This is a genomic window from Pseudoclavibacter sp. CFCC 14310 (assembly GCF_008831165.1).
Lineage (GTDB): Bacteria > Actinomycetota > Actinomycetes > Actinomycetales > Microbacteriaceae > Pseudoclavibacter_A.
The window spans coordinates 513,604-571,274 of sequence record NZ_WBKC01000002.1; the positions used below are offsets into that span (position 1 = coordinate 513,604).

Here is a 57,671-nt window from a genome sequence, read left to right on the forward strand (position 1 = left end):
CTGATTTCGGCTCATTCAGGATCGTTCGTCCAGAGTCGAGCGACGAACGCGTGTGCGGCGGGAGGCGAGGAAGGTGCTCATGGATACGACCCTGTGTCTGGTCAGGCACGGAGAGACCGACTGGAACGCGGAGCACCGCATCCAGGGAGGCACCGACATTCCGCTCAACGACACCGGCCGTGCTCAGGCGCTCGCCGCGGCACAGGAGCTCCGGCGCCATTCTTGGGCCGGGGTCTACTCCAGTCCGCTGTGCCGAGCCTTCGAGACCGCCGAGATCATCGCGGCCGAGCTTCGTCTGCCCGCACCGCTGCGCATCCCAGCGGTGCATGAGCGCAGGTTCGGCGAGATCGAGGGGCTCACCCTTGAGGAGCGCATCGCCCGATTCGGCGACGAGAGCGAGGTGCCCGGGCTCGAGAGCCGTGCGGACGTCGTCGCTCGCGCACAGCCAGCGCTCACGACGCTCGCTCACCAGCACCCCGGCGAGCAGCTGCTGATCGTCTCGCATGGCGGTGTGATCGGGTCGCTGATGCGCTTCGTGACGGATTCTCGGCGCCCCCGCCCACAGGAGTACATCCACAACGGAAGTGCGAACGAGTTCAGCGTCTCACCGACCGGTCACTGGTCGCTGAGCCGCTATGACGCCCGCCCTGGACGCACGGAGTACCGACCGGTTCCCTGAACCTCCACACCCGAGAAAAGGCGAACGGCCCCTGCAGATCGTATGAATCCGCAGAGGCCGTTCTCATCACGACTGCTCAGCCCCTCATGCAGCAGCAGCCTCGCCCGCACCGTCGAAGAGGATGACTTGACGTACGGCGCGGCCGTCGGCGAGTTCGTCCATCGCTTCGTTGATCTGGTCGAGCGTGATGATTCGAGAGATCAGCTTCTCGACGGGCAGCTTGCCGCTGCGCCACCAGTCCGCGAACTTCGGGATGTCGCGTGAGGGCACTGCGGAGCCCAAGTAGCTGCCGATGATCGTACGGGCCTGACCGGTGATCACCGTCGGCGAGACCTCTGAGCGCGCGTCAGGATGCGGCAGGCCGACCGTCACGGTGCGTCCGCCCGGCTTGGTCGCCCAGAACGCCGTCTCGAATGCCTTGGGGTGTCCGGCGCACTCGATGACGTGGTCGGCCTTGATCCCCTGCTCGGCGACCTCGGCCGGCGTGTAGACCGCCGTCGCGCCGAGCTCCAGAGCGCGCTCGAGCTTGTCGGGCAGTGCGTCGACGGCGAGCACGTCGCCCTTGCCTACCGCGAGCGCCGAGATGAGCGCCGACATGCCGACGCCGCCGAGTCCGACGACCATGACGCTGTCACCGTCATCAGGCTGCACGGCGTTGAGCATGGCTCCTCCGCCGGTCAGCACGGCGCAGCCCAGCACTGCGGCGATCTCGGGAGGCACGTCGTTGCCGACCGGCACGACCGAAGCGCGGTCGACGACGGCTCGCGTGGCAAACCCGGAGACTCCGAGGTGGTGCTTGACCTCTTCGCCGTCTCGGGTCAGATGATGTGTGCCGTGCAGCAGCACGCCGGCTTCGTTCGCCGCAGTGCCAGGCACGCAGGGCAGACGCCCGTCCGTGGCGCATCCCTCGCACTCGCCGCAACGAGGCAGAAAGGTGAGCGTCACTCGGTCGCCGACGCGCAGGTCGGTCACCTCGTTGCCGAAGGCCTCGACGATTCCGGCCGCCTCGTGTCCGAGCAGCATCGGCACCGGGCGGGGGCGATTGCCGTCGACGACGGAAAGGTCTGAGTGGCAGATGCCTGCGGCCTCGATGCGCACGAGCACCTCGGTGGGCCCCGGGTCGGTGAGTTCGAGTGTGCTGACCGTGATGGGCTTCGATTCGGCGTACGGACGGCTGCGTCCGATCTCTTCCAGCACGGCTCCGGTGATCTGCATGATGGTGCTCCTCTGCTCGCCGTGACACTGCGCGCTGGCAGTTCACGGGACTCCGTTGTCTTGGCGTCGGTCTGCCCCGCTGTGGAAGCAGATCACTACTGACAATACGAAGATCGCAGAACTGCAGCGATGGCAGGCAGACCATATTTGAGGCACAATCATATGCGTGACGCACAACCTCGCGCAGGGCAGAGAACAGTTGCAGCAGGTGCTGCTCGACACCGCGGCAGATCTCACCGAGCTGCGCGATCTGGAGGCGGTCCTGCAGGCGATCGTGCATCGCACACGGGTGCTTCTCTCGACCGATATGGCCTATATCAGTCTCACCGATTTCGAACACGGTGAGACGTACATCCGTCATGCCGAGGGGGTGATCACGCAGGCCTATCGAACGATCCGACAGCCGTTGGGCACCGGCGTGCTCGGGCAGGTCGCCACGGGTCTCGCACCGGTCCAGTCCTCGAACTACGCCGAAGACCCAGACATCGAGCATCTCGCCGAGATTGACGAGATCGTGCACGGCGAGGGCGTCCAGGCCGTCATGGGCGTACCCCTCACCGTCACCGGACGCGTCATCGGCGCTCTGCTCGTGGCCGAACGGCACAGTCGTCTCTTCTCAGCCGCTGAGATCGCGGCGGTGGACTCACTCGGACGCTACGCCGCGATCGCGATCGACAACTCCATGCGTTTCGAATCGCTGACCAGGCTGGTCGAGCATCTCTCCAGCCGACAGCGCCGCGACGCCGACGAGCTCGCCCTGACCACTCACGTGCTCGATCTGGATCGGCGGCTCATGGAAACAGTCATGGGCACGCCGGACGCCGAGCACCTGCTCATGATCGGTCGGTCGGCTCTGGCCGTCGATCTCGCCTTCTACGACGCTGACGGCTCGATGGTCGCCGCCACCTCTGACCGTGCGCCCGAGGCTGACGCGCAGTCGTACGTCTCTGTCGTCGCCGCAGGTGAGACGCTGGGACGAGTCGTCGCAGATCGACTGCTCAGTGAGACAGAACGCACTCTGCTCGAACGGGTCGCCGTGCACCTGGCCCTCGCGGTGCTCTTTGAACGGGCCGAAGAGGATGCCGACCTCCGTCGTCAGTCCGAGGTCGTCGAAGACATCATCGACGGTCGCGAGCACTCCCGTGAGCGCATCGAACGCCGTCTGAAACACTGGGGCATCCGTTCCGGGGAACCCCTGCTGTGCGTCGCGATCGAAGTGCCCGACCGAGACCGTCGCCGTCTGCTGCAGCTGCTGAGCGGCCTGCGAATGCGATGCGTGCTGATGTCGTCGCACTCGGGCCATGTCTGCATGGTGACGGTCGACACGCAGTGGGAGCAGCGCATCCGCGCCCTCTTCGCAGCACGCGGGTGGACGCTGAGAGCCGGCGTGGAGGGCCCCTTCGACGACCCGCGGCTCATCGGCAGCGGGCACGAACGAGCCGAGCTGGCGCTGCATTCACTGGACACCCTGCAGCGCGACGGCGTCGTGCACGGCGAGCAGCTGGGGCTGCTGGGCGTCGTTCTCGGTCTGGCTCGACGCGGGCAGACGCCGCAGTCGCTGACGGCGCCGATCGACGGCTTGATCGCCTACGACCACGCTCACCACACCGATCTCACGAACACCGCGTACGTCTATCTGGAGTCCGAGGGCAACACGGCGCTCACCGGTGAACTTCTCACCGTGCACCGCAACACCGTCCGCCAGCGGCTCGAGCGCATCGGCACGATCCTCGGTGCAGGCTGGGACGCCTCGCCTCGCAGGCTCGGCGTGCATCTGGCCCTGCGCATCCGCGATGCCCAGGTGACGCTCGATCACTGACCGATCAGACTCACGCCGGTGCGCACACGAACGGTCGCACCCAGCTGTCAGCCTGGCGCCAAGCCTCATAGTGCACAAGATGACCGACTCCCTCGACGACCTCAAGACGAGCGTTCGGGAGAGCTTCGACGAACGCGCGCTGCGACGTGAGCGGCACGATGTCGTCGCGGTCACCGGCGATGACGAGCACGGGCATGGTGAGCGTGTCGGCATACTCCCCCGTGTCATGCGTGATCGAGGTGTGGAAGGCCTCGAGCAGACCCGACGGAGAGTCGAACACCGAGAAGTAGGCCTGGTGCTGAGCATGGATCCATGCTCGAAGCCGAGGGTCATGCGTCTTCGCCATGATCTCGCTCATGACCCGCACGACGAGTCGCATCGAGAGCACCCGACGCGCGGCGCCCTCAGGAAGCAGCGCGGTGAGTCGGTAGTAGCCGAGCGCGGCGAGGCTGCCGAGACGCTGCGGCCCCTGCAGGGCCGGCTGGCTGATGGGGTTGATCAGCACGACTCGGCTCGGCCGCAGACCGGCGGCGACGGCCGCGCACACCACGATCGACCCGAACGAGTGACCCAGCACCGGCGCTTCGGGCAGCCCGATCGCGGCGGTGAAACGTCTCAGCCAGGTCGCATACGCATCGATGGTGTTGCCTGCGGCGAGGCTCTCTGACTGCCCGAAGCCGGGCAGATCCGGCGAGATGACCCGCAGATCGGGCGCAAGGCCCTTGGCGATCAGATCGAGGCCCTCATGGGTGCCGCGGAATCCGTGCACAAGCACGATTGTGGGCGTGCCCGCGCTGTTCGCGCACGATTCGTCACCCGACTGGTCGGATGGCGTCTCGCCGTAGACCCAGTATGTCGTGGTCGTGCCGTCGATCACCGTCTGCTTGCGCTCAGCCATCCGCTCAGTCTACGTCGCACCTGTGGGCGTTCCGCTCGTGTCACAGGTCGCCGCTAGACTTCAGCACATGGAAAACACCCCGAAACTGCCTGAGTGGGCACACGACCTCTTTGTCTTCGACACCGAGACGACAGGGGTGAACACCGACACCGCGCGCATCGTGAGCGCCTATATCGGCAGGCTCGACGCATCTGGAGCCGTCACCGCAGAACGCTCATGGCTGATTGATCCAGGAGTGGAGATCCCCTGGCAGGCGCAGAAGGTGCACGGCATCAGCACCGAACAGGCTCGGGCCGAGGGCCAGCAGGCTCCCGAAGCCGTGGCCGAGATCGTGGCCGCTCTCCGTACGGCACTCGAGCGAGGGGTGCCTGTGGTGGCGTACAACGCCCCGTACGACTTCTCGATCGTGCAGAGCGAGGCGCTGCGCTATGGCGTCGCCCCGCTCGTCAATCCGAGCCCCATCATCGATCCGCTGGTCATCGACAAAGCCGTCGACACGTATCGCCGTGGCAAGCGCACACTCACCGTCACGACCGAGCACTACGGAGTGCGGCTCGATGATGCGCATCATGCCTCCGCCGATGCGCTCGCCGCCGGCCGTCTTGCGCAGGCCATCGCCCAGGCATACCCGCAGCGGCTCGATGTGAGCGCCCAGCAGCTGCACACCGACCAGATCGGCTGGGCTCAAGAGCAGGCCGACAGCTTCATCGACTACATGCGCAACACACGCGGAATGACCGACTTCTGGACGAGTGGCAGCTGGCCCGTCCGCTGACGGAGGCTGATGCCTGTGGGCACACCGGGCGGGCAGGTGTGGGAACACACCCCACAGCCCAGAAGACACAGAAAGAGGGACGCCATCTCTGGCGTCCCTCTTTCTGCTATCGCGTGCGAGTGGCTCAGGAAAGCTTGCCGAAGCCCTTGTACCGCGAGTTGAACTTCTCGACGCGACCGGCCGAGTCCATGATGCGCTGCTTGCCCGTGTAGAACGGGTGCGACACCGACGAGATCTCGACGTCATAGACCGGGTAGGTCTTGCCGTCGGTCCACTCGATGGTCTTGTCCGACTTCACCGTCGAGCGGGTGAGGAAGGTGTCGCCGCTCGCCAGGTCGCGGAACACGACCGGAGCGTAGTCGGGGTGAATGCCTTTTTTCATTGAGTGATCCTTTTGTTCGTACTCAGACGATTCTGCACGCGATGCGCATAAGCCAAGCTGACACTATACCAGATTCGCGCGCGCTGCGTAGCGTCCCTCGTTCTCGGTCACAGTCAGCGGCAGCCCGTACAGCTCGCTGAGCCTCTCGCTGATGACGACCTGGTTGATGGGCCCCTGCCGCATGACCTTGCCGTCTTTCAGCAGCAGAGCGTGCGTGAAGTTGCGCGGAATCTCCTCCACGTGATGTGTCACCGACACCAGGGCGGGTGCGCCGGGGGCAACGGCGTACTCCCCGAGCAGCTGCAGCAGCTCTTCGCGTGCGCCGAGATCGAGATTGGCCGTGGGCTCGTCGAGCAGCAGCACCTCAGGGTCGCTCATCACCGCTCGAGCGATCTGCACACGCTTGCGCTCGCCGTCGCTCAGCGAGCCGAAGCGACGGTGGCTGAGCGGCTCGAGCTGCCAGTCGCGCAGCATTGAATGCGCACGGTCGAGATCGAGTTCGTCGTACTTCTCGTTCCAGCGCCCGGTCACGCCATAGACGGCCGTGAGCACGGCGTCGAGCACCGATTCATTCGCCGGAATGCGCGCTCCAGTCGTCGACGATGCGACGCCGATGCGGGGTCTGAGGTCGAAGACGTCGACACGCCCGAGCTGCTCGCCCAGCACGCGCACCTCCCCCTTGCTGGGGTGCAGCTGAGCGCTCGCCACGTTCAGCAGCGTGGTCTTGCCTGCGCCGTTCGGGCCGAGCACCACCCAGCGCTCGTCGCCTTCGACGCGCCACGAGACGTCGTCGAGCAGGGCACGGCCAGAGCGCCGCACGCTGACATGCTGAAGATCGAGCACTGTAGTCATGGGCTCCAGCCTAGAACATGCCTTCGACTTCTTGGAACGCCGCACCGTGTGTTGACGTCACCCGACGAGCCTGGGGTGACGTCCTGCCGGTAGACTGGGCCGGTGACCGTCTCAATGCTCGTCGTGACCGATGTCGACTCCACGCTCATCCAGGACGAGGTGATCGAGCTGCTCGCCGATGCCGCCGGCGTCCGTGCCGACGTCGCGGCCGTGACCGAACGGGCCATGCGCGGTGAGATCGACTTTCGTGAGAGCCTGACCGAGCGTGTCGCCACTCTGGGCGGTCTGCCCGAGTCTGTGGTCATGGATGTGGTCGGCCGTGTGCGGGTCAGCCCCGGCGCCGAGCAGCTCATTTCGGCTGTGCATGCGCACGACGGCCGCATCGGGGCGGTCTCCGGAGGCTTCAGCCAGATTCTCGAGCCGCTGGCCGACCGTCTCGGCCTCGACCTCTGGGCGGCCAATGTGCTCGAGATCGTCGACGGGCGACTGACAGGGCGGGTCAGCGGTGAGATCGTCGACGGTCAGCGCAAGGCCGATCTGCTGACACAGTGGGCCGCGGAGCTCCAGGTTCCGCTGGCACGTACTGTGGCGATCGGCGACGGCGCCAACGATCTGGTCATGATGCGCACGGCCGGCACCTCGATCGGCTATCGCCCGAAGCCGGTGGTGGCGGCGCAGGCCGACCATGTCATCCTGCCGCCCGCCGGGCTGGACTCAGCCGTGCCGTACCTGCCGATCGGCGACTGACCCCGCCGCTGCCGCAGAAGGCCGGAGCCTCGGGGCGTCAGTGCCCCATCCCGAGGCCGCCGTCGACCGGGATGACCGCCCCGCTGATGTAGCCGGCGTCGTCTGAGGCCAGCCAGGCAATCGTGCGCGCCACGTCGTCGACCGAACCGAAACGCCCCGCAGGAATCGCTTTCAGGTACTCGGCCCGCTGCTTCTCATTGAGCTCTGCCGTCATGTCGGTCTCGATGAAGCCCGGGGCGACCACGTTCGCCGTGATGCCGCGTGCCCCCAGCTCGCGCGTCACCGAGCGTGCGATGCCGATGAGGCCGCTCTTGGCCGCGGCGTAGTTCACCTGGCCGGCTGAGCCGTAGAGGCCGACGACGCTCGACAGCAGGATGATGCGCCCCCAGCGCGCCTTGATCTGCCCCTTGACCACGCTCTTGATCGAGCGGAACACCCCGGTGAGGTTGGTGTCGATCACCGATGAGAAGTCGTCCTCGCTCATCCGCAGCAGCAGCGTGTCGTGCGTGATGCCCGCGTTGGCGACCAGAATCGCCACCGGACCAAGTTGCTGCTCGACCTCGGACACCGCCGTGTTCAACGACGCCTGATCGGTGACGTCCGCATGCACTGTCAGTGTGCCCTCTGGCCCGGAACCGTGCCGAGCGGTGACGGCGACGGGATACCCGCGGCGCACGAACTCCTCGGCGACCGCTCGGCCGATGCCGCGATTGCCTCCGGTGATCAGAACGACGCGTGCTTCGGCTGCAGACATGAGGGGCTCCTTGTGATGATCGATTCGGCGAGAGGGATGCGACATGGCCGAGACTGATCGGCCCATGCCCGCTGCATCCGTCTTAGACTATAGTCACGGGCGTGTGTACGCTCGCGTCACCGGCTTCTCAGGTCGGTGCAGCGCAACGGGAGCATCTCTGACCCGATGCGTTCGTCAAGCCCGCAGGAGGTGATCGACATGCCGAACCGCCAGGTCGCCGTCGTCACCCACGCCCCGAACTCTCCCAGAGACGACCGCGTGCGACGCATGGTGCACTACTCGATCGCCATGGGCATCCGCATCGTCTGCCTGCTCGCACTCTTCGTCGTACCGGGCTGGTGGAAGCTCATCCCTGCGTTCGGTGCAGCGTTTCTGCCCTACTACGCGGTGGTCATCGCGAATCTGCCCAAGCGCGTCAATGACGACGGCTTTCAGTCGATCGTGCAGCAGGCCATCAGTCAGGATGCGCACGCGCACAGTGCAGCCGCCGATCGCGCCGAGACGATCACCGTCGACGAGCCCACGTTCGCCGGCGGCGACACGGCGTTCGACACCAGCCAGGACGGCTCACGGTCGCACTCCGATTCCGTTCGCTCAGACTCACGGGCACTCCGTTCGGTGCCGTCAGGCGTCATCTCATCAGCGAGTCAGCATGATCAGCTGACCCTGCATCACGCATGAGAGCGGCGAAGACGCGGCCACCTCTGCTGGCGGCGCTGGGCAAGCTGCGCCCGTGGGAATGGATCGGCTATCTCGCCGGCGTCATCGTCTTCGCCGTCATCTGCGTGATGCTGTCCCGCTGGCAGTTCGATCGCCGAGATCAGGCTGTTGCCGAGATCGCCAAAGTCACCAACAACTGGTCGGCGCCGGCTGCAGAGCTGCCCGATCTGGTTCCCGGTCTCGACGGCTTCGACGATGCCGACGAATACCGAAAGGTGCTGCTGCACGGCACGTATCTGACCGACGAGCAGCTGCTGGTGCGCAATCGGCCCCTGAACGGGCAGCCCGGGTTCGAGGTGCTTGTTCCGTTGCGACTCGACGATGACCCGGCGTCTGCTGACTCGACGACGACCACAGCCGGCCGCGTCTTCTTTGTGAATCGAGGATGGCTCCCCACGGGGTCTGACGGTGACGCCCCCGCCGACGTGCCCGCGCCGCCGTCGGGTGAGGTCGAGGTGGTCGCCCGGCTGCGTCCGGCACAGCCTGAGGTCGACCGCTCGGCTCCCGACGGGCAGATCGCCAGCTTCGCGCTTCAGCAGGTCGTCGACCGATTCGACCTCTCCCCCGCCTACACGGCGGCCTACGGACAGATGGAGTCTGAGTCGCCTGCCACGGCCGATCGACCGCAGATCATTCCGCAGCCCAGTCTCAGCGAGGGCAGCCACCTCTCGTATGCCCTGCAGTGGATCGCCTTCGCCGTACTCGCCTTCGTCGGATTCGGCTACTCGATCAGGCAGACGCTGCGCCGAATCGAAGAGACCGGCAACGACGAGGTCGTCGCGCAGCAGCGCCGCCGTCAGGGCAGCCGTCGACACGACGACGACACCGACTACGAAGACGCGCTGATCGATGCCGCAGCACGACACAGGGGCACTCCGGGCGAGTGATCCCTGTCGCTGTCGGGGCGCCCAACGCGACAGCAGGGACCGGATGCCGCCGCGAACCGCGGTTTCAGGCCAGCGAGATCAGATCGGCGTACTCGGCGGTCCAGATGTCTTCAGTCGCCTCAGGCATGATGACCACGCGCTCTGGGTCGAGCGCGAGCACCGCGCCTTCGTCGTGGCTGACCATGATGACGGCGCCCTCGTAGTGCGAGAGCGCATCGAGGATCTGCTCTCGACTGGCCGGATCGAGGTTGTTGGTCGGCTCGTCGAGCAGCAGCACGTTGGCGCTCGAGACCACCAGTCGGGCCAGTGCGAGTCGCGTCTTCTCGCCGCCGGAGAGCACACCGGCAGGTTTCAGCACGTCGTCACCGGTGAATAGGAACGAGCCGAGCACGCTGCGCGCCTCGCGTTCACTGAGATCGGCGCCGTCGAGCATGTTCTGCAGCAGCGTTCTGTCGCCGTTCAGCGTCTCATGCTCCTGCGCATAGTAGCCGAGCTTGGCTCCGTGGCCGAGCTCGACCACACCGGAGTCCGGCTTGTCGACCCCGGCGAGGATGCGCAGCAGCGTCGTCTTGCCCGCACCGTTGAAGCCCAGAATGACCACGCGCGATCCTCGGTCGATCGCAAGGTCGACCGAGGTGAAGATCTCAAGCGACCCGTAGCTCTTCGAGATGCCCTTGGCCATGAGCGGAGTCTTGCCGCAGGCGGCGGGCTTCGGAAAGCGGATGTTCGCCACCCGATCGGCCTGGCGCGGGCCTTCGAGCCCTTCGACCAGTTTCTCGGCGCGTCGCTGCATCTGATGCGCCGCCGCTGCTTTGGTGGCCTTCGCCCCGAAGCGTGCCGCCTGCTGCTGCAGCTGGGTGGCCTTCTTCTCGGCATTGGCCCGTTCGCGCTTGCGTCGCTCTTCGTCGGCGATGCGCTGCCTCTGGTAGAGCTTCCAACCCATGTTGTAGATGTCGATCGTCAGGCGGATCGCATCGAGATAGAAGACACGGTTGACCGTCTCTTCGATCAGTCGCACATCGTGACTGATCACGACGAGCGCCCCCTGATACTTCTGCAGAAACCCGCGCAGCCACATCACCGAGTCGTGGTCGAGATGGTTGGTCGGTTCGTCGAGCACCATGGTGTCGGCGTTGGCGAAGAGAATGCGTGCGAGATCGACGCGGCGTCGCTGGCCGCCCGAGAGCGTGCCCAGAGGCTGGGCGAGCAGACGATCATCGAGACCCAAATTGTTCGCGATCACCGAGGCGTCGGCCTCAGCCGAGTAGCCGTCGAGCGCCTCGAAGCGGTCGGTCAGTCGGCCGAATCGGGCCATCGCCTTCTCGGCGACTTCCGGGTCGGGCGACCCCATGTCATCCTGCGCCTGTTTGAGCTGGGCAGATAGATGCCCGAGCTCACGGGCGTCGAGAATGTGATCGAGCGCCTTCTGATCGGGGTGCCCGGCTTTGGGATCCTGCGCCAAGTAGCCGAAGACACCTCTGCGCTCGACTTCGCCGTGAGCCGGCAGCAGCTCCCCGGCCAGCACTTTGGTGAGCGTGGTCTTGCCAGCGCCGTTGCGCCCGACCAGCCCTACTTTGTCGCCCTTGTCGACGCGGAAGTTCACTCCGCTCATCAGGGTGCGGGCACCCACTCTGATCTCGAGATCTTTAACGGCGAGCACTCGCGGTCCTTCTTCTGCTGTGATTCTGCGCGGCGTCTGATGCGCAGTGATTCGTTCGCGGTTCTGTGCGGCGGCCGGCAGGTGACGTCTGCACGGCTTGGGCGCACGGCGTGTCTGCGCCGACCCGATCAACCAGTATACGGTACCTGCCTGGCTCCGCGTCAGAAGCGCATGAGGGGCTGTCTGTCTCAGCTGTGCCGCAGAGCGGGTGTGGGCGCTCTGCGGCACCAAGAGATGCGAAGAGCGCGGCCGACGTGAAATGCTCCACGCCGGTCGCGCTCGTTCGAGGGGATGCTGCGGTCGTCAGATCGTGAAACCGAGCGCCCGCATCATGTCGCGTCCCTCTGGTGTGATGCGTTCTGGGCCCCACGGCGGCATCCACACCCAGTTGATGCGGAAGGACGGCACGACGTCTTTCAGCGAGGCGGTGATCTGCTCCTCGAGCACGTCGGTCAGCGGGCAGCCGGCCGAGGTGAGCGTCATGCTGATCACCAGTTCGCCGTCCTCGTCGAACGAGAGGTCGTAGACGAGACCGAGGTCGACGATGTTGACGTCGAGTTCGGGGTCGACGACTTCGCGCAGCGCGTCTTCTATCTCGTCGTACTTCTCTGGCGAGGGCTCAGCCATCAGACCAGGGCCTCGTTGGGATCGAGGAAGCGATCGTAGCCTTCGTCCTCGAGACGGGTGGCGAGCTCGGGGCCGCCTTCTTCGGCCACCCTGCCCTTGACGATCACGTGCACGAACTGCGGCTTGATGTAGCGCAGGATGCGGGTGTAGTGCGTGATCAGGATCAGACCGGTGTCGTTGTTCTCGTGCACGCGGTTGACGCCCTCCGAGACGATGCGCAGGGCGTCGACGTCGAGGCCGGAGTCCGTCTCGTCGAGCACGGCGAACTTGGGCTTGAGCAGCTCCATCTGCAGAATCTCATGACGCTTCTTCTCGCCGCCCGAGAAGTTCTCGTTCACGTTGCGCTCGAGGAAGTCGTCGCTCATGCGCAGCTCTTTCATCGAGCCCTTGACCTGCTTGACCCAGTCGCGCAGTTTCGGTGCCTCGCCGTCGATGGCGGTCTTGGCGGTGCGCAGGAAGTTGCTCACCGTGACACCGGGGATCTCGACCGGATACTGCATGGCGAGGAAGAGCCCGGCGCGGGCGCGCTCGTCAGCGCTCTTGTCGAGCATCTCTTCGCCATCGAGCTTCACCGAACCGCTCTTGACGATGTAGCCGGGGTGACCGGCGAGCGAGTAGGCCAGCGTCGACTTACCCGAGCCGTTGGGGCCCATGATGGCGTGCACCTCGCCCGTGTTAATGGTGAGGCTGATGCCGTTGAGAATCGGCTTCTCGCCTTGGTCGGTCTCGACGCTGACGTGGAGATCTCGGATTTCCAGTGATGACATGGTGTTTCTTTCTGTGAGGTTCAGTTGTTCCGAACGCGAGCTCAGCCTTGGGCGAGCGTGCCCTTCGGATCTATGTAGATGTCGCCGTCTCTGATTTCGACCGCGTAGACGGGAACCGGCTCGTAGGCCGGCAGTGTGAGCGGCTTGCCAGTCGTCAGATCGAACTTCGACCCGTGAGCCCAGCATTCCAGTGTGCAGCCTTCGACGAAGCCCTCTGAGAGCGAGATGTCTCCGTGCGAGCAGCGGTCGCCGATCGCATGCACTTCGCCCTCAGCGGTCTTGACCAGAGCGATCGGCTCGTCACCGATGGTGACGCGCAGCGGAGCCTCAGGGTCGAGCTCGTCAAGCGAGCAGACTCTGACGAGATGGTTGGTCTCGGTGTCAGACATGCTCACACCTCCGTATGCAGCAGCTCTGCCTCGACCGCCCGCTCCAGACGTTCCTCCAACGGGGCGTAGCCGATGCGCTGGATGACCTCGATCAGGAACCCGCGCACGACCATCCGCTTCGCCTCGTCCTCGGTGATGCCGCGCGACTCGAAGTAGAACAGCTGCTCTTCGTCGAATCGGCCAGTGGCCGAGGCGTGACCGGCGCCGATGATCTCACCGGTCTCGATCTCGAGGTTCGGCACCGAATCGGCGCGCGCCCCATCGGTCAGCAGCAGGTTGCGGTTGAGCTCATAGGTGTCGGTGTCTTCGGCGTCAGCCCGGATCAGCACGTCGCCGATCCAGACGGTGCGTGCCCCGTCGCCCTGCAGAGCACCCTTGTACGTCACCCGTGACACGCAGTTCGACTCATTGTGGTCGACGTAGACCTGCTGCTCCAAGTGCTGATGCGCGTCGGCGAAGTAGATGCCGTCGAGCTCGACGTTGGCGCCCGGCCCGTCGAAGCGAGCCGACGGGTTCACCCGCACGACGCCTCCGCCGAGGTTGACCACGACGTGTCGCAGATGAGCCGAGCGGCCGATCGTGATGAAGTGCTCGGCATCGTGCACTGCCGTGTCGTTCCACTCCTGCAGCGTGATGACCGTGAGATCGGCCTCAGCCTCGACCACGATTTCGACGTTCTCGGCCAGGTTCGCATCGCCCTGGTTCTCAAGCACGACGATCGCCTTGCTGTGCGGCTTGGCGGTGATCACCGTGTGAGCCGCGCGAGGAACGTCGCCCAGCTGACCTCGCGTGACGGACACCGGGTCGGCGAGCTCTGCGTCGGCCGGAATCGTGATGCTCAGCGCCTGGGCGAAGCCGCTCCAGGCCGCTGCCGAGACGTAGTCTTCGGGCAGCGTCTGCGACGATCCGACGACTTTGTCTGTGCGAGCCACCCACGCAGCGGTGACGCCCTCAGGCGCCGTGAACGTGTAATCGTACGTGCTGCCGTCGAGTTCGCCGAACAGCGCGGCAATGCGATCGAGCGGCGTGTTCTTCCACACCAGCTCGCGATTGCTCGGCTTGCTGAACTTCGAGACATCGGTCGAGGCGAAGCGCTGGGAGCGAGTCTGCACCGGCACGTCGTACCCGTGGCTGTGCTCTTTCAGTCCTTGCTGTGTCACTGTGTCAGTCACTTCCTAGCCCACTGATCCTTCCATTTGCACTTCGATGAGCTTGTTGAGCTCGAGGGCGTACTCCATCGGCAGCTCGCGCGCGATCGGTTCGATGAATCCGCGGATGATCATGGCCATCGCTTCGTCTTCTGGCATGCCTCGACTCATCAGGTAGAAGAGCTGCTCTTCGCTCACTTTGGAGACCGTCGCCTCGTGCCCCATGGTGACGTCGTCCACGCGGATGTCGACAGCCGGGTAGGTGTCGGACCGAGAGATGTTGTCGACCAGCAGCGCGTCGCAGCGCACCGTGTTCGCCGAGTGGTGAGCGTTCTCACCGAAGCGCACCTCGCCACGGTAGCCCGCACGACCGCCGCCACGGGCGATCGACTTCGAGACGATCGACGACTGAGTGTACGGCGCGAGATGAATCATCTTGGCGCCCGGGTCCTGGTGCTGTCCCTCGCCGGCGAAGGCGACGGAGAGCGTCTCACCGCGAGCGTGCTCGCCGACCAGATAGATGCTGGGGTACTTCATCGTGACCTTCGAGCCGATGTTGCCGTCGATCCACTCCATCGTCGCCCCCTCTTCGGCGATGGCACGCTTGGTGACGAGGTTGTACACGTTGTTCGACCAGTTCTGAATCGTCGTGTAGCGCACGCGTGCGTTCTTCTTCACGATGATCTCGACCACTGCGGAGTGCAGCGAGTCGGTCTTGTAGATCGGCGCGGTGCAGCCTTCGATGTAGTGGACGTAGCTGCCTTCGTCGGCAATGATCAGGGTGCGTTCGAACTGCCCCATGTTCTCGGTGTTGATGCGGAAGTATGCCTGCAGCGGAATCTCCACATGCACACCCTTCGGCACGTACACGAACGAGCCACCTGACCAGACGGCGGTGTTGAGCGCAGCGAACTTGTTGTCGCCAGCCGGGATGACCGTGCCGAAGTACTCTTCGAACAGGTCGGGGTGCTCACGCAGCGCAGTGTCGGTGTCCAAGAAGATCACGCCCTGCTCTTCGAGATCCTGGCGAATCTGGTGATACACGACCTCGGACTCGTACTGTGCAGCCACACCGGCGACCAGTCGCTGTCGCTCGGCCTCGGGGATGCCGAGCTTCTCGTACGTCTTGCGGATGTCTTCTGGCAGCTCTTCCCATGACTCGGCCTGCTTCTCGGTCGAGCGCACGAAGTACTTGATGTTGTCGAAGTCGACGCCGCTCAGATCTGCACCCCACATCGGCATGGGTTTGCGATCGAACATCTGCAGACCCTTGAGCCTGCGCTTCAGCATCCACTCAGGCTCGTTCTTGAGCTTGGAGATGTGGCGAACGACTTTCTCGCTCAGGCCGCGCTGGGCATGTTCGCCGGCGGCATCGGGGTCGGCCCAGCCGAATTCGTACTGACCCAGGCCTTCGAGCTCGGGGTTCTTCTCGAGAATCTCGCTCACGGTAGTGTTTCCTCTCTCGCCCTCGTTCAGCGGTTGTTGCCGCCGGGCACGCTCACTCCTCACAGCGAGCAGTCTCCACTCTAGTCTGTGGTTCTCTTACTGCAACGGATATCTCGGGTGTCGCATTCCTCCGCACCGACGAGGTGCGAGATAATGGAAAACATGCATGCCCACGACCGCACAGACGGAGTCGCAGACGCTGCTCAGACAGCCGATTCCTCCGCTGAGAAGCGCCACTCCCCCGAATCACGCTCTTCCGTCGACCCTCTTCTCCGAGTTCCCGGCGTCGGTGTTCGCGCCGCAGCCATAGCCGCGCTGATCGCGAACGTCGTGATCATCGCGACCGGCGGTCTCGTGCGCCTGACCGGCTCAGGTCTCGGCTGCGACACCTGGCCGAAGTGCACCCCAGACGCGTTCACCACCACACCCGAGCAGGGCATCCACGGCCTCATCGAATTCGGCAACCGCACGCTGTCAGGTGTGATGCTGATCATCGCTCTGTGGGGACTCATCGCGGTCTACCGCGGCGCGAGACGCCGTCGCGATCTGATCACCTTGGCCTGGGTGCAGGCGGCCGGCATCATCGTGCAGGCAGTGGTCGGCGGCATGGTGGTGCTGTTCCATCTCACCTGGAACCTCGTCGGCTTCCACTACCTTCTGTCGATCGTGCTCGTCGCGTTCATGGCGGTCTTCGCTGTTCGCGCGCATGCTCCGGGCGGCCCCCGCACTCGGGCAGTGCGCCTGCCCACCCTGATTCTCACGCACGTCATGACCCTGGTGCTCGCGGTGACGGTGGTCGTCGGCGTCTTCGCCACGGGCTCAGGGCCGCACTCGGGCGATCCGTCTGAGGTCGTGCGCACCGGGTTCGACGCCGAGTTCGTCTACCACGTGCATGCCTGGTCAGGCTACGTGCTCTTTGCCCTGTCGCTCGTGGTCGTCGTGCTCTCGCTGCGCGAGTACGTCGGATTCCGCAAATGGGTGGTCGCTCTGGTCTGCGTGCAGATCGTGCAGATCGTGGTCGGCGTCACGCAGGCCAGACTGCACCTGCCGGGCAGTCTGGTTCTCGTGCACATGGTGCTGGCCGCCGTGCTCACGGCCGCCGCCGTCGCGACCGTACTGGCGCTGAAACGACCGACCTCCGAGGTCGACGGGGATGCCGCAGGCAGGCCCGCGGGAGCCATCGCCTAGCGAATCCTCGAGCCGACGTCCCGCCAGACCCATGTCAGATCGAGGCTGGGGTCGGTGCTGCTCAGTCTCACCCTTCTGCCACTGGAGCCGCCACGGCTGCCGTCTCAGGGCGCCACCGGGCTGCGACAAGGTCGACCGTGCCGTTCGCACGCATCGGCGTCTGCTCCCGCTTGTAGTGCAGCCGAGCCCGTTCTTCGAGTTCCGCAGGAAGGGAGCCCGTCGACGAGACGACACGCCACCATGGCAGGTCGGCTCCGCTGTCGCGCATGACCCGGCCGACGGCCCGGGAGGCGCGAGATCCGAGCAGCGCAGCGACGTCACCGTATGAGAGGGCCCGACCTGTCGGGATCGTCGACACCAAGGCGACGACCTGTTCAGAGAACGGCAGCGTCTCGGGGGCACGAGTCAGGCCCGACATCGCTGAGCTCGCCCGCCTCAGAGCGGCAGGTACAGCAGCGGATCGACCGCGACGGCGAGAAAGAGCAGACTCAGATAGGCGATCGAACCGTGGAACACGGTCATCGACCGGCTGCCGTCGCCGCGCAGGCTCTCGGAGTACAGCGCGTGCGTCTGCCACATGAACCAGCCGCCGCTCAGCACCGCGGTCACCGTGTAGATCCAGCCCATGCCGCCGATCGGGACGAGCAGCAGCGAACAGGCCACCAGAGCCCACGTGTAGAGGACGATCTGCAGGCCGACGACGCTGCGACCGCGGACGACGGGCAGCATGGGCACGTCTGCGGTCGAATAGTCGTCTCGGTACTTGACCGCCAACGGCCAGTAGTGCGGCGGCGTCCACAGAAAGATCAGCCCGAACAGAATCAGCGATTCCCAGCTGAGCGACTCAGTGACCGCGGCCCAGCCGATGAAGACCGGCATGCAGCCAGCGATCCCGCCCCAGACGATGTTCTGCGAGGTGCGGCGCTTCAGCAGCATCGTATAGACGACCACGTAGAAGAAGATGGCGAAGGCCGACAGAAACGCGGCGAACCAGTTCGTGGTGGCCCAGAGCCAGCCGATCGAGACCAGACCGGCGATCCATGAGAAAGCGAGCGCCTGGCGGTCGGTGAGTTCTCCGGTGACGAGCGGACGATGCTGCGTGCGCTTCATCAGCCGATCGATGTCACGATCGAGGTAGCAGTTGAAGGCGTTCGCACTCGCAGCGCTCAGCGTGCCGCCGATCAGGGTGTTCAGCACAAGCCAGATGTTCGGGATGCCGTGGGCAGCGAGAATCATCGTGGGCACGGTCGTGACCAGCAGCAGCTCGATGATGCGCGGCTTGCTCAGTGCGAGATAGGCACGGAATCGACCTGCGAACCAGTCACGCCGCGTGCCTCCGGCGGCGAGCGCGGCCTTCAGGCTGTGGTCGGCGGCAGGATGCCCTGTCTGGGGCGCGTCAGACGCTCTCGCCACGACGTCTGCACCGGTCTCGTCTTCGACCACGGCTGCGGGCTTGGACTCTACCTCGGACATACACCCTCATTCGGCACTCGTGGGAACGTGCACTCAGGACCCGCTGGGCAGGCGCAGACGCACAGGTTCTCTACAGTCTAAAGCAGGCGCCTGACAAGCGCCATGCTCACTCCGCGCGCGTTGCGGGGCTCGCCGCGCGGGGCGTGCAGGCCTCTCGGCTCGTCGGCGAGGGCTTCTCTATACTTGTTGCTGTCGTGCGTGCACGGCCGGGCCTGTGCCCGCGCCGGTGTCAGCACATCTGTATCCCGAGATACCGAGGAGACCCCGAGTGGCGACTTTGCAGTGGAATGACACGGACCGAAAGGCAGTCGACACCGCGCGCGTGCTCGCCGCCGACGCCGTCGAGAAAATCGGATCAGGGCATCCGGGCACGGCGATGAGCCTCGCCCCGGTCGCCTACCTGCTCTATCAGCAGTTTCTGCGGCACGATCCGTCAGATCCGAACTGGATCGGCCGTGACCGGTTCGTTCTGTCGCCCGGGCACACCTCCCTCACGCTCTACACGCAGCTCTTCTACTCCGGCTACGGCCTCGAGCTGAAAGATCTCGAACAGCTGCGCGCACCGGGGTCGCTGACTCCCGGTCACCCCGAGTACGGTCACACGCCAGGCGTCGAGATCACCACCGGCCCCTTGGGCCAGGGGCTCGCCAGCGCCGTCGGCTTCGCCTGCGCGCAGCGCTACGAACGTACGCTGTTCGACCCTGAGGCTCCGGCTGGTCAGAGTCCCTTCGACCATACGATCTGGGTGATCGCCTCGGACGGCGACCTGCAGGAGGGCGTGACCAGCGAGGCCAGCTCGCTCGCCGGCAGCCAGGAGCTCGGCAACCTCGTGGTCATCTATGACGACAATCACATCTCGATCGAAGACGACACGAACATCGCCTTCAGCGAAGACGTCCTCGCTCGCTACGCCTCGTACGGCTGGCACACCCAGCGTGTGGACTGGACCGCTACGGGCGAGTACCGCGAGGACATGCCTGCGCTCTTCGACGCGCTGACCAGCGCCAGAGCCGAGACGAAGCGTCCGTCGATCATCGCGCTGCGCACCATCATCGGCTGGCCCAGCCCCAACAAGCAGAACACGGGCGGCATCCACGGTTCGAAGCTCGGCACCGACGAACTGCGTGCGCTGAAAGAGCACTTGGGCTTCGATCCCGAGCAGCATTTCGTCGTCGACGACGACGTGCTCGCTCACGTTCGAGAGGTTCGCGAGCGCGGCGCCGAGCTGCATCACCGTTGGAACGCCGACTTCCAGGCCTGGCAGCAGCGCGAGCCCGAACGCGCCGCTCTGCTGCAGCGGCTGCAGCAGGGGCGTCTGCCCAGCGAGCTGCAGCAGGCGCTGCCGGAGTTCGAGGCAGGCACGTCGCTGGCCACCCGCGCCGCCAGCGGCAAGGTCATCAACGCACTGGCTCCCCTGCTCCCCGAGCTGTGGGGCGGTTCGGCCGACCTCGCGGGCTCGAACAACACCACGATCACCGGCGCAGACTCCTTCGGCCCCGTCGACCGAGGCACCGACGCCTGGCACACGTCTCCCGGTGGACGAGTGCTGCACTTCGGCATCCGCGAGCACGCCATGGCCTCCATTCTCAACGGCATCGTGCTGCACGGCCCGACTCGGCCGTTCGGCGGCACCTTCCTCATTTTCAGCGACTATCAGCGCCCCGCACTCCGGCTGGCCGCGCTGATGGGCGTGCCCTCGATCTTCGTCTGGACGCATGACTCCATCGGCCTCGGCGAAGACGGCCCGACCCATCAGCCGGTCGAACAGCTCGCGTCGCTGCGTGCCATCCCGGGGTTCACCGTCGTGCGTCCCGCCGACGCCAACGAGACAGCCTATGCCTGGCTCGGCATGCTCGGCCAGCGCAGCGGCCCGGCAGGCATCGTGCTCACCCGCCAGGGCGTGCCCACGCTCGAACGCGCCGAGAGCCCCGTCGGCGATCGGCTAGCCCCTGCTCGCGGCACGCTGCGCGGCGCCTATGTGCTCGCCGAGGGGCGCAGCGGCAGCCCCGAGGTGATCCTCATCGCCACCGGCAGCGAGGTGCAGCTGGCTCTTGAGGCTCGACTGACGCTCGAAGACGAGGGCATCTCGACGCGAGTGGTGTCGGCCCCCAGCCTCGAATGGTTCGAGAACCAGGACGACGACTACCGCGAGAGCGTGCTGCCCGGCAGCGTGCGTGCACGCGTGTCGGTGGAGGCCGGCACGGCACTCACATGGCGCGGCATCGTCGGTGACTTCGGTCGCAGCGTGAGCCTCGAGCACTACGGCGCCTCGGCCGACGCCAAGACGCTGTTCACACAGTTCGGCATCACTGCCTCGGCGGTCGTCGAGGCCGCCCACAGCTCGCTCAACGCCGCACACGCCGGCCTGCAGATCTCAGGCGCTGCCGGCGACGAGCAGAATCAGGAGAACTGACATGACCGCATCCTCCGACGCATCATCAGCCGACGCACCGCTCTCGGCGCTCGGCGACCTCTCTGCAGCTGGCGTGAGCGTCTGGCTCGACGACCTGAGCCGATCGCGCATCCGCACCGGCGATCTGCAGCGGCTGATCGACACCCGTGACGTCGTCGGCGTCACGACCAACCCCAGCATCTTCGACGCCGCACTGGCCGACGGGGCCGCCTACGCCGATCAGCTCGATCAGCTGGCTGCCGCCGGAGCATCCGCAGCCGAGGCGGTGCGGCAGCTGACCACGGTGGACGTCGCCGAAGCGGCCGAGCTGCTGCGCCCGATCTACGAGCAGTCGAACGGAGTCGACGGCCGGGTCTCGATCGAGGTCGACCCGTTTCTCGCGCACGACACCGAAGCGACGCTGACGCAGGCACGAGACCTCTGGCGGGAGATCGCCCGCCCGAACCTGATGGTCAAGATTCCCGGCACCGAAGAGGGTCTGCCCGCAATCGCCGATGCGACGGCGGCGGGCATCAGCGTCAACGTCACGCTGATCTTCGGGGTCGACCGGTACCGCGAGGTCATCAACGCCTACCTGACCGGTCTGGAGCGCGCTCACGCCGACGGCATCGACATCTCGAGCATCCACTCGGTCGCCTCGTTCTTCGTCTCTCGCGTCGACGTCGAGGTGAACAAGCGCCTCGACGCGTTGGGCGTCAGCCACGACGAAGGCCTGCACAACACCGCCGCTCTCGCCAACGCGCGGGCCGCCTATCAGGCGTTCACCGACTCGCTCGACACCGAACGCTGGCGCACACTCGCTCAGCGCGGCGGCAACCCGCAGCGCCCGCTCTGGGCCTCCACCGGCGTGAAAGACCCCGAGCTGCCAGACACCACGTACGTGACCGGGCTGGTCGCAGAGCACACCGTGAACACGATGCCCGAGAAGACCCTCGAAGCCACCTTCGATCATGGAGTCATCGGCCCCGAGCGCATTCCCGACCAAGTCGAAGCCGCGGTCGAGCAGCTCGATCGCCTCGCCGCCGTCGGCATCGATCTGCACGACGTGACCACGGTGCTCGAAGCCGAAGGGGTCACAAAGTTCACCGATGCCTGGACGCATCTGCTCGAAACCGTCGATACCGCTGTCAAGGAGCGCCGATGACCACCGAACCCAGCACACCAGCTGCAACGCCGACCCAGCATCCGCTGCGCGTCGTCATACCCGAGGCACTCGCCGGCCGGGCGCAGCCCGCCCTGCGACGCCTGATCGACGAGCGCTTCGCCTCTCGTCTCGCCGCAGGCGACGCCACGATCTGGGGTGCCGACGCTCAGCCGGAGGCCGCCAAGCGGCTTGGCTGGGTGCACGCTGACGCCGTCAGCGCGCCCTTGGTCGACGAGATCGTCGCGCTGCGTGACCATCTGCACGCGCAGGGCGTCGACCGAATCGTTCTCGCTGGCATGGGCGGTTCGTCGCTGGCTCCCGAGGTGATCACCATCGCCGCTGACGTCGCCCTGAACATTCTCGACACGACCGATCCACAGCAGCTGCGTCGCGTGCTCGATCACGACATCGAACGCACCGCACTGGTCGTCTCGTCAAAGTCGGGGTCGACGCTCGAGACCGACTCGCAGCGTCGTGCCTTCGCCGCGGCGTTCACAGCTGCCGGCATCGACCCGGCCGAGCGCATCGTCATCGTGACCGACCCCGGTTCGCCCCTCGACGCGCTGGCCCGCGAGGCCGGGCACCACGTCTTCAACGCTGACCCGAACGTCGGCGGTCGATATTCGGCGCTGACCGCGTTCGGCCTCGTGCCGTCGGGCCTCGCCGGAGCCGACATCGCAGGTCTGCTCGCCGACGCGCATGCGGCGCTCCCCGCGCTGCTCGCCGATGCCGAGTCGAATCCGGCTCTGCAGCTCGCGGCCGCTCTCGCCGCCGATCCTCAGCATGTCGACAAGTTCGCGGTGGCCTGCGAGGATGCCGGCCGACTCACCGACCTGCCGGCATGGATCGAGCAGTTGGTCGCCGAGTCGACGGGCAAGCTCGGTCGCGGGGTGCTGCCGATCGCCGTGGATACCGGAGAATTCGAGGTCGCCGCCGATGACCGGCGTGACTCGACGGCCGCTGCGCGACTGGCCGAGCTCACCGGAACCCCCGGGCCGAACCGCCCGGCCGACGTCGTGCCTGTCGCCGTGGTGGACGCCCTGCCGGATGCCCCTGCCGACCATGCAGTCTGGGTGGCCGGCTCGCTGGGCGCACAGTTCATGACCTGGGAGATCGCCACGGCTGCGCTCGGCCTGCTGCTCGGCATCAATCCCTTCGACCAGCCCGACGTCGAGAGTGCGAAGGCCGCAGCTCGCGACCTCCTCGAGCACCCGGTCGAAGGTGGCGCTCCGCTGCTGGTCGACGACACACTCGCCCTCTTCGTTCCGGGCACCGACGAGGCGGCCTCGGCCATCGCATCCGCCAGCACGCTCGAAGGGGCGCTGCGACGACTGCTCGGCCAGGTCGACCCGGCGCTCGGTTACGTGGCCGTGCAGGTCTATGCCGACCGTGAGGGGCTGGACGACCTCGGCGAGCGTCGCGGGCGTCTGGCCTCCGCGCTGCGCCGCCCCGTGACCTTCGGCTGGGGGCCGCGCTTTCTGCACTCGACCGGGCAGTACCACAAGGGCGGCCCCGCTCAGGGCGTCTTCCTGCAGCTCACCCGGGTGAGCGACGATCCGCTCCCCATTCCCGAGCGACCGTTCGGCTTCGCCCAGCTCATCCGGGCACAGGCGACCGGCGACGCCCAGGTGCTCGCAGCACACGGTCTGCCGGTGCTGCGCATCGAGGCGTCCGACGACGCCGGGCTGGCCCGTGCGCTGGACGTCGCAGTGCGGGTCGCATCGCAGGTGACGGACGCCCGTGACTCCTCCGGCGCCGGTCTCTCGGGGCGCGACACGAACTCGCAGTCACGATGACCGCCGGTTCTCGGGGACCGTTCGAGCAGCTGGCGATGCAGCCCGCTGATCTGCAGCTGAACCCGTTGCGCAGCAGCAACGATCGGCGGCTGCTGCGCATCGCGGGGCCGGCTGCACTGGTGATCTTCGGCGTCACCGGCGACCTCGCCCAGCGCAAACTGCTGCCGGCGATCTACGACCTCGCCAACCGCGGCCTGCTCTCGCCGGCGTTCAGTCTGGTCGGCTTCGGGCGTCGCGAGTGGAGCGATCAGCAGTTCGCCGAATTCGTGCTGACAGCGGTCAGGAACGGTGCTCGCACGCCGTTTCGTCAGAAGGTGTGGGATCAGCTGGCTGCCGGCCTGCGGTTCGTGACCGGTGCCTTCGACGACCCGGACGCCTACATCGCCCTCGACGACACGCTCTCGGAGCTGGCGCGCACGCGCGGCACTCGGGGCAACGCGGCGTTCTATCTGTCGATCCCGCCGCGCCACTTCTCGGCCGTCTGCGACCACCTGGCTGGTCAGGGGCTGGCCAACCACGACGACCAGACCTGGCGTCGTGTCGTCATCGAGAAGCCCTTCGGGCACGACCTGCGCAGTGCTCAGGCGCTGAACGCAGTCGTCGAGCGGGTGTTCGCACCAGACGACATCTTTCGCATCGACCATTACCTCGGCAAAGAGACCGTGCAGAACATTCTGGCGTTCCGATTCGCCAACTCGATCTTCGAGCCGCTCTGGAACGCCAACTACGTCGATCACGTGCAGATCACCATGGCCGAGGACATCGGCATCGGCGGCCGTGCGGGCTATTACGACGGCATCGGCGCAGCGCGCGACGTCATCCAGAACCACCTGCTGCAGCTGCTGGCTCTGACGGCGATGGAAGAGCCCACGTCGCTCACCCCGTCTGCCCTGAGAAGAGAGAAGATCAAGGTGCTGGGCGCGCTCGGTCTGCCCGACGATCTTGCGGTGCACACCGCACGCGGGCAGTACTTGGGCGGGTGGCAGGGCGGCCGACAGGTGCGCGGGTATCTGGATGAGGAGGGCATCGCGCCCGACTCCGTCACCGAGACCTACGCCGCCTTCCGCGTCGACGTGCACACACGCCGCTGGGCCGGTGTGCCCTTCTACCTGCGAGCAGGCAAACGACTCGGCCGCCGTGTGACCGAGATCGCCCTCGTCTTCAAGCAGATTCCGCAGCAGCTCTTCGGCACGCATCAGACCGCCGCGCTCGGCCCGAACGCCCTGGTCATCCGCGTGCAGCCCGATGAGGGCATCACCCTGCGCTTCGGCTCGAAGGTGCCCGACACCAATATGACGGTGCGCGACGTGAGCATGGACTTCACCTACGGCCACTCGTTCGCCGAGGCCAGCCCCGAAGCCTACGAACGGCTGATCCTCGACGTGCTGCTCGGCGACCCGCCCCTGTTTCCGCGACACCGCGAGGTCGAACTCGGCTGGCAGGTGCTCGACCCGATCGAGCAGTTCTGGGCCGCAAACGGCCGCCCAGAGGGCTACCGAGCCGGCACATGGGGGCCCTCCAGTGCCGATCGCATGCTGGCCCTCGACAACAGAGAGTGGCGTCGCCCATGATCATCGATCTCACTGACACAGACACGCCGTCGATCTCGAAGCGGCTGAGTCGAGAGCGCGAGGCCACCGGCTTCAGCGCCCTGGGCCGCGTGCTCACACTGGTCGTGATCGCACGAGCCGACGACGAGGCACGCGCGATCGCCACTGCGGTCGCGGCGTCTCAGGAGCATCCGATGCGGGTGCTCGTGCTGATCCCGCAGCCCGAGGCCGACGCCGACCGGCTCGACGCACAGCTGCGCCTCGGCAACGACACTGGCGCCAGCGAGGTGATCGTGATGCGCGCCCTCGGTGCGGTCGCCTCGGCCCTTGACACGATCGTGATCGGTCTGCTGCTGCCCGACGCCCCGGTCGTGCTCTGGCTGGCCAACGGCGATGTGGATGCCCCGCTCGGGTCGCTCGCAGAACTCGCGGCTCGGCGAGTCTCAGACGTCGGCCGCTGCGGAGATCCGGTCGGTTCACTGCTCGACGCCGCCCGCGCCTATCGACCGGGCGACACCGACTTGGCCTGGTCGCAGATCAGCGTGCTGCGCGCCCAGCTCGCGGCGACCCTCGACCAGCCGCCGCATCTGACCGTGACAGCCGCTGCGCTCACCGGCAGCCCGAACTCGCCTGAGTTCCTGCTGCTCTCCGCCTGGCTGGCGCTGCGTCTCGGCGTTCCCGTCGCCATGCACGACTCGACGTCGTCACTGCCGGTGTCCGAGGTGCGACTCACCCGCCCCGACGGAGACATCGTTCTCTGCGGCGATCCGGCCGCAGGCATGAGCCGGCTCACGCTCCCGGGGCTCCCCGAGCAGCAGCTGCCCCTCACCCAGCGCACCGAAGCGGAGTGTCTCTCTGAGGAGCTGCGCCGACTCGACCAGGACCGCGTCTTCGGCGAAGTGCTGCGCTCAGGACTGCCGCTGATTCTCGAGGCACAGGGCGACGATGATGATGCCTGAGCCCGAGTCAGCAGCCGGCGTCACGCGACCGCCGCTCACCCACCTGCAGGTGCCGAACGTCCAGGCGGGCGTTTCCGCGGCCGTCGAAACGGTGCTGCAGCGTCTGAGCGCGTTCGCCGCGAGCCGCCGCACCGAGAACCCCTTCGCCGACTCACCGAGGCTGTCCGGTGAACAGGCGGTGTCGGCTCGTGCGTTCAACCTGGCGCTGACCGGCGGCGGATCGGGCTCGGCGGTGACTCAGGCACTCGCCGAGCACGCCGAGATCGACTGGTCGATGGTGCACCTCTGGTACGGAGACGAACGGTGGGTCGACCGGGGCTCGGCCGATCGCAACGACGTGGTGGCGCTCGACGCGCAGCACCGCCGAGCAGCCTTCGCCGAAGCCGAGCTGCACCGCATCGCCGCTGCAGACGATGGGATCTCCGTCGAGGCCGCCGCCTCGGCCTATGCCGTCGATCTCGCCACCAATGTGTCGCAGCGCGATCCGGAGTCAGCACTGCCGGCGCTCGACCTCGTGCTGCTGGGCGTCGGCCCCGACGGGCACGTTGCCTCGATCTTTCCCCACCATCAGAGCGCTGTCGCGGGTTCGAGCGACAGCCCCGCCAGCACCATCGCCGTGCGCAGCAGTCCGAAGCCTCCCCCGACTCGGGTGTCGCTGACGCTCAGCACGATCCGCGCTGCCAGCCATGTCGTGCTCATCGCCTGCGGCGACGAGAAGCGTGCGGCCGTTCGAGAGATCCTCGCAGGCGAGCCTCTGCCTGCAGAATTGGCCCGGGGGCGTCGTTCGACTCTGCTCATCAGCACTCCGCAGAGCTGATGCGGCCGCACTCCGGCTGACGCGACGTGGCTCGGTCAGCCGAAGTGCAGGGTGCGGGACTCCTTCGTGCAGAGCAACGCTGCGAAGGCAGCCACCAGCGCGCAGGCGAGCATGACCGCCACGACAGTGTGAAGCGAAATGCTCCCAGTGATCGTGACCATCGGGGTGACCGCAGCTGCCAGTGCATACTGCGATGCACCCATGAGCGCGGATGCGATGCCTGCGCCACGCCGCTGGCGGCCCAGTCCCAGCGCCGTGCTGTTGGCGATGATGACGGGGAACGGCGCCCCTGCGAGGCTGACCAGCACGAGCAGCGCCCAGAGAGCCGGTGCGCTCGATCCTGTGCCGGCATCCGTCGCCGACACGACGACGAACAGGACCACGGCGCAGCACGCCTGGAAGACGACGGCGGTCACCAGCAGACGCCACATACCCAGACGGCGCACGAGACGCGTATTGAGCACGCCGGCGGCCAACGTGCCGACCGCGAAGATCGCCATGCAGAGAGAGAACTGGCGTTCGTCGAGGCCGTAGACGAGCTGAAGCACGACGGACGAGCTCGAGATCCAGGTGAAGAGCACGCCGAAGCCGAAGACCTGCATGAGGGTGAACCCGATGAACGACCGGTCGCGCATGACAGAGCCGAGCATGCTGCCGACCTCTCGCAGCCCTCCACGCACCCGTCCGGTGGGCGGCAGAGACTCCCCCAGCACGAAGACACTCGCGAGCAGCATCAGCACGGCCACGCAGGTGAGCACCCAGAGCACGCCTCGCCAGCCGATGTGAGGAATGAGCAGGCCACCGGCGACCGGGGCGAGCACAGGCGCGAGACCGTTGACGATGCCGATGAAGCCGAAGAGCCTCGCCAGCTGCACGCCGTGACTGACGTCACGAGCGATGGCGCGACCGATGACGACGCCGGCACACCCGCTGAACCCCTGAATGAAGCGCCAGATGCAGAGCCACACGATGCTCGGTGACATCGTGGCGAACAGGCTGGAGACGACGAAGAGCGCTCCGGCCACGAGCAGCGGCCGACGCCGACCGAGCATGTCACTGGCCGGCCCCCAAAACAGCTGCCCGCCGCCCATGCCGAGCATGAAGAGCGAGAGAGTGAGCTGCACAGACGCCTGTGAGGTCTGCAGGTCGCCTGAGACCAGGGGGAACCCCGGCAGGTACATATCGGTCGCCAGAGGTGCGACCATGCTGAGCAGACCGAGGGCGCCGATCAGCGCCGGCCCGTACTTCGGGGCCGTGGTGTGCGTCACTGTTGAGCTGAGTGTGCGGTCAGATCTGGCCGAAACGGATCATCAGGCCGATGCCGACGATCGAGACGAACCAGAGCACTGAGACCACGACGGTGATGCGATTCAGGTTGCGCTGGGCCACGCCCGACGCACTGAGGCTGCTGGTGGTGCCGCCGCCGAACATGTCGCTCAGGCCGCCGCCACGCCCCTTGTGCAGCAGGATGAGCAGTGTCAGCAGGATGCTGGTCACTGTCAGCAGCACATTGAGCACGATGATGAGAGCAGTCACGATGGCCTTTCGTCGTCAGGATGCCGAGCACGGAGCCGGGCAACATCCGCCAGTATACCGGGGATGTCACCCGACGGCATCTTCCGCACGGCGGCGGGTCGTCAGACGTCAGGCGGTGCGCACGTGACGACGAAACTGAGCAATGCCCGCAAAGCTGGCGGCATCAAGGCTCGCGCCGCCCACCAGAGCACCGTCGATGTCGGGCTGAGCGAGGAAGCCTGCGACGTTGTCGACGGCGACCGAGCCGCCGTAGAGGATGCGCGTGGCTGCTGCGACGGCGTCGGCACGCTCGGCCCCCAGCGGCGCACACAGCGCCTCTCCGAGGGCTCCGCGCAGACGCCCGATGACTTCTTGGGCCTGCTGCGCAGTCGCGGCCTTCCCACTGCCGATGGCCCACACCGGCTCGTAGGCGATGACGATCTCGGCCGTCTCGCCGGCATCCGCACGCTTGGCCAGTTCAGCTGCGAACTCGGCCACTGCCCCCTGAAGCTGCTGGACGGGAACCGCCGCCGGGCCCTTCGCCTCAAGGTCGGCTGCCGTCTCGCCGACGCAGATCAGCGGAACCAGCCCGTGGCGGATTGCCGCCAGAGCCTTGCGTCCGACCTGAGCGTCGTCTTCGTGGTGGTACGACCGTCGCTCAGAGTGCCCGACGATCGCGTACTTGGCGTCGAGGCGGTTCAGGAAGGCACCCGAGATGTCTCCGGTGAATGCCCCGTGGTCGTGTTCGGAGACATCCTGCGCGCCGAAGGTGATCGGCAGTTTGTCAGCCGCGACCAGCGACTGCACCGACCGCAGGTCGGTGAACGGCGGGAAGACGGCCACTTCGACGTCGTCGAAGTCGTGATCGGCGTCACGCAGCGTCCAGGCGACCTTCTGCACCAGCGCGATGGCGTGCAGATGGTCGATGTTCATCTTCCAGTTGCCCGCGATCAGCGGAGTGCGCTCCCCGACCGGGTGCGCTCCTGCGGAACGGTCCTCGGTTCGCTTGCTGTTGCGCAGACTCATTCGGCCGACCACCCCAGCACGTCGAGGCCGGGCAGAGCCTTGCCTTCGAGCAGTTCGAGGCCGGCGCCGCCGCCGGTCGAGATGTGGCCGAAGTCACTCTCGGTGTAGCCGAAGGACCGCGCGGCCGCAGCCGAGTCACCGCCTCCGACGACGCTGTACCCCGCGGTCTCGGTCAGCGCACGTGCGACGGCACGGGTGCCGCCGGCGAAGGCCGCGAACTCGAACACGCCCATCGGGCCGTTCCAGAACACGGTCTTCGACTGCCGGATGACCTCGGCGAACTGTTCTGCGGTCTGGGGGCCCACATCGAGGCCCATGACATCGGCACCGAGATCGCTCGCTTCGATCGCATCGACTGCGGTCACGCGGTGGGCGGCGTCTTCTGCGAAGCGGTCGGCCACGATGATGTCGACCGGAAGCTGCAGGTGCACGCCGAGGCGCTCGGCCTCGTCGAGATAGCCGCGCACGGTGTCGATCTGATCTGCCTCGACCAGGCTCTTGCCGATCTTCTCGCCGCGTGCGGCCAAGAAGGTGTACACCATTCCTCCGCCGATGAGCAGGTGATCGACTTTGGGCAGCAGATTGTCGATGACGGCGAGCTTGTCTGAGACCTTCGCTCCGCCGAGCACGACAGTGTAGGGATGCTCCGGCGAGCCGAGCAGATGGCCGAGGGCCTGCAGCTCGGTCTCGATCAGCAGCCCCGCGGCGTGCGGCAGCAGGGTGGCCAGCTCGTACACGCTGGCCTGTTTGCGATGCACGACGCCGAAACCGTCTGACACGAAGGCGTCGCCGAATGCGGCGAGCTGTGCGGCGAACGCACGGCGCTCCTCTGCGTCCTTCGACGTCTCAGCGGCGTTGAAGCGCAGATTCTCGAGCAGTACGACGCCGCCCTCTCCGAGCTCGCCGACCTGCTGCCGGGCGGAGTCGCCCACGGTGTCGGTCGCGAACGCTACCTCCGTGCCCAGCAGTTCACCCAGGCGCACGGCCACCGGCTCGAGTGAGAGCTCGGGAACGACCTGTCCTTTGGGGCGGCCCAAGTGGGCCACGATGATCAAGCTGGCACCGGCTTCGAGCAGCCGACGATACGTCGGCAGCGATGCACGGATGCGGCCGTCATCGGTGATGACACCGTCTTTCAGCGGAACATTGAGGTCGCTGCGCACGATGACGCGGCGTCCGGCGAGGGAGCCGAGCGATTCAATCGTCTTGAGAGACATGTGCAGGCTCAGCCCAGCTTCGAGGCGACGAGCTTGGTCAGGTCGACCACGCGGCTGGAGTAGCCGAACTCGTTGTCGTACCAGCCGACGAGCTTGACCGTGGTGCCGATGACGCGCACCAGCGGGGCGTCGAAGACGGTCGAGTACTGGTTGCCGACGATGTCGCTCGAGACGATGGGGGCCTCGCTGTACTGCAGATAGCCCTTGAGCTGCTGCTCGGCTGCCTCACGGTACACCGCGAGGATGTCGTCGACCGACGCCTGGCGCGACGCCTCGATGGTGACGTCGGTCAGCGACCCGTCGGGCACGGGCACGCGCACCGCGTACCCGTCGAGCCTTCCCTTGAGCTCGGGAATGACGAGGCCGATGGCCTTGGCCGCACCCGACGTGGTCGGCACGACGTTCACTGCGGCGGCACGTGCGCGACGCAGGTCTTTGTGCTTGGAGTCGACGAGGCGCTGGTCGCCGGTGTAGGCGTGCACCGTGGTCATGAAACCGCGTTCGATGCCGAAGTTGTCGAGGAACGGCTTGACCAGCGGAGCCAGGCAGTTGGTGGTGCAGGAGGCGTTCGAGATGACGTCGTGACGCTCGGGGTCGTAGAGATCGTCGTTGACGCCCATCACGAACGTGGCGTCTTCGTGCTTGGCCGGAGCCGTGATGATGACCTTCTTGGCCCCCGCCTCGATATGAGCACGGGCGTTGTCGGCGTCGTTGAACTTGCCGGTGCCCTCGATCACGATGTCGACGCCCTGATCACCCCAGCCGAGCTCGCGAGGATCGCGTGAGCTGAGTGCTGTGATCTCGCGGCCGTCGACGATGAGCTTGCCCGGTGCCGTCTCGACGTCGTGGTCCCAGATGCCGTGCACGGAGTCGTACTTGAGCAGGTGAGCCTGGGTCTCCAGGTCGCGAAGGTCGTTCGCGGCGACGATCTCGAAATTGGTGTCCTGCTGGTCGAGAGCCGCACGCAGGACAGTCCTGCCGATGCGACCGAATCCGTTGATCCCAACCCGAACTGTCACGAGCGTTCTCCTTCGATGCTTCGATGCGTCACGTATTCGACGGGAGATGTCCCGCCACAGCCATTCTACTGAACTCCGTCAGACTCCGCCGCTCGGGCGCTCGAAGAGGCCGACCGCCGCAGCGAGATCCATCCCCCAAACGCAAAGCACCCCACGGCATCCGTCGGATGCGTGGGGTGCTCGGTCGACCGGGAGTGTCTCTCGGTCTGTGCGCTGAGGCGATCGTCCGCCTCTTCGGCCCGGGACGGTCAGAGGGTGATAATGCCCTGAGTGCCGTTCTTGGCGGCTGTGAAGCGCTCGGCGACGTTCTGCCAGTTCGCGATGTTCCAGATCGCCTTGACGTAGTCGGCCTTCACGTTCAGGTAGTCGAGGTAGAAGGCGTGCTCCCACATGTCGACCAGGAACACCGGCACGGTCGCCGCAGCGTGGTTCGACTGGTGATCGTGCAGCTGCTCGATGATGAGGCGCTGGCCGAGGCTGTCCCATGACAGGGCAGCCCAGCCCGAACCCTGGATGCCCAGTGCTGCGGCAGCGAACTGCGCCTGGAAGTTCTCGAACGAGCCGAAGAATTCGGTGATCGCGGCGTCGAGCTCACCCTCGGGACGCTGCGTGTCGGGGCCGAGGTTGGTCCAGAAGATGGTGTGGTTGACGTGGCCGGCCAGGTTGAAGGCGAGATCCTTCTCAAGCTGGTTGATGTCGCCGTAGCCGCCGCCCTCGCGAGCGGCCTCGAGCTTCTCGAGTGCGGTGTTGGCGCCCTTGACGTAGTTCGCATGGTGCTTGTCGTGATGCAGCTCCATGATCTTTCCGCTGATCGACGGCTCCAGCGCCGAGTAATCGTAGGGAAGATCGGGAAGGGTGTAGACAGACATGACAACTCCTCACAGTTCACAGATGTGACGGTCGAAACCGACCGCCCTGTGTGCGAGTGTACTCAGCTGTGGCGGCGAACGACGCAAGAGATGCGCAATGTCATACGACGTTCACTGACCGCGAAATGCTTGTTCGGTCAATTGACCGAAGACGCCGTGCGTACCTGCCCGAGGATCGATCAGCGCACGCTGTCAGGCACGTTGGCCTCGGTGCCCGGCACTCCCAGCTCCTTCGCACGGCGATCGGCCATGGCCAGCAGACGACGGATGCGACCGGCGACGGCATCCTTCGTCAGCACGGGATCGGCGAGGCGACCCAGTTCGTCGAGACTCGCCTGTCGGTGCTGCAGGCGAAGATCGCCCGCCTGACGCAGATGATCGGGGATCTCATCGCCGAGGATTTCGAGCGCCCGCTCGACGCGCGCGCTGGCTGCGACGGCTGCCTGAGCCGAGCGCCGCAGGTTCGCGTCGTCGAAGTTCACCAGTCGGTTGACGTTGGCTCGCACTTCACGACGGTGCCGCACCTCTTCCCACTCTTCGAGGGTGTGCGTCGCCCCAAGCAGCCGCAGCATCGTCGCGATCGCCTCGGGCTCACGCACCACCACTCGGTGCGACCCGCGGATCTCGCGTGCCTTCGTGACGACGCCGACGCGACGGGCCGTGCCCACGAGGGCCATTGCCGCCTCAGCGACCGGGCACACCACTTCGAGTGCCGAGCTGCGCCCGGGATCGCTCAGCGTGCCGGCCGCCAGAAACGCTCCCCGCCAGACGGCGCAGGAGATCTCGGGCGAACCGTTGACCAACGCGCTCGGCAGGCCGCGCACGGGACGATTGCGAGTGTCGGTCATGCCGGTCTGGCGGGCCAGAATCTCTCCCCCGCGCGGGATGCGCAGCACGTACTCGCCGGGTGCTCCCACGCTCTCGACGAGCTGTGCCGGGGCACCGTACAGTTCGGCCAGGCCGCGCCGCACCCGTTCAGTGAGTTCGGGAGAGTCGAGCACGACCTCGATGACGATATGACCGGAGATGTGATGCAGACCGCCCGCGAAACGCAGCAGACTGGCGAGCTCAGCTGCGCGCAGTCGACCGGTCGGGTATCGGTGCCTCATGAGCTCCTGTTTGACTTGGGCTGTCAGTGGCACCGCAGGTCATTCCTTTCCAAGGTCTCTGTGTGTGACTTCGACGATGAGATCTGGATGCTTGCGCAGTCTGCGCGCCATCTCGTTCGCCGTGGCCACCGAGCGATGTTTGCCCCCCGTGCACCCGAAGGCGAACATCGCGTGACGCTTGTTCTCACGCAGGTATCCGTCTATCACTGTGCCCAGCACACGCTCGTAGTCACTCAGGAACTCCTGTGCTCCTGGCTGGCCGAGCACATATTCTCTCACATCGTCGTCAGCACCGGTGTGCGCTCGAAGCTCTTCGACCCAGAACGGATTCGGCAGAAAGCGCATGTCTGCCACCATGTCGGCGTCGAGCGGAATGCCGTACTTGAAGCCGAAACTGGTGATCGTCACGGTGACGGTGTCGGCCTGGTCGCCGCCGAAGAGGTCAAAGGCACGGTTGGTCAGCTGATGCACGTTGAGCCCGGTGGTGTCGATGATGGTGTCGGCACGACCGCGCAGTCCCGCAAGCAGCTGGCGCTCAGCCCGGATGCGCTCGACCAGCGTGCCACCGCTCTGCAGCGGGTGCGGACGCCGCACCTTCTCGAATCGCCGAACGAGTTCGGCGTCGCTCGCCTCGAGATAGACCACCCGCATGGGCACGGCGAGGCCGTTGAGCGCATCGAGCTGCGCGTCGAGATCGCTGAACACCGTGCCCCCGCGCACGTCGATGACGACAGCCAGGCGACGGATGTCGTGCTCGCCGTCTTCGACGAAGTGCGCGAGCGGAACCAGCATCTTGGGCGGCAGGTTGTCGATCACGTACCAGCCCATGTCTTCGAGCGCGTTCGCAACGGTCGAGCGTCCGGCGCCCGAGAGCCCGGTCAGGATCAGAAACTCGCTGTGCTCTGCGTTCGGCCGCGCGCCTGCGGACGTCGCAGAGTCCGTCTGCGCGGGGTCACTCTGCACTGTCTCGCTCACGCTCGCCTTCATGATCATCAACCTTAGCCCGATTGCGGTGCTGCCATTCAGCGAGTCTCTGGGCCGTCGTCGCGCCGATGCCGGGCACGGCGCAGAGCTCTTCGACGCCGGCCTCGGCGACACGGGCCGGAGAGCCGAAGTGACGCAGCAGGTCGCGTGCGCGACGGTCGCCGATGCCCGGCACTGCGGCGAGGTCGGTCTCATAGGCCTTGGTGCGGGAGTTGCGCTGGTAGGTGATCGCGAATCGATGGGCCTCGTCACGGATGCGCTGCACCATGAACATCGCCTCGCTGTTGCGCGGGAGGATCACCGGGTAGTCGTCGTCCGGCACCCAGAGCTCCTCGAGGCGTTTGGCGATGCCGGCCAACGCGATGCGGTCGGCGAACCCGTGCTCTTCGAGTGCACGCTTCGCGGCCGCCACCTGAGGTGCACCGCCGTCGACGATGATGAGACTCGGAAAGTACTGGAACGAGTTCTGCCGAGGGTCTCGGGGAGCATCCGAGGGTGATCCCGCCGGACTCTGCTGCTCGCGCAGATGTGCGAGACGACGCGAGATGACCTGATGGATCGAGGCGGTGTCGTCGTTGGTGCCCACGATCGAGAACTTGCGGTAGTCCCGCTTCTTCGGCAGGCCGTCCTCGAAGACCACCATCGAGGCCACGACATCGGTGCCGCCGAGATGTGAGATGTCGTAGCACTCCATGCGCAGCGGCGCTTCGCTCATGCCCAGCGCCCGCGCGATCTCGGTCAGAGCGCTGCTGCGCGCCACATAGTCGCTGGCACGCTTCATCTTGTACTGCCGCAGCGCCTCAGCGGCGTTCGTGGTAACCGTCTGCTGCAGCGAGAGCTTCTCACCGCGCTGCGGCACGCGAAGATGGACCGGACCGCCCCGACGACGCTCGAGCAGCTCGGTGACGGCCTCGGCATCCGCCGGCATCGCAGGCAGCAGAATCTGCACGGGCACGGTCAGGGGACGATCCGCATCATCGAGATAGACGTGCTGCAGCGCCTGAGCCAGGAACTCGGAGTCAGGCATCTCGAGCTCTTTGTCGATGAGCCAGGTGCGCACCCCGCGAATGCGTCCGCCGCGAACCATGAACACGTGCACTGCTGCGTGCAGATCGTCGTCGCTGATGCCGAGCACGTCGGCGTTCTCGTGGTCGGAGAGCACGACCGCCGTCGAGGCGAGCACGGAGTCGAGAGCCTGCAGCTGATCACGCAGCCGCGCCGCCTGCTCGAACTCGAGGTCGTCGCTGGCGCGCTGCATGCGCTGCCGCAGGTCACGAATATAGGCCTGATCCTGACCTGCCATGAAGCGGATCACGTGCCGAGCGGTCTCTCTGTGCTCGTCGATCGAGACCCGACCGACGCAGGGGGCCGAGCATTTGCCGATGTCGCCGAGCAGACAGGGCTTGCCGGTGCGCTGTGCGCGCTTCAGCGTGGAGGCCTTGCAGCTGCGCATCGGGAACACTTTGAGCAGCGAGTCGATGGTCGAGCGCAGGTCGTAGACCTTGACATACGGCCCGAAGTATCGATCGCCCTTTTTGTGCCGGCCCCGTGTGATCGTGACGCGAGGGATCTCTTCGGACATCGTGAGCGCGAGGTACGGGTACGACTTGTCGTCTTTGAACTGCACGTTGAACGGCGGATCGAACTCTTTGATCCAGGTGTACTCGAGCTGCAGCGCCTCGAACTCGCTGCCCACGATCGTCCACCGCAGCTCCCGGGCGGTCGTGACCATGCGCCGAGTGCGCTCGTGCAGCGTGTGCAGCGGAGCGAAGTAGCTGCTGAGCCGTGCACGCAGGTTCTTTGCCTTGCCGACGTAGATCACGCGGCCGTTGGCGTCGAGCCACCGGTACACTCCCGGCTTCGACGGGATGTCACCCGTGCGCGGTCGCCACGAGAGATCTTCGGCCACGGTCAGCGGGCCTTCCCCGCCGAGCGCGTCGCTGCACCCTCAGCCTGGGACTTCGAGGCACTTCGGTCGAAGATCTCGGCCAGGAATGCTCCAGTGTGGCTCTCAGGCACCCGGGCGACCTCTTCCGGGGTGCCCTCGGCCACGACCGTGCCACCGCCAGAGCCGCCCTCAGGCCCCATGTCGATGATCCAGTCGGCGCTCTTGATCACGTCGAGGTTGTGCTCGATGACGATCACCGTATTGCCCTTGTCGACGAGTTCGCGCAGCACGATGAGCAGCTTGCGCACATCTTCGAAGTGCAGACCCGTCGTGGGCTCGTCGAGCACATAGACGCTTCGCCCGTTCGAACGACGCTGCAGTTCGGTGGCGAGCTTCACACGCTGGGCCTCTCCGCCCGAGAGCGTCGTGGCGCTCTGCCCCAAGGTCACGTAGCCGAGCCCGACGTCGACCAGCGTCTTCATGTAACGGTGGATGCTGTTGATCGGCTCGAAGAACTCGGCGGCCTGAGCGATGGACATATCGAGCACCTCGGCGATGTTCTTGCCCTTGTAGCGCACGGCGAGCGTGTCGCGGTTGTACCGAGCGCCGTGGCAGACCTCGCAGTCGACATAGACGTCTGGCAGAAAGTTCATCTCGATCTTGAGCGTGCCGTCGCCGTTGCAGGCCTCGCAGCGGCCTCCCTTGACGTTGAACGAGAAGCGACCCGGAAGGTACCCGCGTGCCTGAGCCTCGGGCGTCTGCGCGAAGAGCTTGCGAATCTGATCGAACACTCCCGTGTAGGTCGCCGGGTTCGACCTCGGCGTGCGGCCGATCGGGCTCTGATCGACGTGCACCACTTTGTCGAGCTGTGAGATGCCGGTGATGCGAGTGTGTTTCCCGGCCACGTTGCGCGCATGGTTGAGCTTCTGAGCGAGCACGCGATAGAGGATGTCATTGACCAGCGTGGACTTGCCTGAACCGCTGACCCCGGTCACCACGGTCATCACCCCGATCGGGAAGCTCACGTCGACGTCGCGCAGATTGTTCTCACGAGCACCCACCACCGAGATCTGTCGCTGCTTCGAGGTGCGGTGCCGTTTCTCGGGCAGCGGAATGCTGCGCCGCCCCGCCAGATAGTCGCCAGTGATCGAGTCACGATTCTGCAGCAGGGCCTCGTAACTGCCCGAGTGAATCACTCGGCCGCCGTTGACGCCCGCACCCGGGCCGATGTCGACGATCCAGTCGGCTGCCTGAATGGTCTCTTCGTCGTGCTCGACCACGAGCAGCGTGTTGCCGAGATCTCGAAGCTTGCGAAGCGTCGCGATCAGACGGCGGTTGTCACGCTGGTGCAGACCGATCGAGGGCTCGTCGAGCACGTACAGCACTCCGGTCAGACCTGACCCGATCTGCGTCGCCAGGCGGATGCGCTGGGCCTCACCGCCGGAGAGCGTTCCAGCAGTGCGCGAGAGCGAGAGGTAGTCGAGGCCGACCTCGAGCAGAAAGTCGAGTCGGGCGCGCACCTCGCGCAGCACCGGCTCGGCGATTGCCGTCTCACGCTGGCCGAGACGCAGGTGACTGAAGAACTCGGCGGTCTGGTCGAGCGGCATCTTGACGACGTCCCAAATGCTGAGGCCGTCGACTTTGACCGAGAGCACCTCTGGCTTCAGGCGGGCTCCGTGGCACACTGAGCAGGGCACCTCGCGCAGGTACGGCTCGTAGCGATCACGCTGCGCGTCGCTCTCAGCTTCGAGCCAGTGACGGTGCACGTAGGGCAGCACTCCTTCGAACCCGCTGGTGTACTTGATCTCGCGTCCGAAGCGGTTGCGGTAGCGCACCTTCACGTTGAAGTCTTTGCCGTTGAGCACCAGCGCCCGGGCCTTCGCGCTGAGCTTGTGCCACGGCGTGTCGAGCGAGAAGCCGTTCTCATCGGCCAGGCCTTCGAGCACGTGCTCGAAGAAGTGCGAGAGCCCTTTGCTCTGCGTGCTCCACGGCAGAATGGCTCCGTCGTGAATCGACGCCTCGGGGTCGCCGATGACCAGTTCTTCGTCGACGCTCATCGCGGTGCCGAGGCCGGAGCACTCGGGGCAGGCGCCGAAGGGTGCGTTGAACGAGAAGGTCCGCGGTTCGAAGTCGGTGACCGTGATGGTGTGGCCGTTGGGGCACGAGAGGTCTTCGCTGAAGACCCGCTGACGCTCCCCTGTCTCGTCGTCATCGGAGCGATCGACGAAGTCGGCGATCACCAGCCCATCCGCCGCTTTCAGCGCCGTCTCGACCGAATCGGTGAGTCGCGTGTCGATTCCCGGCCGCGCCACGAGACGGTCGACGACCACCGAGATGTCGTGTTTGAAGGTCTTCTTCAGCTTGGGCGCCTCTGAGAGCTGCACAGTGTCTCCGTCGACGACGGCACGTGCGAAGCCCTGGGCCTGCAGGTTGGCCAGCAGGTCGACGAACTCGCCCTTGCGCTGACGCACCACCGGGGCGAGCACTTGGAAGCGCGTGCCCTCTGGCAGTTTGAGCAGTTCGTCGACGATCTGCTGCACCGTCTGACGCTGGATCACCGCGTCGCACACCGGGCAATGCGGAGTGCCCGCACGGCTGAACAACAGTCTCAGATAGTCGTAGATCTCGGTGATGGTGCCGACGGTCGACCGCGGGTTGCGGTTCGTCGACTTCTGGTCGATCGAGACCGCAGGACTCAGGCCCTCGATGAAGTCGACGTCGGGGCGGTCGACCTGCCCGAGAAACTGCCGCGCATAGGCAGAGAGGCTCTCAACGTAGCGACGCTGCCCCTCGGCGAAGATGGTGTCGAAGGCGAGTGACGACTTGCCCGAGCCGCTGAGCCCGGTGAAGAGCACCAGTGAGTCGCGGGGAAAGCTCACATCGATGTTGCGCAGGTTGTGCACCCGCGCGCCGCGCACCTCGATACGGTCGTTGGCTCGTTTCTGTATGCGACCGGGATGTGCGCTGCGAGTCTCAGCCGATTCCGACTGGTCTGCCTCTGCCTGCTTCGAGAGGCGAGCCTGCGCCGTCGTCTCGCTCGTTGTGGGTGCTGCGCCGTTCTTCGCGGTGCTGCTGGCCTGGTGCGTCATGATGATCTTCTTCGTGAGGTCGTCGGTGCTGGGGGGATGTCGGAGTCGTATGGTTCTGGCGTCGTGCGCGCACTCATGCCGTGCTGCGCTGGGTGCGGATGCCGGAGCGTGTCACGCTCATCGGAGATCGGCTTTCTGCACACTGCGCAGTTCGCTCTTCACGTCTTTGAGCTCATCGCGCAGGCGTGCCGCCAGTTCGAACTGCAGCTCTTTGGCTGCCTGAAGCATCTGCTCGTTGAGCTCGGCCGCCAGCTTCGAGAGCTCTTCGACGCCGTGGGCGTCTTCGAATCGGGGGGCCGGGCCTGCGTCTCCGGTGGAGCCGATCGTGGTCTCGACCCCGACGGCGTCGGCGGTCTTCTGATGGCCGCGGCCGTGTTTTGCCGCCGCGCCTCGGCCTTTGCGACCGTGACCCGACATGAGTTCTTGGGTGTCTTGGTCTTCGCGGATGATCTGGTCGGTGATGTCGGCGATCTTCTTTCGCAGCGGCTGCGGGTCGATGCCGTGGTCGTCGTTGTACTGCTTCTGGATCTCGCGCCGCCGATTCGTCTCATCGATGGCTCGACGCATCGAGTCGGTGACGGTGTCGGCATACATGTGCACCTCGCCGCTGACGTTTCGTGCGGCTCGACCGATCGTCTGCACCAGTGAGGTGGTCGAACGCAAGAACCCCTCTTTGTCGGCATCGAGGATCGCTACGAGGCTGACCTCAGGAAGGTCGAGTCCCTCGCGCAGCAGGTTGATGCCGACGAGCACGTCGAAGGTGCCTCGGCGCAGTTCGGTGAGCAGCTCGACGCGGCGCAGCGTGTCGACGTCGGAGTGCAGGTACTCGACGCGCACGCCGTTGTCTGCGAGGAACTCGGTGAGGTCTTCGGACATCTTCTTGGTCAGCGTGGTGACGAGCACGCGTTCGCTGCGGTCGACGCGCTGCCTGATCTGTTCGAGCAGGTCGTCGATCTGTCCCTTGGAGGGTTTGACCACGACGAGCGGATCGAGCAGGCCGGTGGGGCGGATGATCTGCTCGACGACGCCGTCGGCGTGCGACAGCTCGTACTGCCCTGGGGTTGCCGAGAGGTAGACGGTCTGCCCAACACGGTTTTCGAACTCGCTCCACCGCAGCGGTCGGTTGTCCATGGCGCTGGGCAGGCGGAAGCCGTGCTCGACGAGCGTGCGCTTGCGCGAGGCATCGCCTTCGTACATGCCACCGATCTGCGGCACGGTGACGTGAGACTCGTCGATGACGGTCAGAAAGTCGTCGGGAAAGTAGTCGAGCAGGCAGTGCGGAGGCTCTCCAGGGGCACGACCGTCGATATAGCGGGAGTAGTTCTCGATGCCGCTGCAGAACCCGATCTGCTCGAGCATCTCGAGGTCGTAGCTGGTGCGCATCTTCAGACGCTGGGCCTCGAGCAGCTTGTTCTGCTTCTCGAATTCGTGCAGCCGCACATCGAGATCGTCCTGGATCTCGCCGATGGCGCGACGCATCGTCTGGTCGCTGGCGACGTAGTGCGATGCAGGAAAGATCGCGACGGTGTCTTCGCTCTTCAGGATCTCACCAGTCAGCGGATGCAGCGACGAGAGCGACTCGATCTCGTCGCCGAAGAGCTCGATGCGCATCGCCTGCTCGTCATAGACCGGGATGATCTCGATGGTGTCACCGCGCACGCGGAAGTTGCCGCGCACGAACTCGACGTCATTGCGCTTGTACTGCATATCGAGAAATCGATGAATCAGCTCGTCGCGGTCGATGCGGTCGCCCACGTGCAGCGACAGCATCGCCTGCAGGTATTCGTCAGGGGTGGCCAGACCGTAGATGCACGACACCGTCGAGACCACGACCACGTCACGCCTGCTCAGCAGTGAGCGCGTGGCCGAGTGACGCAGACGTTCGACCTCGGCGTTGACCGACGAGTCTTTCTCGATGAAGGTATCGGTCTGGGGAACGTAGGCCTCAGGCTGGTAGTAGTCGTAGTACGACACGAAGTACTCCACTGCGTTGTTCGGCAGCAGCTCGCGAAACTCGTTGGCGAGCTGAGCGGCCAGCGTCTTATTGTGCGCGAGCACGAGTGTGGGACGCTGCACTCGTTCGATGAGCCATGCAGTCGTCGCCGACTTGCCCGTACCGGTCGCGCCGAGCAGCACGACATCGCGCTCGCCATCGCGAAGACGATGCTCGAGCTGATCGATCGCCTGAGGCTGATCGCCGGAGGGCTGATAGGGGCTGACGACCTCGAACGGTCGTACTTCACGGGTCGGCTGCACGGTTACAGTCTAGTCGCAGAGTCGCCTGATATCGAACCTATGTTCGAATGGACGTCCTCAGTCGGCGAGAATCGAATTCCACTCGGGATGTCGCTCGAACCACCGCGCCGCATACCAGCAGGTGGGTCGGATGCGCAGCCCGCCCTGCTGGCTGATCAGAGTGACGGCCTGTTCGACTGCCTGGCCCGCATAGCCATGACCGCGCAGCGCCGGCGGCGTGAAGACATGGGTCAGCGCGATGACGGACTGTCGGTTGATGGAATAGTCGACTGCGCTGAGCAGTGCACCGTCTTCATCGCGCAGAACGAAACGCTCGGCCTCGATGTCTTGTGTGAATGTGGTGCTCATGGCCTCAATGGTAGCGGAGCCCTTCGGCTTTGTCAGCGACGATGCCGCCGACCGATCAGAGGTATGCCGCTGCCATCTGGTGCCAGATCTGCAGAGCGTTGCGCTCGGTGTCGGCGATCGTTCCGGAGGCGTCGACCACGAAGTCGGCGATCGCCTCACGCTCTTCGTCACTGACCTGTGCGGCGACCCGCTGAGACGCCTCGACCACGGTGTACGCACGTTCGGCGATCAGACGATCGATCCGAGTCTGTTCCGGAGCGCTGACGGTCACCACGGCGTCGAATGGCTGGGGCAGGTCGGCTTCGACGAGCAGAGGCACGTCGTAGATCACGATCGACTTGTCCGGAGCCCCGGCGATTCGCTCGGCCACGCGGTCGCGCACCCGTGGGTGCACGATGGCGTTCAGCTGCGCGAGCTTCGCGGGGTCGTTGAAGACCTGTTCGGCCAATGCCTTGCGGTTCAGGGTGCCGTCGGGGTTCATCACCTCGTCGCCGAACGTCTCGTGAATCTCGTGCAGAGCGGGCTGTCCGGGTTCGACGACCTCGCGCGACACCTTATCGGCGTCGATCACACGGGCGCCTTGTCGGGCGAAGATGCCGGCCACAGTCGACTTGCCTGCAGCGATTCCACCAGTGAGTGCGATGACAGTTGGCATGTGTCCACTGTATCGCCCGCGACCCCAGCCACGGGCTCGACCGCGGGCTCGACCAGGTGCGCACCCATCCCTGCCGCCGCATGCACACCGTCGCAGGGCGCCCCTCGTCACAGTTCACGCGCCCGCACTCGCACACCGGAGCGACGTTCGCCGCAGAGGGACGCCAGCACGCAGAGGACCGCCCCGCACACCGAAGAACGGTATGCGGGGCGGTCTGTCAGAACTCTCGGAACATCTCAGCGCAACGGCACAAGCCGCCGCGTCTCAGACGCTCCGACGAACTCAGTGCTGCTCGAGCTGCTCCTTGAGCGCGGCGAGCGACGCGTCGTCAGCCAGCGTGCCCTCGTGCTCGTTCGAGCTGTACGAAGTCGCCGAAGTCGACTCGCTTGCACCGAAGCCGGCCTCTGACTCCTTGGCGTTCTGCTCGGCGACCTGCTTCTTGTGGGCCTCCCACAGAGCCTGAGCCTTGGCGTACTCCTGCTCCCACTTCTCGCGGGCCTCTTCGAAGCCGGGCTTCCACTCGTTGGTCTCGGGGTCGAAGCCTTCGGGGTACTTGTAGTTGCCCTGCTCGTCGTACTCGGTCACCATGCCGTACAGCGCGGGATCGAAGTCGGTCGACTCGGGATCGATGCCCTCGTTGGCCTGCTTGAGCGACAGCGAGATGCGACGACGGTCGAGGTCGATGTCGATGATGCGCACGAAGACCTCCTGGCCGACCTGCACGACCTGCTCGGCGAGGTCGATGTGACGGTTCGAGAGCTCCGAGATGTGCACCAGGCCCTCGATGCCGTCGGCGACACGCACAAACGCGCCGAACGGAACGAGCTTGGTGACCTTGCCGGGGGCCAGCTGGCCGATGGCGTGGGTGCGGGCGAAGACCTGCCACGGATCTTCCTGCGTCGCCTTGAGAGACAGCGAGACGCGCTCGCGGTCGCGCTCGACGGAGAGCACCTCGACGGTGACCTCCTGGCCGACCTTGACCACGTCTGACGCGTGCTCGATGTGCTTCCAGCTGAGCTCCGAGACGTGCACGAGGCCGTCGACGCCGCCGAGGTCGACGAATGCGCCGAAGTTGACGATCGACGAGACGACGCCCTTGCGAATCTGGCCCGGGCGCAGCTCGTTGAGGAACGAGGTGCGGGTGGCCGACTGGGTCTCTTCGAGCAGAGCACGACGCGACAGCACCACATTGTTGCGGTTCTTGTCGAGCTCGAGGATCTTGGCCTCGAGCTCCTGGCCCAGGTACGGCGTCAGGTCGCGCACTCGGCGCAGCTCGATCAGCGATGCGGGCAGGAAGCCACGCAGGCCGATGTCGACGATCAGGCCGCCCTTGACGACCTCGATGACCGTGCCCTTGACGACACCGTCGGCTTCCTTGATCTTCTCGACGTCGCCCCAGGCGCGCTCGTACTGCGCACGCTTCTTCGACAGGATGAGGCGGCCTTCTTTGTCTTCTTTCTGAAGAACCAGCGCCTCGACCTCGTCGCCGACCTTGACGACCTCGTCGGGATCGACGTCATGCTTGATCGAGAGCTCGCGTGAGGGAATGACACCCTCGGTCTTGTAGCCGACATCGAGGAGTACCTCGTCGCGGTCGATCTTGACGACGGTGCCTGTGATGAGGTCGCCGTCATTGAAGAATTTCAGCGTCTTTTCGACCGCTGCCAGGAAGTCCTCTGATGAGCCGATGTCGTTGACGGCGATCTGCTCGGGGGCCTTCTGGTCGATTTCAGTTGACATTGAGTGGGTACTCCAGTGCGTGTGCTGCTCAGGTCGGGCGAGCTCGGCATTGGCCGCACTCTACTGCTCCCGACGATGGATGTTGGTGTGGACCGCACTCGGCTTGAGCATGATCCATTGTGCAACAATACCGGGTCTGATAAGCACCTGGCAAACACATCACCCGCGACACGCCGCAGTTCTCCAGGCTGACCTCAGCTGTGCCGAAAGTGGTCGAAGCCCAAGTACTCCGTGGGTCGACCACTGAGCAGCACGCCGTGTTCGCCGCGTTCGATCACGGTGCCCACCGCCTCGAAGCCTTCGGGCAGCGCGGCGTCCGCCGCGAACGTGCCGAGCAGGCCGAAGTCCTCCCCTCCTGCCATGACGAGCTCCCACGGATCGACGCCGAGAGTGTGCCGCGTCCAGCCGAGATCGGCGCAGCGCCCGGCCAGCGCGCCCGAGACGAAGTCGAGGGTGACGTCTGACGCAGCGGCGATTCTGGCGGCGTCGCGCGCGAGCCCGTCTGACACGTCGATGAGAGAGTGCGCGCCGTACGCAGCCGCACGCGCACCCAGCGAGACCGGAGGGTGCGGACGCAGCTGGGCATCCACCGCATGCTGAATCGCGCCGGTGCGCTCGAGGCCGCGCAGGTCAGGATCGTCTGTGCGCTCGCCCATAAGAATGCGCAGACCGGCGGCCGCGAACCCGAGCAGACCGGCATAGGCGACGACGTCGCCGAGCAGCGCGCCGCCGCGGGTCACGGGCTCAGCCACCTCGCCGTAGCTGGTCGCCTGCGAGGTGAACAGGCGGGCGTGTGAGAGATCGCCGCCCCAGATCGACACCTGTGGAGCGAGTTCGTTCACGGCGTCGCGCACACCTCGCGCATACCCGATGAGGTCGGCCACCGTCGCATCGTGTCCGAGCCCCAGAGCCATCACCAGCCCCGTCGGCTGTGCACCCATCGCCCCGATGTCCGAGAGATTGACCGCTGCGGTCTTCCAGCCGACGTCGTACGCGCTGAACTCGGGGAAGACGAAGTCTTCGTGCTCGATCAGCATGTCACTCGAAGTGACCAGGCGCAGCCCGGGGGTCACCGTGATGACCGCGGCGTCGTCGTTCTCGACCTCGGTCGGGTGCTCCCCCGCCGGGTACGCCTGACGCAGAATCGCGACGATCTGCTCTTCGGCGAGATCGCCGACACGAGTGGCGAGTGAGACCTTCATCAGTGCGCGGCCTTGTTCCAGCTGGTGCCGGTGCCGATGTGCACGTCGAGCGGCACATCGAGACTGGCCGCGTTTCCCATCGCGTCGGTGACGAGATCGCGAACGGCCTCCAGCTCGCCGTCAGCCACTTCGAGGATGAGCTCGTCATGCACCTGCAGCAGCAGCCGCGAGCGCAGCCCCTGCGTCGCGAGACGCCGGTCGACGGCCAGCATGGCGAGCTTGATGATGTCGGCGGCGCTGCCCTGAATCGGCGCGTTGAGAGCGGCGCGCTCGGCATTGTCGCGCACCCGGCGGTCACGCGAGTGCAGGTCGCCGAAGGGGCGACGTCGCCCGTAGATCGTCTCGGTGTAGCCATCGACGCGAGCCTGCTCGACCACGTTGCGCAGATAGTCGCGCACGCCGCCGAACCGCCGGAAGTAGCCTGACATCAGATCTTTGGCCTCATCGCGCGTGATGCGCAGCTGGTTGGCCAGCCCGAAGGCGCTGAGCCCGTAGACGAGCCCATAGCTCATCGCCTTGACCTTCGAACGCATCTCGGGAGTCACTTCGTCGGGAGTCACGCCAAACACCTTCGACCCCACGTAGCGGTGCAGATCCTCACCCGAGTTGAACGCCTCGATCAGGCCTTCGTCGCGCGAGACGTGCGCCATGATGCGCATCTCGATCTGCGAGTAGTCAGCACTGATCAGCGTCTCGTACTCGGGAGCCGAGACGAACTGATCGCGAATGCGCCGCCCCTCTTCGGTGCGCACCGGGATGTTCTGCAGATTGGGGTCGGTCGAGCTCAGGCGGCCGGTCGCGGTGCCGGTCTGCTGATACGTCGTGTGAATGCGACCGTCATCTGCGACGGTGCGACGCAGACTGACCACCATCTGGGCGAGCTTGGTCGCGTCGCGGTGTGCGGCGAGCAGCTCGAGGAACGGGTGCTGCGTCTGCTCGTAGAGCGCGGTGAGCGCCGCCTGGTTGGTCGAGTAGCCGGTCTTCGTCTTTCGTGTCTTGGGCATGCCCAGCTCGTCGAAGAGCACCTGCTGCAGCTGCTTCGGGCTGGCCAGGTTCGTCTCGTGCCCGATGACTTTGTAGGCCTCTGAGGCGATGTCGCGGGCCTTGTCGGCGAAGCTGTCGCCGAGCTGTTCGAGCCCGTCGACGTCGACTGCGATGCCGGTCGCCTCCATCTTCGCCAACACGGGTGAGAGCGGCAGCTCGATGTCGCGCAGCACCTGACCGCCGCGGGTGGTGTCGAGCGAGCGCACGAGCTCGCGCCCGAGCACGAGGGTCTGCCATGCGGCGAGCGCGGTGTCGCGGTCTGCCCCCGACGGCGCTGCTGAGCCGTCCGCGGTCGACGAAGCCTCCTCGCCTGCCTCGCCCGCAACGTCGAAGAGCGCGTCATCGGCGACCTCGTGCTCGAACTGGGAGGTGAAGAAGAGGTCTTCGCTCGCGCGCAGCGAGTAGTCGCTGCGCGTCGAATCGAAGAGGTACCAGGCCAGCTCGGAGTCGAGCACGATCCCACCGACGGCCTCCCCCACACTGCGCTCCGCCGCGTCACGCGGCGCGGTGATGCCTGCACGGTCGAGCTCGTGCAGCATCTGCTTGAGGCCGTGCACCGCTTTGGGGTGCTCGCCTGCCAGCCACTGATGCAGACATTCGCGGGTCGTCGTGTCGGAGCCGCCGGGAAGCGCGGCGACGCGCGACTCGTCTGCCGTGGCGAGCGCCATGGCGATGGGGCCGCCGTCGGCGATCTCGAATGCCAGACCGACCGTGGCATCCGCCCCGAGTGACGCAGCCCAGGCGAGCAGCGCCGTCACCGAGGCGGCCTTGGTCGCTACTGGGGGTTCGGCCGTGATGACCGGCACCGGCAGACCGCCGTTGTGCGTCTGCCCGAACGAGGATGCCGTGGTCGCCTGAGCTGGCGCACTCGCGTTCGCACCGGCTCCGTTCGGTCCGGCGTCGATGCCGCTGACCGGCACCGCACGCTGCTTGACCTTGTGCAGCTGCCCGTCGAGCCCCTGCACACGCGCCTTCATGGTGCGCAGCTCGAGTTCGGTGAAGACCTGTTCGACGCGCTCGTGATCGACGCCACGCACTTTGAGGTCATCGAGGGTGACGGGCAGCTCGAGATCGCGGCGCAGCCGGTTCAGCCGACGGTTGCGCTCGACGCCGTCGATGTGTGCCCGCAGGCTCTCGCCCACCTTGCCCTTGATGGCGTCTGCGCTGGCGATGATGTCGTAGACGTCGCCGTACTTGTTGATCCATTTGGCCGCGGTCTTGGGCCCCACGCCGGGCACGCCCGGCAGGTTGTCGCTGGTCTCGCCGACCAGGGCGGCGATGTCTGGGTAGTGCTCGGGCGGCACGCCGTACTTCTCGTGCACGGCATCAGGGGTGAAGCGGGACAGCTGGCTGACGCCTTTGACCGGGTAGAGCAGCGTCACGTTCTCGTCGACGAGCTGAAAGGTGTCGCGGTCGCCGCTGACGACCAGCACGCGCTCGCCGGCCTGCTCGGCGACGAGGCTCAGTGTGGCGAGGATGTCATCGGCCTCGAAGTTCTCTTTGGTGATGACCGTGATGTTCATCGCTTCGAGCACCTGCTGCAGGTGCTCGACCTGACCTTTGAACTCCTCTGGCGTCTCGCCGCGCGTGCCCTTGTACTCGGGGTACTCCTCGGTGCGGAACGAGTGACGCGAGAGGTCGAAGGCGACCGCGATGCGAGTCGGACGTTCTTTGTCGAGGAGGTTCAGCAGCATCCCAAGAAAGCCGTGGATGGCGTTGGTGTGCAGGCCCGACTCAAGCTGGAAGCTCTCGGGCGGCAGAGCGTAGAAGGCGCGGAAGGCGAGCGAGTGCCCGTCGATGACCATCAGGGTGTCTCGGGAGGTGTCAGTCACGCCCACCACCTTACCCGGCGAATCGTGGAGCGGCCCTGCTCGTCTCATGCGGGCTGCCGCGTCGGGTATTGTCTGCTGCACGAGCGATTCCGCACGTCACAGACCCGAAGGAGTGCACATGTCGATCATCGATGCGGCCCGAACGGATGCGGCCCGGCGCCTGCTGGAGCAGCGGGGCACGCTCGGCGAGCTCGCCGAGAAACTGGGCATCGCGTTGGTGAGCCTCTCAGCCGACGAGGCGGTGGCCACGATGCCCGCCGAGGGCAACCGCCAGCCCTATGGCGTCGTCAACGGCGGAGCGTACGTGACCCTCGGCGAGACCCTGGGGTCGTTCGCTGCGAACGTGCACGCGATCGATCGCGACAAGGTGGCGGTGGGCATCGAGATCAACGCGACGCACACCCGCTCGGTGCGCACCGGCACGGTGACCGGCACCTGCCGGGCGCTGCACCTCGGCGGAACGCTGACCACACACGAGATCACGATCACCGACGAGCAGGATCGTCTGATCTCGACGGTGCGCATCACGAACTTTCTGCGCAACGCGTGACCGGGGACCCGGACGGCGCGGCTGCCCGGCGCAGATGACAGACGCCACACCGGTGTATGTCGGTGTGGCGTCTGATCGAGTCTCTGTCTGATCTCTCTTGTCTGATCTCTGTCTGAGACGGCGTCTGCGTGTCGGTCTGCGCCCGTCAGCGGCTATTCGGCGTCGTCGTGGTGCGGCTTGGGATGCTCGCTTTTCGAAGCGTGGTGATCGCCCTTGCCATGGTGGTCGCCTTTGCCATGCTCTTTGCCATGGTCTGGGTCGAGCTGCTGGATGACGGCTTGCGCGACCTCGCGCATCGTGGCGCGACGATCCATGCTGGCCTTCTGAATCCAGCGAAAGGCCTCGGGCTCGGTCATGCCCATGCGCTGGTTGAGCAGGCCCTTTGCGCGGTCGAGCAGTTTGCGGGTCTCAAAACGCTCGACGATGTCGGCGACTTCGTCTTCGAGGGCCTTGAACTGCGCGTGGCGCGAGAGAGCGATCTCGATCGCCGGAATCAGCTCTGCCGGGGTGAAGGGCTTGACCACATAGGCCATCGCCCCCGCCTCGGAGGCCCGCTCGACGAGTTCTTTCTGGCTGAACGCGGTCAGCAGCACGACAGGGGCGATGCCCTCGTCGGTGATGTGCTGAGCGGCGGTGATGCCGTCCATCTCGGGCATCTTGACGTCGAAGACGACGAGATCGGGCTTCAGCTCACGAGCGAGCTCAAGGCCCTTCGCGCCGTCGCCGGCCTCGCCGACGACGTCGAACCCGGCGTCTTGCAGGGTGTCGACGATATCCATGCGGATGAGCGACTCGTCTTCGGCGACGACCACGCGTCGCATCGGTTTGGGGGCTGCGGTTTCATCACTCACACGCCTAGCTTACGGTATGATGACGTCGGCCGTGTGTCGTCGGCCGACCACCGGTCGGTCTTCGATGATGCTGGCCCAAGTGGCGGAATGGCAGACGCGGGGCACTCAAAATGCTCTGCCCGAGAGGGCGTGTGGGTTCGACTCCCACCTTGGGCACTGTTTCGTCTGCCCGGCACCGGTTTTCGGCGATGACGCGCCACGTCTACACTCGTGAGGTGACCACCACCCCGCGCCAGACGCTCACTCGAGTCGCGCAGCGGATCTTTCGAGTGCTCAGCAGCAACTTCGACCTCGTCGGTCTGGTCATCGGGCTGAACCTCTTCTGGGCGTCGCTCACACCATCGCTCATGCCCCGCAGCTGGTACTGGCAGGGGCTGATCAGCGGCATCCTCGTCGTGATCGGCTACGGTCTCGGCACGCTCCTGGGCCATATTGTGCGCGCACTGATCAGCTGGCGCCCGTCCAAGGCCCTCGGGCAGCGCGTCTCGCTGGCATGCCTCACGATCGTGATGGTCGTGAACGTCTACTGGCTGTCGATCTATGTCTGGTGGCAGGACAGCGTGTATCCGCTCAGCGGCTTCACGCGCCCCCAGCTCAGCCTCGTGCAGATCATCGGTCAGACCGTGCTGATCATACTCATGACCATCGCCGTCGCCTGGGGCATCCTGCTGATCGTCCGAATCGGACGACGCGCGATCAGCACGTTCTGGCGCTTCCTGATGCACCGCAGCGGCATACGTCGCATGCCTCCGTTCTTCGGCCGCACGGTGGCCTTCGTCGTGGTCGTCGTGGCGCTGGCCCTAGTGTTCGACACCAGCGTGCGCCCCACACTCCTCGGCGTCATGGACAGCTTCTACACCACGAAGAACGACCGTGACGCCGGGCTCGAACAGCCGACCGATCCGCTGCGATCCGGCAGCGACGCATCCCTCGTCTCGTGGAACTCTCTGGGCTGGCCGGGAAAGACCTTCGTGCAGAGCGGCCCGAGCACCGACGAGATCCAGTCGTTCAACCCGGGACAGCCGACGGTCGACCCCATTCGCGTCTACGTCGGCAAAGAGTTCTCGAACAACATCTCGGAACAGGCTCGCATCGCGGTCAAAGAGCTCGAACGCACCGACGCCTTCGACCGTCAGGCCCTGCAGATCGTGGTCACCACCGGCACCGGCTGGGTCGACACTCAGTCGACCAGACCGCTCGAATATCTCTACAACGGCGACGTGGCGACCGTATCGATGCAGTACTCCTTTCTGCCCAGCGCGCTGTCGTTCGTCTTCGACCGCGACCGCGTGGAGCAGACCGCACGCTCGCTGATCACCGGCGTTCGAGAGGCGGTCGACCGGCACGAGGCGCAGACCGGTCATCGCCCCAAGCTCTTCGTCTACGCGCAGAGCCTCGGTGCGTACGGTACGCAGAACGCCTTTCCCGACCTGAGCGATCTCGTGTCGGGCACTGACGGCATCGTCTTCGCCGGCACGCCCGGCATCAGCGAGACGCACCAGCGTATGACCGCCATGCGCAACGGATCGCCCTGCGTCGAGACCGAGGGCCAGTCAGTGCTGTTCGTCGAGCGTCGCGAAGACATCGACGCGAGCTGTGCGGGGCGGCCGCGCCTGATGTACATGCAGAACGTCTCAGACCCGGTGGTGAAATGGCAGAGCAGTCTGATCTGGCGTGAGCCCGACTGGGTGGCCGCTGAGAAGGCGAAGGGGCAGCTCACCCCGTATTTCACGTGGATGCCCGGGGTCACCTATCTGCAGATGACGCTCGACATGCTCATCTCGGGTTGGGCGCCGGCGCTCTACGGCCACAACTACGGATCGAGCGCCGTTCCGGCCTGGCAGCGTCTCTCCGGCGTGCAGTGGGACGACGCGCGCACCGACCGACTCATGGACACCATCAGGTGAGTCGTCAGGGTCTCAGCGCATGCCCGCCCACGTCGGCACCGCGGCGACGAGCCACCCGACCGCCGGTCCGATGAGACACATCAGGCCTGCGTAGATCAGCATGCGTCGGTAGTACCAGTCACGGATTCTCTCATCCACGTTGGCCAGCAGCATCGCTCCGTTGGTGGAGAACGGGCTGATGTCGACGATGGTGGCCGAGAAGGCCAGCGCCGCGACGAATCCGGCGATGCTCACCTCGCTCTGCTGCAGGAACGGAACGGCCAGCGCGATCACGACGCCGATGATGCCGAGCGACGAGGCCAGTGCCGAGACGAAGCCTGCGAGGTAGAAGAGCAGCAGCGCCGCGATCAGCGGTATCGCGATCGCCTGGATCCCTCCAGACACCCACTCCACGGTGCCGGCCGACTCGAGCACGGCGATGTAGGTCAGCACCCCGGTGATCAGCACGAGCACCGACCATGAGACGCGTTTCAGCGCCTGCGTGCCCTCGGACGGGCTGATGCAGGCCAGCACGATCCCGACGCCGAGGCAGACCACGCCGATGTTGAGGTTGAAGATCAGAACCAGGACGACCATGATCGCCAGACCTGTCAGAGTGAGCAGCTGAGACCGGTTGAGGCTCCCGGAGCGGGTGACTGCCCCACCTGCGGCAGCAGTGCTGCCCGCAGCGGATGCGCGAGTCGCATGCTCCGCCATCTCGGGGTCGTCTCGTCCGCGCAGCACGAACCAGGTGACCAGTGCGAAGAGCACGTTGAGCACGAACGGAATGGCGAAGAGCGAGAGCGGAGCGGTCGGCAGACCCTGCTTCTCGAGGTAGCCGTTGATGAACACCCCGTAGACGCTGATCGGAGAGAAGGCTCCGGCCAAGGCGCCGTGGACGACCAACAGGCCCATCATCAGCTGATTCATGCGGTTTCGCCGGGCGAAGCTCAGCGCCAGCGGAGTGATGATCGCGACGGCGAACAGCGCGCCGCATGCGATCAGCACGGCCGTGAGCGCGAAGAAGATCCACGGGGCTAGGTGGTGACGTCTGCCGATCAGCCTCATACAGCCGCCGACGAGCACTTCGATCGCTCCGTTGTTCTGCGCGAAGCCGAACAGGAAGGTCAGTCCCAACAGCGACACGAACAGATCGACGGGGAACCCTGCCCAGATCTCTTTGACGTCCATGCCGAGCATGGTCGATCCGAGGGCGAACGCGGCGACGAATCCGAGCACGCCCATGTTGACGCCTCGCCACGTGGCGAGCACGAACATGACGGCGAGCAGCAGGATTGAGACGACTTCAGGGCTCATGGACGAGTGGCTTTCAGGGTGTCGCACGAGTGACAGGCGGTATCGCCAGCGTCACTGTGCGGAGGTCGGTCTGCGGCGGCTCGTGGCCAGGGCCCGGCGACCGGTGGTATCGGTCATCGGGCCGAGACGATGATACCGTGCTGACGGCCGATGTCGGTCATCCGCGATGCAGAGCCTCGATGAACCGCCGCTTCATCAGTTCGTTGCAGGCGAGGTACGCCAGCGAGATCACGATCACGGCGGCCATCAGCATCCCCGAGACCGCATCCAGCCCGAGCACGCCGGCCAGTGGCGAATAGGGCACCCACAGTGTGAACACGCCCACGATCACGCTCAGCACGACCAGCCCACGGCCCGGACGAGTGCGGAAGAGCGGCCGGGCCGAACGCATGGAGAAGAGCACGATGAGTTCGGTGATCGTCGATTCGAGAACCAGGCGCTGCGGAACGTCACGTCGTCGGTGTGGAACACCTGCATCAGCACGACGAAGGTGATGATGTCAAAGGCAGCCGACAGCAGCCCGAAGACCAGCATGAAGTTGCGGATCGCCGCGATGTTCCACTGACCGGGGCGCCTGACCAGCTCGTCGTCGACGCCGTCGACCAGCACGCTCAGCCGCTTGCGTGAGAAGTCATACGGAAGCTCCCCCACGGCTCGCGCGCTCGGGGGCACGGTGGCCTGGGCGAGCACCGCCTGATCGAGCGGATTCGCGAAGCCGGTCTGCAGCCCGGCGTTGAGCACGGCCAACCGGCCGACCGCCTCGTCAGAGCGCCCCGACGGATCGGCCGCGAGGTCGAGGCCGGCCGACCCGATCGTCACGGTGCCCGTCTTGTCTGTGCAGAGAACCGAGACCGAGCCGAGATCTTCGATGGCGTCGAGCCGCTTCACGATCACCTTGCGGCGGGCCATCTTGCGTGCCCCCGTCGCCAGGCTGACCGAGGTGATGGCCGGCAGCATCTGCGGAGTCAGCCCGATCGCGAGCGCGACCGCGAACATCAGTGCCTCCAGTACCTCGCGACTGCAGGCTGAGTGCTCGCTGGGCGGCTCAGAGCTTCTTGCCGGGGTTCAGTATTCCGCGCGGGTCGAACGCCGCCTTCACACGAATCTGCAGAGCCAGGAGCTCGGACGAGAACTCGGTGCCGAGCGCGCTGCGCTTGAGCGTGCCAACCCCGTGCTCGCCGGTGATGGTGCCGCCGAGCTCGATGGTGCGAGTGAGGATCTGCTCATAGGCGCGGTGTGCTCGTGCCAGGCTGTCGGCGTCGCCTGCGACATAGCCGACGATCGGGTGCAGGTTGCCGTCGCCCACGTGCCCGCCGGTCGCCACCGGCGCACCGGTCTCGGCTGCGGCCTGCTCGATCACGCGCAGCAGCTTCAGCAGCCGACCTCGCGGCACCGCGATGTCTTCGGTGAGCAGCGTGCCGAACTCCGCGTAGAGAGCAGGATGCAGCTGACGGCGGATCTCAAGCAGCGCATCGACTTCGGCCGCGTTCCGGGCCAGGTCGATGCGCACCGCATGATGGCTCTCGAAGATGCGCTGATATTCGGCGACGTCTTCGGTGGCGCGCCCGATCTCGTCGGATTCGACGATCAGCATGGCGGCGACGTCGTCGGGCAGCTTCGCGTTCGGGTTGAAATGGTTGATCGCCTGAATGGTGCGCTGGTCGAGCATCTCGAGTGCGCTTGGCCGGCGGGCGTTGGACGCCGTCTCGGCGGCTGCGGCGAGCGCGTCCTCCAGCGTGGGAAAGAGCGCTGCAGCGCCGGCGGCCTCACCGGGCAGCGGACGCAGCGCCAGGGTGGCCTGCGTCACGATGCCGAGAGTGCCCTCGGAGCCGACGATCAGACTGGTGAGGTCGAGCCCGGCGACGCCCTTCACCGAGTCGTGCCCGGTGCGCACGACGGTGCCGTCGGCCAGCACCACCGTCAGGCTGCGCACTGAGTCGCCGGTGACGCCGTACTTCACGCAGCGCATGCCGCCTGCGTTGGTGACGATGTTGCCGCCGATCGAGCTGATGTGCACCGATCCCGGATCGACCGGGTAGAAGAGCCCCTGCTCACGCACGGCAGCCGCCAGATCGCCGGTGATCACTCCTGGCTGCACGGTGACCAGCTGGTCGTCGACGTCGATGCGCAGAATGCGGTTCATCAGGGTGAGGTCCAGCAGAATCGCACCGGGAACCGCATCGGCACCGCCGACGACCCCGGTACGGGTGCCCTGCGGCACCACGGGAATCACCAGGTCGTTGGCGATCGCCATGACAGCGGCGACCGCTTCGGTGCTGGTCGGCAGCACCAGTGCGAGGGCCAGCGCCGGGGAGTCGTCGACGCCGGTGTCGTGGCCGTGGTCGAGCAGCTCGGCGCGGCCGGTGACGACGTGATCGGCGCCGAGAGCCTCGGTCAGGCGAGCGACTGCGCTGCGCTGCGCGTCGCTGAGCAGGACGCTGGAGGATGTTGCGAGTGGGTCTGTGGGTGCATCGGCTGCAGTGTTCATGATGGAGTCAAGCTTACCCTCGTCGGCTTCACGACCTGCCCACGAACCGCTAGGGGCCGATCGAGCGTCAGAGGCGCCCGAGCCCGGCGGCCACGCTGCTGGGCCTCAAACGAACGGGTAGTATTGGGAATATTCTTCCCGACGCATACGTTTGAGACCCTGAATGCCCCCGATCTCGTGAGGTGAGTCCGTGCCCGTAGCCTTCGTCGCAGTACTGGTCGCCATGCTCATAGCCTGGCCATCTGTGCGACGTTGGGGATCACGCGGGTTCGTGCCGATCGGCGCTGTCGTCGCCGTCGCCTTCGTCGCACTGCTCGCCGAAGCGCCGAAGGTGCTCTCCGGAGCGGTTCCGGCGTTCGATCTGCCGTGGATTCCCCAGCTCGGGGTGAGCCTCTCGTTCCAGCTGGACGCCCTGAGCTGGGCGATGTCGCTGGTCGTCACCGGCGTCGGCGCGCTGGTGCTGTTCTACTGCAGCGCCTACTTCACCGACTCCGAGCCCTCTCTCAGCCGGTTCGCCACGCTGCTGACCAGCTTCGCCGCAGTCATGCTCGGTCTGGTTACCAGCGACGACATCGTCGTGATGTTCGTGTTCTGGGAGGTCACGAGCGTGCTCTCCTATCTGTTGATCGGGCACACCTCTGACCGACGTGAGTCGCGAGGCGCTGCGCTCCAGGCGCTGCTGGTGACGACCTTCGGCGGGCTGATCATGTTGGTGGGCGTGGCCATTCTGGTGGTCGACAACGGCACGACCTCTCTGACTCAGATCATCGCAGACCCCGTGATGAGCGCCGGCACGCCCTGGGCGGTGCTCATGATCGTGATCGGCGCACTGAGCAAGTCGGCGATCGTCCCCTTCCATTTCTGGCTGCCCTCAGCCATGGCCGGCCCCACGCCGGTGAGCGCCTACCTGCACTCGGCGGCGATGGTCAAGGCGGGCATCTATCTGGTGCTGCGCTTCGCGCCCGGCTACGCCCAAGTGCCGGGGTGGCACGAAGTGCTGGTTCCGCTCGGCCTCGTCACACTGCTGATCGGCGGCTGGCGAGCCTTGCGTCAGTATGACTTGAAGCTGCTGCTCGCCTACGGCACCGTCAGCCAGCTCGGCCTGCTCATCACCGTCGCCGCGATCGGCACCCACGACGCTGCGGTCGCGGCTCTGGCTCTGCTCGTCGCCCACTCGCTGTTCAAGGCCAGCCTGTTCATGATCGTCGGAGTGATCGATCACAACTTCGGCACCCGGGATCTGCGCGCGCTGCGAGGTCTCGGGCGCGGCCATCCGCTGCTCGCGGTTGTCACCGCGCTGAGCGCGGCATCGATGGCAGGGCTGCCGCCGATGCTGGGGTTCCTGGCCAAAGAGAGCGCTCTGACGGCCATGCTCGACTGGCAGCACGGCTGGTCGGTCTGGGTGACGGCAGTCGCCGCACTCGGTTCCGTGCTCACCGTCGCGTACTCCGCTCGGTTCGCCTTCGGAGCCCTCAGCAGCCGCCCGCGCAAGACCGGATCGTCCAACGTCGACACCAGCACCGTGCACGTGCTCGTCGACTGCAGCCAGCCACAGGCGCACGGCAATGTGGGGCTCATCGGCCCGGTCATCCTCTTGGGGCTCTCGCTGCTGCTGGCGGTCTGGCCGACCGGCCTCGACCATCTCGCGACGGCGACCGCCGCGGCGCTGCCCGCCGGTGAG

General features: G+C 65.9%; 50 protein-coding genes and 1 tRNA gene (1 of these 51 running past the window's edge). 17 read left to right on the plus strand and 34 right to left on the minus strand.

Features of this window, described 5'->3' with window-relative positions:
- Window positions 1-79: 79 nt before the first annotated feature.
- Window positions 80-679 (plus strand): histidine phosphatase family protein, encoded by a 600-nt coding sequence (locus tag F8O06_RS06195; RefSeq protein ID WP_158038017.1) that lies wholly within the window; start codon window positions 80-82, stop codon window positions 677-679.
- Window positions 680-763: 84 nt separating this feature from the next.
- Here F8O06_RS06195 and F8O06_RS06200 read toward each other — a convergent pair whose 3' ends face one another.
- Window positions 764-1,894 (minus strand): alcohol dehydrogenase catalytic domain-containing protein, encoded by a 1,131-nt coding sequence (locus tag F8O06_RS06200; protein ID WP_158038018.1) that lies wholly within the window; start codon window positions 1,892-1,894, stop codon window positions 764-766.
- Window positions 1,895-2,060: 166 nt separating this feature from the next.
- On the opposite strand from F8O06_RS06200, the gene F8O06_RS06205 reads away from it, so the two are divergent.
- A complete protein-coding gene (locus F8O06_RS06205) occupies window positions 2,061-3,713 on the plus strand; it encodes a helix-turn-helix domain-containing protein (protein WP_158038019.1) in 1,653 nt (550 codons plus the stop codon).
- Between the two features lie 10 nt (window positions 3,714-3,723).
- Here F8O06_RS06205 and F8O06_RS06210 read toward each other — a convergent pair whose 3' ends face one another.
- Entirely contained in the window at window positions 3,724-4,611 is an 888-nt protein-coding gene (locus tag F8O06_RS06210) for an alpha/beta fold hydrolase (RefSeq protein ID WP_158038020.1), read from the minus strand.
- Window positions 4,612-4,678: 67 nt separating this feature from the next.
- Here F8O06_RS06210 and F8O06_RS06215 point away from each other — a divergent pair, with 67 nt between their 5' ends.
- Complete coding sequence (locus F8O06_RS06215; RefSeq protein ID WP_158038021.1) at window positions 4,679-5,386, plus strand: exonuclease domain-containing protein; 708 nt, start codon at window positions 4,679-4,681, stop codon at window positions 5,384-5,386.
- 124 nt (window positions 5,387-5,510) lie between these two features.
- Here F8O06_RS06215 and F8O06_RS06220 read toward each other — a convergent pair whose 3' ends face one another.
- Both F8O06_RS06220 and F8O06_RS06225 read right to left on the minus strand, forming a co-directional pair.
- Window positions 5,511-5,768, minus strand: coding sequence for a type B 50S ribosomal protein L31 (locus F8O06_RS06220; protein ID WP_158031502.1), 258 nt, complete (start codon window positions 5,766-5,768; stop codon window positions 5,511-5,513).
- A gap of 63 nt (window positions 5,769-5,831) precedes the next feature.
- Window positions 5,832-6,620, minus strand: a complete 789-nt coding sequence (locus F8O06_RS06225) for an ABC transporter ATP-binding protein (protein WP_158031503.1) — start codon at window positions 6,618-6,620, stop codon at window positions 5,832-5,834.
- A gap of 102 nt (window positions 6,621-6,722) precedes the next feature.
- Between F8O06_RS06225 and serB the strand changes: the two genes are divergently transcribed.
- Window positions 6,723-7,367 carry a phosphoserine phosphatase SerB gene (gene serB, locus F8O06_RS06230; RefSeq protein WP_225733422.1) on the plus strand — a complete coding sequence of 215 codons (645 nt, stop codon included), beginning with the start codon at window positions 6,723-6,725 and terminating at the stop codon, window positions 7,365-7,367.
- Between the two features lie 37 nt (window positions 7,368-7,404).
- Here serB and fabG read toward each other — a convergent pair whose 3' ends face one another.
- On the minus strand, window positions 7,405-8,121 hold the full coding sequence (gene fabG / locus F8O06_RS06235; protein WP_158031504.1) for a 3-oxoacyl-ACP reductase FabG: 717 nt from the start codon (window positions 8,119-8,121) through the stop codon (window positions 7,405-7,407).
- Window positions 8,122-8,319: 198 nt separating this feature from the next.
- On the opposite strand from fabG, the gene F8O06_RS06240 reads away from it, so the two are divergent.
- A complete protein-coding gene (locus tag F8O06_RS06240; RefSeq protein WP_158038022.1) occupies window positions 8,320-8,802 on the plus strand; it encodes a DUF3099 domain-containing protein in 483 nt (160 codons plus the stop codon).
- Entirely contained in the window at window positions 8,799-9,728 is a 930-nt protein-coding gene (locus F8O06_RS06245; RefSeq protein WP_158038023.1) for an SURF1 family protein, read from the plus strand. The genes F8O06_RS06240 and F8O06_RS06245 overlap by 4 nt, the downstream gene beginning before the upstream one ends.
- Before the next feature lie 64 nt (window positions 9,729-9,792).
- Here F8O06_RS06245 and F8O06_RS06250 read toward each other — a convergent pair whose 3' ends face one another.
- The 6 genes from F8O06_RS06250 to sufB all read right to left on the minus strand — a co-directional run bounded on the left by F8O06_RS06250 (window position 9,793) and on the right by sufB (window position 15,765).
- Window positions 9,793-11,388, minus strand: coding sequence for an ABC-F family ATP-binding cassette domain-containing protein (locus F8O06_RS06250; RefSeq protein WP_158038024.1), 1,596 nt, complete (start codon window positions 11,386-11,388; stop codon window positions 9,793-9,795).
- 303 nt (window positions 11,389-11,691) lie between these two features.
- Entirely contained in the window at window positions 11,692-12,015 is a 324-nt protein-coding gene (locus F8O06_RS06255) for a metal-sulfur cluster assembly factor (protein WP_158038025.1), read from the minus strand.
- Complete coding sequence (gene sufC, locus F8O06_RS06260) at window positions 12,015-12,782, minus strand: Fe-S cluster assembly ATPase SufC (protein WP_158031509.1); 768 nt, start codon at window positions 12,780-12,782, stop codon at window positions 12,015-12,017. The genes F8O06_RS06255 and sufC overlap by 1 nt, the downstream gene beginning before the upstream one ends.
- A 41-nt stretch (window positions 12,783-12,823) precedes the next feature.
- Entirely contained in the window at window positions 12,824-13,171 is a 348-nt protein-coding gene (locus F8O06_RS06265; RefSeq protein WP_158031510.1) for a non-heme iron oxygenase ferredoxin subunit, read from the minus strand.
- Between the two features lie 2 nt (window positions 13,172-13,173).
- The gene (gene sufD / locus F8O06_RS06270; RefSeq protein WP_158038026.1) at window positions 13,174-14,343 is read right to left on the minus strand and encodes a Fe-S cluster assembly protein SufD; all 1,170 of its coding nucleotides are present in this window, start codon (window positions 14,341-14,343) and stop codon (window positions 13,174-13,176) included.
- A 3-nt stretch (window positions 14,344-14,346) separates the two neighbouring features.
- Window positions 14,347-15,765 (minus strand): Fe-S cluster assembly protein SufB, encoded by a 1,419-nt coding sequence (gene sufB / locus F8O06_RS06275; protein ID WP_158031512.1) that lies wholly within the window; start codon window positions 15,763-15,765, stop codon window positions 14,347-14,349.
- A gap of 162 nt (window positions 15,766-15,927) precedes the next feature.
- On the opposite strand from sufB, the gene F8O06_RS06280 reads away from it, so the two are divergent.
- Window positions 15,928-16,953 carry a COX15/CtaA family protein gene (locus F8O06_RS06280; RefSeq protein WP_192496874.1) on the plus strand — a complete coding sequence of 342 codons (1,026 nt, stop codon included), beginning with the start codon at window positions 15,928-15,930 and terminating at the stop codon, window positions 16,951-16,953.
- A 67-nt stretch (window positions 16,954-17,020) separates the two neighbouring features.
- Here F8O06_RS06280 and F8O06_RS06285 read toward each other — a convergent pair whose 3' ends face one another.
- Complete coding sequence (locus F8O06_RS06285; protein WP_158038028.1) at window positions 17,021-17,371, minus strand: MGMT family protein; 351 nt, start codon at window positions 17,369-17,371, stop codon at window positions 17,021-17,023.
- Window positions 17,372-17,388: 17 nt separating this feature from the next.
- Complete coding sequence (locus F8O06_RS06290; protein WP_158038029.1) at window positions 17,389-18,426, minus strand: heme o synthase; 1,038 nt, start codon at window positions 18,424-18,426, stop codon at window positions 17,389-17,391.
- A 268-nt stretch (window positions 18,427-18,694) separates the two neighbouring features.
- Between F8O06_RS06290 and tkt the strand changes: the two genes are divergently transcribed.
- Genes tkt through pgl form a run of 6 tightly spaced genes read left to right on the plus strand, consistent with a single transcriptional unit; the run spans window position 18,695 to window position 27,105 of the window.
- Complete coding sequence (gene tkt, locus F8O06_RS06295; RefSeq protein ID WP_158038030.1) at window positions 18,695-20,839, plus strand: transketolase; 2,145 nt, start codon at window positions 18,695-18,697, stop codon at window positions 20,837-20,839.
- A 1-nt stretch (window position 20,840) separates the two neighbouring features.
- The gene (gene tal, locus F8O06_RS06300; RefSeq protein ID WP_158038031.1) at window positions 20,841-21,983 is read left to right on the plus strand and encodes a transaldolase; all 1,143 of its coding nucleotides are present in this window, start codon (window positions 20,841-20,843) and stop codon (window positions 21,981-21,983) included.
- Window positions 21,980-23,779 (plus strand): glucose-6-phosphate isomerase, encoded by a 1,800-nt coding sequence (locus F8O06_RS06305; RefSeq protein WP_158038032.1) that lies wholly within the window; start codon window positions 21,980-21,982, stop codon window positions 23,777-23,779. Before tal ends, F8O06_RS06305 begins: the two co-directional genes overlap by 4 nt.
- Window positions 23,780-23,814: 35 nt before the next feature.
- Window positions 23,815-25,350, plus strand: a complete 1,536-nt coding sequence (gene zwf, locus F8O06_RS06310; RefSeq protein ID WP_158038033.1) for a glucose-6-phosphate dehydrogenase — start codon at window positions 23,815-23,817, stop codon at window positions 25,348-25,350.
- Window positions 25,347-26,288, plus strand: a complete 942-nt coding sequence (locus tag F8O06_RS06315) for a glucose-6-phosphate dehydrogenase assembly protein OpcA (RefSeq protein ID WP_192496875.1) — start codon at window positions 25,347-25,349, stop codon at window positions 26,286-26,288. Before zwf ends, F8O06_RS06315 begins: the two co-directional genes overlap by 4 nt.
- The gene (gene pgl / locus F8O06_RS06320; protein ID WP_158038035.1) at window positions 26,275-27,105 is read left to right on the plus strand and encodes a 6-phosphogluconolactonase; all 831 of its coding nucleotides are present in this window, start codon (window positions 26,275-26,277) and stop codon (window positions 27,103-27,105) included. The genes F8O06_RS06315 and pgl overlap by 14 nt, the downstream gene beginning before the upstream one ends.
- A 35-nt stretch (window positions 27,106-27,140) precedes the next feature.
- Here the strand turns inward: pgl and F8O06_RS06325 are convergent, their stop codons facing one another.
- The 16 genes from F8O06_RS06325 to polA all read right to left on the minus strand — a co-directional run bounded on the left by F8O06_RS06325 (window position 27,141) and on the right by polA (window position 48,871).
- The gene (locus F8O06_RS06325; protein ID WP_158038036.1) at window positions 27,141-28,373 is read right to left on the minus strand and encodes a multidrug effflux MFS transporter; all 1,233 of its coding nucleotides are present in this window, start codon (window positions 28,371-28,373) and stop codon (window positions 27,141-27,143) included.
- Window positions 28,374-28,392: 19 nt separating this feature from the next.
- Window positions 28,393-28,641, minus strand: a complete 249-nt coding sequence (secG, locus tag F8O06_RS06330; protein ID WP_158031523.1) for a preprotein translocase subunit SecG — start codon at window positions 28,639-28,641, stop codon at window positions 28,393-28,395.
- 108 nt (window positions 28,642-28,749) lie between these two features.
- Window positions 28,750-29,646, minus strand: a complete 897-nt coding sequence (gene tpiA / locus F8O06_RS06335) for a triose-phosphate isomerase (RefSeq protein ID WP_158038037.1) — start codon at window positions 29,644-29,646, stop codon at window positions 28,750-28,752.
- Window positions 29,643-30,863 (minus strand): phosphoglycerate kinase, encoded by a 1,221-nt coding sequence (locus F8O06_RS06340; protein ID WP_158038038.1) that lies wholly within the window; start codon window positions 30,861-30,863, stop codon window positions 29,643-29,645. Before F8O06_RS06340 ends, tpiA begins: the two co-directional genes overlap by 4 nt.
- Window positions 30,864-30,871: 8 nt before the next feature.
- Window positions 30,872-31,882 (minus strand): type I glyceraldehyde-3-phosphate dehydrogenase, encoded by a 1,011-nt coding sequence (gene gap / locus F8O06_RS06345; RefSeq protein ID WP_158038039.1) that lies wholly within the window; start codon window positions 31,880-31,882, stop codon window positions 30,872-30,874.
- A 248-nt stretch (window positions 31,883-32,130) separates the two neighbouring features.
- Window positions 32,131-32,751 carry a superoxide dismutase gene (locus F8O06_RS06350; protein ID WP_158038040.1) on the minus strand — a complete coding sequence of 207 codons (621 nt, stop codon included), beginning with the start codon at window positions 32,749-32,751 and terminating at the stop codon, window positions 32,131-32,133.
- A 179-nt stretch (window positions 32,752-32,930) separates the two neighbouring features.
- On the minus strand, window positions 32,931-33,893 hold the full coding sequence (gene whiA, locus F8O06_RS06355; protein WP_158038041.1) for a DNA-binding protein WhiA: 963 nt from the start codon (window positions 33,891-33,893) through the stop codon (window positions 32,931-32,933).
- 6 nt (window positions 33,894-33,899) lie between these two features.
- Window positions 33,900-34,835 carry an RNase adapter RapZ gene (gene rapZ, locus F8O06_RS06360; protein WP_225733423.1) on the minus strand — a complete coding sequence of 312 codons (936 nt, stop codon included), beginning with the start codon at window positions 34,833-34,835 and terminating at the stop codon, window positions 33,900-33,902.
- Window positions 34,813-36,753 carry an excinuclease ABC subunit UvrC gene (gene uvrC, locus F8O06_RS06365; protein WP_158031530.1) on the minus strand — a complete coding sequence of 647 codons (1,941 nt, stop codon included), beginning with the start codon at window positions 36,751-36,753 and terminating at the stop codon, window positions 34,813-34,815. The genes rapZ and uvrC overlap by 23 nt, the downstream gene beginning before the upstream one ends.
- 2 nt (window positions 36,754-36,755) lie before the next feature.
- Entirely contained in the window at window positions 36,756-39,821 is a 3,066-nt protein-coding gene (gene uvrA, locus F8O06_RS06370; protein WP_158038043.1) for an excinuclease ABC subunit UvrA, read from the minus strand.
- Between the two features lie 117 nt (window positions 39,822-39,938).
- Window positions 39,939-42,077, minus strand: coding sequence for an excinuclease ABC subunit UvrB (uvrB, locus tag F8O06_RS06375; protein ID WP_158038044.1), 2,139 nt, complete (start codon window positions 42,075-42,077; stop codon window positions 39,939-39,941).
- Window positions 42,078-42,134: 57 nt separating this feature from the next.
- The gene (locus tag F8O06_RS06380; RefSeq protein ID WP_158031532.1) at window positions 42,135-42,425 is read right to left on the minus strand and encodes a GNAT family N-acetyltransferase; all 291 of its coding nucleotides are present in this window, start codon (window positions 42,423-42,425) and stop codon (window positions 42,135-42,137) included.
- Window positions 42,426-42,480: 55 nt separating this feature from the next.
- Window positions 42,481-43,080 (minus strand): dephospho-CoA kinase, encoded by a 600-nt coding sequence (gene coaE, locus F8O06_RS06385; RefSeq protein ID WP_158038045.1) that lies wholly within the window; start codon window positions 43,078-43,080, stop codon window positions 42,481-42,483.
- 282 nt (window positions 43,081-43,362) lie between these two features.
- Window positions 43,363-44,820 (minus strand): 30S ribosomal protein S1, encoded by a 1,458-nt coding sequence (gene rpsA, locus F8O06_RS06390; RefSeq protein ID WP_158031534.1) that lies wholly within the window; start codon window positions 44,818-44,820, stop codon window positions 43,363-43,365.
- 194 nt (window positions 44,821-45,014) lie between these two features.
- Entirely contained in the window at window positions 45,015-46,022 is a 1,008-nt protein-coding gene (locus F8O06_RS06395; protein ID WP_158038046.1) for a thiamine-phosphate kinase, read from the minus strand.
- A complete protein-coding gene (gene polA / locus F8O06_RS06400; protein WP_192496890.1) occupies window positions 46,022-48,871 on the minus strand; it encodes a DNA polymerase I in 2,850 nt (949 codons plus the stop codon). The genes F8O06_RS06395 and polA overlap by 1 nt, the downstream gene beginning before the upstream one ends.
- Before the next feature lie 145 nt (window positions 48,872-49,016).
- On the opposite strand from polA, the gene F8O06_RS06405 reads away from it, so the two are divergent.
- Entirely contained in the window at window positions 49,017-49,448 is a 432-nt protein-coding gene (locus tag F8O06_RS06405; protein WP_158038048.1) for a PaaI family thioesterase, read from the plus strand.
- A gap of 152 nt (window positions 49,449-49,600) precedes the next feature.
- Here F8O06_RS06405 and F8O06_RS06410 read toward each other — a convergent pair whose 3' ends face one another.
- Window positions 49,601-50,269, minus strand: a complete 669-nt coding sequence (locus F8O06_RS06410; RefSeq protein WP_158038226.1) for an ANTAR domain-containing response regulator — start codon at window positions 50,267-50,269, stop codon at window positions 49,601-49,603.
- Window positions 50,270-50,372: 103 nt separating this feature from the next.
- Here F8O06_RS06410 and F8O06_RS06415 point away from each other — a divergent pair.
- Window positions 50,373-50,455 (plus strand) — tRNA-Leu (locus F8O06_RS06415).
- A 59-nt stretch (window positions 50,456-50,514) separates the two neighbouring features.
- Entirely contained in the window at window positions 50,515-52,206 is a 1,692-nt protein-coding gene (locus tag F8O06_RS12215) for an alpha/beta-hydrolase family protein (RefSeq protein ID WP_192496876.1), read from the plus strand.
- A 12-nt stretch (window positions 52,207-52,218) separates the two neighbouring features.
- Here F8O06_RS12215 and F8O06_RS06430 read toward each other — a convergent pair whose 3' ends face one another.
- From F8O06_RS06430 to F8O06_RS06445, 4 genes are all read right to left on the minus strand, one after another.
- Entirely contained in the window at window positions 52,219-53,502 is a 1,284-nt protein-coding gene (locus F8O06_RS06430; RefSeq protein WP_158038050.1) for an SLC13 family permease, read from the minus strand.
- 157 nt (window positions 53,503-53,659) lie between these two features.
- Window positions 53,660-53,893: a hypothetical protein gene (locus F8O06_RS06435; RefSeq protein WP_158038051.1), complete on the minus strand. Its 234-nt coding sequence runs from the start codon at window positions 53,891-53,893 to the stop codon at window positions 53,660-53,662.
- Window positions 53,836-54,498 (minus strand): hypothetical protein, encoded by a 663-nt coding sequence (locus tag F8O06_RS06440; protein ID WP_158038052.1) that lies wholly within the window; start codon window positions 54,496-54,498, stop codon window positions 53,836-53,838. Before F8O06_RS06440 ends, F8O06_RS06435 begins: the two co-directional genes overlap by 58 nt.
- A 49-nt stretch (window positions 54,499-54,547) precedes the next feature.
- Complete coding sequence (locus F8O06_RS06445; RefSeq protein WP_158038053.1) at window positions 54,548-55,990, minus strand: FAD-binding oxidoreductase; 1,443 nt, start codon at window positions 55,988-55,990, stop codon at window positions 54,548-54,550.
- Between the two features lie 190 nt (window positions 55,991-56,180).
- On the opposite strand from F8O06_RS06445, the gene F8O06_RS06450 reads away from it, so the two are divergent.
- Window positions 56,181-57,671, plus strand: partial view of a Na+/H+ antiporter subunit A gene (locus tag F8O06_RS06450; RefSeq protein ID WP_225733424.1) — the 5' end (the start) only. The gene runs 1,530 nt beyond the window's last position; only the first 1,491 of its 3,021 coding nucleotides appear in the window; its start codon is at window positions 56,181-56,183; its stop codon lies beyond the right edge, outside the window.

Excerpts from the sequence above, each read along its gene's own strand:
- F8O06_RS06380 (WP_158031532.1), bottom strand. The coding sequence starts at position 42,425 with ATGAGCACCACATTCACACAAGACATCGAGGCCGAGCGTTTCGTTCTG.
- pgl (WP_158038035.1), top strand. The coding sequence starts at position 26,275 with ATGATGATGCCTGAGCCCGAGTCAGCAGCCGGCGTCACGCGACCGCCG.
- F8O06_RS06265 (WP_158031510.1), bottom strand. The coding sequence starts at position 13,171 with ATGTCTGACACCGAGACCAACCATCTCGTCAGAGTCTGCTCGCTTGAC.
- F8O06_RS06285 (WP_158038028.1), bottom strand. The coding sequence starts at position 17,371 with ATGTCGGGCCTGACTCGTGCCCCCGAGACGCTGCCGTTCTCTGAACAG.
- F8O06_RS06440 (WP_158038052.1), bottom strand. The coding sequence starts at position 54,498 with ATGTTCGCGGTCGCGCTCGCGATCGGGCTGACTCCGCAGATGCTGCCG.
- F8O06_RS06315 (WP_192496875.1), top strand. The coding sequence starts at position 25,347 with ATGATCATCGATCTCACTGACACAGACACGCCGTCGATCTCGAAGCGG.
- F8O06_RS06430 (WP_158038050.1), bottom strand. The coding sequence starts at position 53,502 with ATGAGCCCTGAAGTCGTCTCAATCCTGCTGCTCGCCGTCATGTTCGTG.
- F8O06_RS06395 (WP_158038046.1), bottom strand. The coding sequence starts at position 46,022 with ATGAAGGTCTCACTCGCCACTCGTGTCGGCGATCTCGCCGAAGAGCAG.
- zwf (WP_158038033.1), top strand. The coding sequence starts at position 23,815 with ATGCAGCCCGCTGATCTGCAGCTGAACCCGTTGCGCAGCAGCAACGAT.
- F8O06_RS06290 (WP_158038029.1), bottom strand. The coding sequence starts at position 18,426 with ATGTCCGAGGTAGAGTCCAAGCCCGCAGCCGTGGTCGAAGACGAGACC.
- F8O06_RS06350 (WP_158038040.1), bottom strand. The coding sequence starts at position 32,751 with ATGTCTGTCTACACCCTTCCCGATCTTCCCTACGATTACTCGGCGCTG.
- rpsA (WP_158031534.1), bottom strand. The coding sequence starts at position 44,820 with ATGTCAACTGAAATCGACCAGAAGGCCCCCGAGCAGATCGCCGTCAAC.
- F8O06_RS06225 (WP_158031503.1), bottom strand. The coding sequence starts at position 6,620 with ATGACTACAGTGCTCGATCTTCAGCATGTCAGCGTGCGGCGCTCTGGC.
- F8O06_RS06410 (WP_158038226.1), bottom strand. The coding sequence starts at position 50,269 with ATGCGACGCGTGGTCGTCGCCGAAGACGAGTCGCTCATCCGCATGGAT.
- F8O06_RS06240 (WP_158038022.1), top strand. The coding sequence starts at position 8,320 with ATGCCGAACCGCCAGGTCGCCGTCGTCACCCACGCCCCGAACTCTCCC.
- polA (WP_192496890.1), bottom strand. The coding sequence starts at position 48,871 with ATGGTCATCGACGGGCACTCGCTCGCCTTCCGCGCCTTCTACGCTCTG.
- F8O06_RS06405 (WP_158038048.1), top strand. The coding sequence starts at position 49,017 with ATGTCGATCATCGATGCGGCCCGAACGGATGCGGCCCGGCGCCTGCTG.
- sufC (WP_158031509.1), bottom strand. The coding sequence starts at position 12,782 with ATGTCATCACTGGAAATCCGAGATCTCCACGTCAGCGTCGAGACCGAC.
- F8O06_RS06220 (WP_158031502.1), bottom strand. The coding sequence starts at position 5,768 with ATGAAAAAAGGCATTCACCCCGACTACGCTCCGGTCGTGTTCCGCGAC.
- F8O06_RS06445 (WP_158038053.1), bottom strand. The coding sequence starts at position 55,990 with ATGAACACTGCAGCCGATGCACCCACAGACCCACTCGCAACATCCTCC.
- F8O06_RS06210 (WP_158038020.1), bottom strand. The coding sequence starts at position 4,611 with ATGGCTGAGCGCAAGCAGACGGTGATCGACGGCACGACCACGACATAC.
- F8O06_RS06215 (WP_158038021.1), top strand. The coding sequence starts at position 4,679 with ATGGAAAACACCCCGAAACTGCCTGAGTGGGCACACGACCTCTTTGTC.
- F8O06_RS06305 (WP_158038032.1), top strand. The coding sequence starts at position 21,980 with ATGACCACCGAACCCAGCACACCAGCTGCAACGCCGACCCAGCATCCG.
- uvrA (WP_158038043.1), bottom strand. The coding sequence starts at position 39,821 with ATGACGCACCAGGCCAGCAGCACCGCGAAGAACGGCGCAGCACCCACA.
- coaE (WP_158038045.1), bottom strand. The coding sequence starts at position 43,080 with ATGCCAACTGTCATCGCACTCACTGGTGGAATCGCTGCAGGCAAGTCG.
- F8O06_RS06245 (WP_158038023.1), top strand. The coding sequence starts at position 8,799 with ATGAGAGCGGCGAAGACGCGGCCACCTCTGCTGGCGGCGCTGGGCAAG.
- F8O06_RS06280 (WP_192496874.1), top strand. The coding sequence starts at position 15,928 with ATGCATGCCCACGACCGCACAGACGGAGTCGCAGACGCTGCTCAGACA.
- F8O06_RS06195 (WP_158038017.1), top strand. The coding sequence starts at position 80 with ATGGATACGACCCTGTGTCTGGTCAGGCACGGAGAGACCGACTGGAAC.
- tal (WP_158038031.1), top strand. The coding sequence starts at position 20,841 with ATGACCGCATCCTCCGACGCATCATCAGCCGACGCACCGCTCTCGGCG.
- F8O06_RS06340 (WP_158038038.1), bottom strand. The coding sequence starts at position 30,863 with ATGTCTCTCAAGACGATTGAATCGCTCGGCTCCCTCGCCGGACGCCGC.
- fabG (WP_158031504.1), bottom strand. The coding sequence starts at position 8,121 with ATGTCTGCAGCCGAAGCACGCGTCGTTCTGATCACCGGAGGCAATCGC.
- F8O06_RS06435 (WP_158038051.1), bottom strand. The coding sequence starts at position 53,893 with ATGCGTTCGGCCCGGCCGCTCTTCCGCACTCGTCCGGGCCGTGGGCTG.
- tpiA (WP_158038037.1), bottom strand. The coding sequence starts at position 29,646 with ATGAGTCTGCGCAACAGCAAGCGAACCGAGGACCGTTCCGCAGGAGCG.
- F8O06_RS06255 (WP_158038025.1), bottom strand. The coding sequence starts at position 12,015 with ATGGCTGAGCCCTCGCCAGAGAAGTACGACGAGATAGAAGACGCGCTG.
- F8O06_RS06200 (WP_158038018.1), bottom strand. The coding sequence starts at position 1,894 with ATGCAGATCACCGGAGCCGTGCTGGAAGAGATCGGACGCAGCCGTCCG.